The sequence below is a fragment of the Paracoccus sp. 08 genome (assembly GCF_024105395.1).
GTDB lineage: Bacteria > Pseudomonadota > Alphaproteobacteria > Rhodobacterales > Rhodobacteraceae > Paracoccus > Paracoccus marcusii.
On sequence record NZ_WEKR01000004.1, the window covers coordinates 1 to 55791 of the forward strand.

Consider the following 55791-nt stretch of genomic DNA (forward strand, 5'->3'; position numbering starts at 1 on the left):
GCTTTGAAGCTCGTCTCGATCGCCATGACGAGCCTGGCATCATGGATCTCGCGGGTGCTGGTCGGGTGGTTGATCCAAGCGTGGAAGCCGGAGCGCGAAACCTCCAGCGCCTCGCAGAGCCAACTGACCGGCCAAATGTGCCGGTGCTTGGCAATGAAGGCGAACCTCATGTCGCCTCGCGCGCGAAAAAAGCTGTCGCCTTCTTGAGGATGTCACGCTCCGCCCGGAGCCGGACGACCTCTTTCTTCAGGGCGGCGATCTCGGCCAGATCGGCACGCATCTGCCCATTCCCGGGAAATGCAGCAGCCGGGGCTGCGCTCAATTCCCTCATCCAGCGGCGCAGCACACTCTCGGACAGGTCGAGGTCGCGTGCGGCCTGTGACACCGCTACGCCCCGATCGGTTACCAGCCTCACGGCCTCTGTCTTGAACTCACGGCTGAACTTTCGTCTCGTCATATCCACTCTCCAGTTCCTTGGTCGCGATCTTATCTTCGTGTCCACGAAACCGGCAGCAGCTCAATGTGTGGTGAAAGATGCAGGGTGAGCCTGCACTTCCAGCCCGGCCGCGGCAAACCCGTCTGTGAATCAACACCACTGTGAACACCAAGCAAGATTGCCGTTTGCGTCACGGCTTTGCCTTTTAGGTGGTCTAACATCTCCGCCCGCTCTTTCCTGTTCCGCCAGTGGCGAAGCCATCCGTGCTTTTCACTTTGGATGACCTTATGTCATCCGAAGGGCAAAGCAGGGTGGGCGCAGCCCGACCTGCGGCCGGACGGTGATCTGACACACGGGGCCGGAGCGGTGAAATTGGGAGGGGCCCGCGCCTTGGCGTGGGAGGAACCGGATTTCTCCGTGGAGGCTGACGCGCAGCGGCACCAGAGCCCGTGTTCGGATCGCCGGCCGGATGGCAGGCGGAAAAACAAATGAAAGATCGTCAGCGGTGCCAGAGCGAAGCGGAGGCGCGGCTGTCCTCTAGATCAGCGATCGCGGTGCCCGCGATCACCATATTTTTGAAAAGCAGCATCTCGACTGCCAGGCAGCATCGACGCGAAGAGCCCAAACCGGACTTTCGATCTGGGCAGCTGGAGTGGGCCAAGGAACCACGGTTTGCAGTTCACCGTTTAGCCCGAAGCCACGTTTGCGCAGCCGAGGGACGTCATGAAGCCACCGATCCATTACTCTCCCGATCTTGAGACAATCCCCGATGACGAAGCCGAAACGATCGAAGGCTTGAAGGCCACTCTCCTGGACATAATGGAGACCACCTCTGAGCATTATGGACACGCGGTGCGCTCGGTTCACGCCAAAAGCCACGGGATCCTCAAGGCGGAACTGACGGTCCTGCCTGATCTCCCGCCGGAATTTGCGCAGGGGATGTTCGCGGTGCCGGGGGTCTATCAGGCAGTGCTGCGTATCTCGACCAATCCGGGAGATATCTTGTCGGACAGCATCTCCGTTCCACGGGGGCTTGCACTGAAGGTGATGGGAGTTGAAGGGGCGAGGCTAAGTGGCGCTGAAGGGAACTCACAGGACTTCGTGATGGTGAATGGTCCCGTCTTCACCGCGCCGAATGCGAAAGCCTTTCTGAAAAGTCTGAAGCTTTTGGCCAAGACGACCGATCGCGCGGAATGGGCAAAAAAGGCGCTGTCTGCGGTGCTGCGCGGCGCTGAGAGGGTGCTAGAGGCCGTTGGGGGAGGGAGTGCCACTCTCCAGACCATGGGGGGAGCACCGAATGTCCATCCGTTGGGTGAGACCTACTACTCTCAGACAGCGTTCCGCCATGGCCATCATGTCGCAAAATTTTCTCTGGTTCCGGTATCCGAAACGCTGACCTGTCACACCGAGGAAATCATCGACACGAAGGGCCGCCCTGATGCACTGCGAGAGGCTGTCGCGGTCGCGGCGGAGGCCGGCGCCTGTGAATGGGAGTTGCGCGTGCAGCTATGTCGCGACGCTGAGGCAATGCCAGTTGAGAACCCCTCGGTCCTGTGGGACGAGGAGGACAGCCCCTTCGTCACCGTGGCGCGTCTGCGCGCCAATCCGCAGCCAGGGTGGAGCGAGGCCCGCGCTCAGATCGTGGACGAAAAGCTGCGCTTTTCCGTGTGGACTGGTCTGGAGGCGCACCGTCCCTTGGGGTCAGTCAATCGGGTTCGCCGCGAGACTTACAAAATGTCGAGCGATTTCCGCGGTGAGTTCAATCGCTGCCCAATCCACGAACCTCAGACATTGGATCTGCCGGGCTGACATAATGTGTCTGTTGCAGTGGCACCAACGCAGCCCCCGAGTAGTCATTTCAAACTGCGGGTTTGGATATCTTGCTGCCACGTAGCAAATGGCAGATTCGTCCCGCACAGCAGACGCACGACGGCGACGGGCTAGCGTCTGCTATGCGGGACAAAGTCGCCCCTGCGTAAACTCCTGAAGTTTAGCTTTGTCTGTCAACCGCAAGGCCGAGGGACGTGCCTGCAACGATCAGCCCCGCGCCGATCAACGCCGCCGGAGTGGCGGGCTCGGACAGGATCGCCCAAGCTAATGCAAAGCCGAACAACGGTTCGGTTCCCATAAGGAAGCCGACGCGCGTGGGGCTGGTGCGCCGGACCGCCGCGTTTTGCACATAGAATGCCCCGACAGTGCAGAAAAGCGACAGAAAGGCCACCGAAGCCCAGCCACCGATATCCGCACTGACCAGAAGGCCTGCGGGCCCGGACTGAACCAGAAGCAGCGCCATGGTCAGCCCTGCGACGGTGGCAGCTTGCACCGCCGTCAAAGCGGCAGAGGAAAGGCGGCTGCCCTCCATAAGACGCTTGGTCGATACCACCATCACCGCCCGCAGGCCTGCGGCGCCTAGGATCAGCAGGTCCCCGGCCCCAAGCGCGCCCATGCCGCCCGACAGCACCATGACCCCGCTCACCGCCACGGTGGCGCCGGCCATCACCCCGGCAGGGGGCAGCCTGCGCCGCAACCCGAACTCAAGGAAGGGCGTGAAGATCGTGCAGAGCGAGATGATGAGGGCGGCATTCGTCGCGGTCGTCATCGAAATCCCCCACGTCTCAGCAAGGAAGATTGCGCAGAGAATGCCTCCGAGCAGAACGCCTGCCAAAAGGTCCGCCCGGCCGGCTGCTCGCAGGTCGCGGAAGGCGACCGTCGTCATCACAAGTGCTGCCAATGCAAATCGCCAGAAGATCAGCAGGAGCACCGGCATATGCGTCAGCGCGCCCTTGGCAACAGGGTAGCTTGCTCCCCAGATCAGCGCAACGCCCAGTACGGCCACCTCTGCCCAGAGCGTCGTCCGTCGTGCCATGATATGAGTCGATACCAACATTCTGGTCCCCGCATGTCGTGTCAAGTCACGATAGGTACGCCCTTCAGTACCTTGCGAGATAGAACGAAAACGCGGTGTCAGCCTCTGACATAAGCGGCAGGGGTGATGCCGACAATCGCCCGGAAATGGCGCCCCATGTGGCTCTGATCCGCAAAGCCAGCCTGGGCTGCTGCCGTTGCCGGGGACAAGCCCTCACGAAGGAGATGCTTTACAAGATGGACCTTTCTTTGCAGGTGCCATGCATGCGGTGGTAAGCCAGTGGCCCGCCGAAAGGCTTCAATCGTCTGCCTGCGCCGCAGCCCGGTGATCTGGCACAGGTCCTCCAGCGAGACATCCTCCTCGGCGTGGCTGTCGAGGTAGTCGATCGCATCGGCAATCCGCCCCTGCCCCTGCTGCCGCGGAACGGACTGTTGCGGGGCTAGTTCCCGCAGCAGCGTGCCCAGCAGCGTATCAAGCGCCACGTCCACTGACAGTTGCGCACTCGATGCGTGGAGGACAGCGTGAAGGTCGGCAAACCTCCGTGCCAGATCTGGGCGAGCATGGAAGGCCGTACCAAAATCGAGGGTTCCGGTCGGCACGCGACCCGTGACGTCCTCCAGAAGCGCACGCATCCCAGCCTCAGGAAGGTAGAGCATCCGCTGACGCCAGCCGTCCTCACGTCCTGCGCCGCCGTAGTGGATGTCACCAGGTCGCATCGTGACTACCGAGCCGCACGATACCTGGTTCATCTCGCCTCGGCACCAGACGGAATGGACACCACCATCAATCACGCCGAAGATGTATTCATCATGGGCGTGGGGCTTGAAGGTTTGTGTCAGATAGCGCGCCGAAAGGGTTTCTATCCCATAAAGGCTAGGTCGGTACCGCAGGGAAACCTCTTCCTTGAACTCTTGTAGCTGAACTTGTTCCAAGACCGGACGCCTCTAGCCGTTGGCCGCCCGATGCTTAGCGCCGGGGTGCTGCCGGGTCAAACTGGCAACGGTTGAGATGGGCTCTTCGCGTCGATGCTGCCCGCCAATCGAGAGGCTGCTTTTCAGAGATAGCCTCACTGTTTTCACGCAGTTTCTTCACCCGCTGAAGGCAGAACTATCTGGTGCCTGCCACCCGATGTTCTGTCGCGCATAGTTCTGCCTTTTCTGTTAGGCAGTGTGCCTTTTGGGCTTGGTAGCTTGTCGAAAACGGACAGTCAGTGATCGGAGCAGCATCGACGCGAAGAGGCCAAAGTTGCCTCCCCGCAGCCTTGGGCATGAAGTGTCAGCTCAGCTGCTGCTGCATGATTGAGGACGCATTATAGCAGTGGAAAGCCGCTACCTTCCCGTCCTTCATCCTGAAGACATCGCAGCAGGGGACGTCGATAACCTTTCCGGTTGCGGCAAGCGGGCCCGACTGTGTCATAAGCGTGCCGCGATGCGTGCCCCGGATGGCCAGTTCGACGACAACTGTATCACCCGATACATCGATGCTGAAAAGCTCCCGGTGAATGTCGGGGAAGGCTTCGGCCATCCCGCTTGCGACGAGCGCGATATCGGAGCCGCGGAAATCCATCTGAGTGGGAATGTCGCGGGCGTAACCGTCTTGCCAGAAACAGGAAAGAAATGCCTCGATGTCGAGCGAGATCGCCTCGGCCGACGCGTAAAGCTTCTGGATGGTGTGCTGATTATCCGTCATCTTGAGTGCCTTTCCCGGACAGTGCATGGAGTTTCGCGATTGGCCGCGGCCATGGCATCCAAGTAGACGCCTGATTACCTAAATGGTAGAACCTACCAAAAGGTAAGGGCAAAATTGGCATGGACCGAACGAACACGCCCTGCGGTCTGGATGTGGCGCTGGCAGTTATCGGGGGCAAATGGAAGCCGCTGATCCTCTTTCACGTCCAGAGCGGGCCAACGCGCTTCTCCGAAATCCGACGACGCGTTGGCGGTATCAGTGAAAAGGTGCTGATCCAGCAACTCCGCGATCTGGTGGAGATGAATATCCTGTTTCGGCGCGATCATCATTGCGTCCCGCCCGTGGTCGACTATGCGTTGACGCCATTCGGCGAGACACTTGTCGACGCTCTGGCTCCCCTGTGCGAATGGGGCACGGCGAACCGGGAACTGGTCAGCGCGATGAGGGAGCCATCGGCCATGGAGCGGAGTGCTTAGGTCGGGCGAAGGGCAAAAAAGTCTCTCATAGCTGCCGCTCGCCCGTCGCCGTCGTGCGTCTGCTATGCGGGACAGAACGGACCTTAAGCTGACAGGAGAGCAGTGATGAACTCTGTTTTTCCCGGCGCGTAGTCCTGCCTTGCCCCACCCAGCAAGCTTGTCTTGATACTCATGTATTCATCGCGGGCTTGCGGGTTTCGGCGCAGAGCGTCCCGAAAGGCGATCTGCTTTATCATCCTATCGTCGTTCGGTGCGTAGAGATGCAGGTTATGGCGTCTTACGCCCATGCCTTCCTCACGGATGAAATGACGACCGCTCCTTTCCCCCCTATCGGCATAGCCGAGAGCTTCAAGAACATCCGCAACTCGCGGTTCGTCCTCTTTCTTAGCAACCAGCGCAATATCCAGGATCGGTTTTGCCGCAAGCCCCTCGACGGAGGTACTGCCGATGTGATGGATCTTTATGTCGAGATCGGATGGCACAGACCGCTCGATACGCGCAGCCTCCTGATGATAGAGTTCCGGCCACTCGGGCCGGTAAGGCATCAGCCTCAATGTTCCGTCGCGCAGGCCAAGCGATTTCTCGTGGGCGTCATCATTCATGGGAATACCTCATGAGCACAAACGGTCAGAGAGGTACCACAGATGGAGCTTTTAGGATCAGTTTTATTTGCGCTGTTCACTTTGATGCTGCGACGCAGACCTGGGATCGCTCTGCGGGACTTTTCAGACATTGACCAATAGCAGGCGCACTATGAGTGTCCTGCTATCAGCGCCCGTCACCATAGGCTCGCCATGCCCCAGATCGTCCGCTATTTGACACATCCACAGGTTCTTATGGAGCCTCTTAAAGACGTTCGGGCGTGGTCGCTGAATGAAGTTGGCAGCACTCGGGTCGCTACATTGGCTGCCCAGCTCGGGTCTCTCTCGGGAACTCGCAGGGTGATCAGCAGCGATGAAACCAAGGCTCTTGAAACTGCTACGCCTCTCTCGTTGGCATTGCGCGTACCTCTAGAGGTCCGACCGCGAATGCACGAAAATGACCGCAGCTCGACCGGTTTCCTCCCGCCACAGGAATTTGAGGCCGTTGCGGATCAGTTCTTTGCCGAGCCTGCCGTGAGCGTGCGCGGTTGGGAGACGGCAAACAGCGCGCAGCGCCGCATTGTGGACGAGTTTGAAGCCTGCCTGGCAGGCCCGCATGAAGGGGATATTCTGTTCGTGGGGCATGGAGGGGTCGGTACTCTACTGTTCTGCGCATTGTCGGGCATCGGTATCGACCGCCGCTTTGATCAGGACCCAGGAGGTGGTGGTTGCTGGTTCGCCTTGGACTCCCAGCTTCGGAGGCCACAAAATGAATGGAAGCCGATGGAAGCCCTCATGACCGGTAGTTAAGGGCTCTTCGCGTCGATGCAGCGCCAACCGCTGACCGTTCGCTTTCGTCAAGCTGGCAAGCCTGAGAGGCAGACTGCCTGACAGAAAAGGCAGAACTATGTGCCATAGAACATCGGGGAAATGGTCGGAGCGAGAGGATTCGAACCTCCGACCCCCTGCTCCCGAAGCAGGTGCGCTACCAGGCTGCGCTACGCTCCGACCGTAGGACGGGCAGGTAGCGCGACGATCCGGAGAATGCAAGCCCCCATCAGCGACGGGGCGCCCACAATCTTTGCAGGATCGTCGATTTCGGCGCCGTCACCGTCTCGGCGCGCAGGCGGGCGCTGGTCGCGGGGCGATTGGCGCTGACGCCGCGGCCTTCGCGCCAGACGATGTAGATGCCCGAGGCGATGATCACCCCCGCGCCCAGCAGGGTGGCAGGGTCGACGCCCTCTCCGAACAGGAACCAGCCATAGCCGGTCGCCCACAGGATCTGCGAATACTGCATGGGCGCCACGATCGCGGCCTCTCCGGTGCGATAGGCCATGATGACCAGGAACCCGCCCATGAGGCCAAGCCCCGCGATGATGCCGGTCATCGCCAGATGCACCAGCTCCATCGGCTGATAGCTGACCGACAGCGCCGCGCCGGTCGCGAAGAAGTTGCCCAGCATCGGCCACATCATCAGCACCATCGGGCGTTCGGCCCGGCCAAGGCGGCGGATGATCACCGCGGCCAACGCGCTGGCCGTGGCGCCGGCCATCGCGGCGATGTGGCCCAGCTGGATCTCCTGCCCGCCCGGGCGCAGCACGATCAGCACGCCGGTCAGGCCGACGATGACAGCGGCCCAGCGGTGCCAGCCGACCCTCTCGCCCAGAAGCGGGATCGACAGGATGGTGATCAGCAGGGGCGCCGTAAACAGGATCGCATAGACCTGCGTCAGCGGCAGGGTCGAGAAGGCGAAGAACCCCGCCATCCCCGCCACCACGGCGCACAACGTGCGCAGGATCACCCAGCCCGGATTGGCCGGGCGCAGCGTGCCGGGCTGGGGGTCGCGCATCAGCACGATGCTGACCAGCGGGAACGACAGCAGCGATGCGAAGAACAGGATCTGCATCGCCGGATAGATGGCACCCAGCGACTTGATCACCACGTCATGCGTGGCATAGAGGCCCATCGCCGCAAGCTGCAGCAATGCGCCTCTGACATTGGCGGTCAGGGCCAATCAGGCCTCCAGCGCGGCGACGATGGCATCGCCCATCTGCGCCGTGCTGATCGGGGTGCCGCCTTCGGGCCCCATCAGGTCGGCGGTGCGCAGGCCGTCGGCCAGCACACGCTCGACCGCGGCCTCCAGCGCGTCGGCCGCGGCACCCTCGCCGAAGGAATAGCGCAGGGCCATGGCGAAGGAGAGGATGCAGGCGATCGGGTTGGCCTTGCCCTGCCCCGCGATGTCGGGTGCCGATCCGTGGACCGGTTCGTACAGCGCCTTGGGCCGGCCGTTCGCCATCACCGCGCCCAGCGACGCGGACGGCAGCATGCCCAGCGAGCCGGTCAGCATCGCCGCCGCGTCCGACAGCAGGTCGCCGAACAGGTTGTCGGTCACGATCACGTCGAACTGGCGCGGCGCGCGCACCAGCTGCATCGCGCCGTTGTCGGCATACATGTGCGACAGGGCCACGTCGGGGTATTCGTTGTCATGCACCCACTGGACCTCCTCGCGCCAAAGGATGCCCGATTCCATCACGTTGGCCTTTTCCATCGAACAGACCTTGTTGCCGCGGGCGCGGGCCAGCTCGAAGGCGGACCGGGCGACGCGGCGGATCTCTCCGCTGGTGTAACGCTGGGTGTTGATGCCGACGCGGCCACCCTCGTTGTCGGGATTGTTGTCGTCGGAATGGATGCCGCGCGGTTCGCCGAAATAGACGCCTGAGGTCAGCTCGCGCACGATCAGGATGTCCAGGCCGGCCACGACCTCGCGCTTCAGGCTGCTGAAGTCGGCCAGCGCGTCAAAGCACTGCGCCGGACGCAGGTTGGCGAACAGGTCCATCTCCTTGCGCAGGCGCAAAAGGCCGCGTTCGGGTTTCACGCTGAAATCCAGGACGTCGTATTTCGGGCCACCGACCGCACCCAGCAGGACCGCATCCACCGCCTGGGCCTTGGCCATCGTCGCATCCGCCAGGGGCACGCCATGCACGTCATAGGCCGCGCCGCCCACTAGGTCGTGGGTCACGTCGAACGCCATGCCGCGGTTCGCCTGGAACCAGTCGATGACCTTGACCACCTCGGCCATGACTTCGGGGCCGATCCCGTCGCCGGGCAGGATGAGAAGCGAATAGCGGTCGGACATGATCCCTCCTTCAGGTGCCAGCCGCGACAGCGCAGGCTGCGGCTTCGGGTTAGACGCCGCCCGCCCTAGGGTCAAGCGCGGCGGGGAACGGGCGCTCACGACAGTTTGCCTTGCGCCCGGGGGGCTGCTGGTCGACCCTGTCGCCCGACCAGCCCTGTGAATGAGGAATGCGATGACCCGCTGGACTGTCCTGATGATCGCCGCCGCGGCGGCGCTGACGCAACCCGCCCTGGCGCAGACCTCGGACGGGGTGCCGGGCGACCGGGTCGTGGTACCGCTGCCGGACGTGTCGGGGCTGTCCGACGACGAGGCGCAGGCGCTGGCGCGCGACGTCGCGCAGATGACCGTGATCACGGCGGAATGCCCCGAACACGATGTCAGCGGTCCGGAATTTCAGCTGATGGCCGGCACCACGGATGCGCTGACCGAACGGCTGGGGCTGGACCCGGTCAGCTATGACCGCGACTATGTCCGCCCGGCCTTTGCCGTGGTCGAGGAGGCGGATGCCTGCGACCGGCTTGGCCCGCGGGTTCCCGAACTGATCGCCCGGCTGGAGGGGATGGGCGGCAGCACCCAGCCCGTGACGCCGGGCCTGGCCGAGGCCGCCGCCGCCAAGGCCGCCGCCGCGGGCACCAGCGACACGGCCCCCGACCCGGAAGCCGCCCCCGCCGAATAACGCCCCGCCGCCCCCGGCGTGATTTGCACGTCTTGCAGCTTCCGCGTCCTTGGCCCAGCGTGGCGCCGGGGAACGGAGGAACGAATTCATGCTCAAGGCCGGATTGGTCAGCCTGGTGCTGGCCTATATGCTGTCGCAATTCTATCGGGCCTTTCTGGCCGTGCTGGCCCCGGTGCTGCAGGATCAGGTCGGCGCCGGCCCCGGCGATCTGGCCCTGTCATCGGGGCTGTGGTTCATCGCCTTCGCGCTGATGCAGCTGCCGGTGGGGGCGGCGCTGGACCGGTTCGGACCGCGCCGCACGGTGGCGTGGCTGATGGCGGTGGGCGGGGCCGGAGGCGCGGTGATCTTTGCGATGGCAGACGCGCCGTGGCACCTGCATCTGGCGATGACCGCATTGGGCATCGGTTGCTCTCCGGCGCTGATGGGGCCGTATTTCATCTTCGCGCGCGAATACCCGCCCGCGTCCTTCGGGATGCTGGCCGGGGTGCTGGTGGGGTTCGGATCGCTGGGCAACATCCTGGGTGCCTCGCCCCTGGTCTGGGTGATCGAGGCTGCGGGGTGGCGCCAGACCCTGTGGGGGCTTGCGGCCGTGACACTGATGGTGGCCGCGCTGGTTCTGGCGGCGGTGCGCGACCCGGCGCGGCTGGGCGCGGGGCATCCGCAGGGCTCGATCGGTCAGATCCTGCGCCTGCGCGCGCTGTGGTTCATCGTGCCGCTGTTCGGCGTGAACTATGCGGTGACGGCGGCGATCCGCGGATTGTGGGCCGCCCCCTGGCTGGAGCAGGTGCATGGCGCCGACGCGACCCAGATCGGCCGGGTCACGCTGGCGATGGGCCTGGCCATGGTCGCGGGCAGCTTTGCCGTCGGACCCGCCGCGCGCCTGGCGGGCAGCGCACGCCGTGCGACGATGCTGTTTTCCGCGGTGATGATCGTCACGCTGGCGGTGATGTGGCAGGCCCCCGCCCTGCCCCTGCCCGCGGTGACCGCGTTGCTGGTGGTGCTGGGGTTCTTCGGGTCGGCCTATCCGCTGCTCATGGCGCATGGACGATCGTTTCTGCCACCACATCTGGTGGGTCGCGGGATGACCTTCCTCAACATGATCTCCATCGGTGGGGTCGGGGTGATGCAGTTCGCGTCGCGCCCGGTCTATGCCGCGGCACAGGGTGCCTATGCGCCCGCGCAGGCCTTCGCTATGCTGTGGCTGTTCTTCCTGATCCCGCTGGCGATCGGGTTCCTGCTGTATTTCCTGACGCCCGAGGCCGCCGCCCATGACTGACCCGCTGATCGTCGCACCGAACCTGAAACGTCGCCTGTCCGGGGTGACGGCGACGGTTGTGCGGCTGATCCCGGTCCAGGCGCGGATGATCGACATCCGCGCGACCGGCCCCGGCCTGCCTGCGGATGTCCCGCACATTCCCCTGATGCGCGCGGCCACCCTGCCCCGCGACCGATGGCGGGTCTGGCACGCGCGCCGCAACACCGAGATGGCGCTGGGCCTGATCCTGCGTCGCCTGCTGCGGCGCCGGTACCGCCTGCTGTTCACGTCCGCCGCCCAGCGCAGGCACACCGGCTTCACCCGCTGGCTGATCCGGCAACAGGACGCACTGATCGCGACCTCGCCCCAGGCGGCCAGCTATCTGGAACGTCCCGCGACCGTGATCCTGCACGGGGTCGACACGGACGTGTTCCACCCCGCCCCGGACCGTGCGGCTTTGCGCGCGCGGCTGGGCATGGACCCGGACGCGGTGCTGATCGGCTGCTTCGGCCGCATCCGCGCGCAGAAGGGCGTCGATCTGCTGGTGCAGGCGGGGCTGGAACTGCTGCCCTCGCGCCCGCGAATGCAGATCATCTTCACCGGCCGCATCACCCCTGACAACCGCGCTTTTGCCGATGACCTGCAGGCGCGCATCAAGGCAGCCGAGCTAGACGGTCGCATCCGCTTCCTGGGGGAACTGCCGTGGGACCAGGTGATCGCGCATTACCAAGCACTGGACCTCTTTGCCGCCCCTGCCCGCTGGGAGGGCTTCGGCCTGACGCCGCTGGAGGCCGCCGCCTGCGCCGTCCCCACCGTCGCCGCCCGCGTCGGCGCCTACGAGGCGCTGATCCGCGACGGCCAGACCGGCAGCCTGGTCCCGAAAGACGACGCCCCCGCCCTGACCGCCGCGCTGGCCCGCTGGCTGGACGACGACGCCAGCCGCGCCGCGGCGGGTCAGGCCGCCCGCGCCCATGTCACCGCGAACCACGCCATCGAGGGCGAGGCGCGGGCCATCGTCGACGTCTATCGGTCGCTGCTGTGAACCGGCTGGCCTTTGCCACGGCGCGCCTGATGCGCCGCGACGCGCCCCTGGCCGCGCTGTCGGTCCCGCAATCCGCGTTGCTGGCCGACCTGTCGGGCCGCCATGTCGCGCTGATCGGCAATGCCCGCGCGCTGGCCGATCAGGCCCACGGGGCACGGATCGATGCCGCCGACAGGGTCGTCCGCATCAACCGCGCGCCGATGCCCAGCCCTGCCAGCCACGGCACGCGCACCGACTGGCTGGGGCTGGCCACGCGCCTGCCGGACGCGGACCGTGCGCGCCTGGACCCCGGCCGCATCCTGTGGATGTCGCCCAAACGCAAACGGTTGGACTGGGACAGCGCGTCCAGCCCCGGCTTCTACCTGCACCCCCTGGCGGATATCGACATGCTGGCCGGGCGGCTGGGCGCGCCGCCCACGACGGGCGCGATGCTGATCGACCTGTGCCTGCGCAGTGATCTGGCATCGCTGACGCTCTATGGTTTCGACTTCTTCGCCAGCCTGTCGCTGTCGGGACGGCGCAATGCCGCGCAGGTGCCGCATGATTTCGCGGCCGAGGGCGCCTGGGTCGCCGACCTGTTGCGCCAGGACCACCGTCTGACGCTGATCCGCTGAGGCGGCCTTGCACGTGCTGCGCGCTGTGCAATCCTGTGCGCTTCCCCCGCGCGGGGGACACCAAAAAGCAGGCAGGGAAACCCCATGAGAACCATCAAGGCCGCCTTGGCCTCCACTGCGCTGATCTGCGCCACCCCGGCATTGGCGCAGGATTTCGGCGCCTATGGCTATGATACGATGCGCGACTTGGCGCTGAATTATCCGGGCCGCTTCACGGGCGCGCCGGACAGCGGTACGACCTTCTTCAACGCGGCCCAATACATGCGCGACCGCCTGTCCTTCGGCGGCAATGCGGTCGTGCGTCAGGACTTCACCGCCACCAGCCGGTCTGGCGCCACGCTGGGCCCGTCGCAAAACCTGGTCGTGTCGATGCCCGGCGCCAGCGACCGCTTCATCGTGGTGGGGGCGCATTTCGACAGCGCCGGAACATCGCCCGACCTGCAGGGGGTCGACGACAATGCCTCGGGCGCGGGGGTTCTGACCGAACTGGCGGCGCACATGACCGGGCTGTCCACCGATGTCGGCCTGGAGTTCGTGGCCTTCGGCGCCGAGGAGGTCGGCCTGCAGGGGGCGGCCCATTACGTCGACACCCTGGGCGGCCGCCGCGACGACATGGCCGGGATGATCAACATCGACAGTCTGATCACCGGCGATTTCATGTATGCCCATGCCGGGACCGAATACCTGGAGAACCCGGCGCTGCTGTCGCTGTGGACCCGCGCGCACGCCATCGCGGACGAGCTTGGCATCGATCTGCGCAGCAACCCCGGACGGAACCCGGACTATCCGATCAACACCGGCTGCTGTTCCGACGCCGCCGTGTTTGAAGGCTACGGCATCCCGATCCTGTGGCTGGAGGCGACGAACTGGGACCTGGGCGATCTGGACGGCTATACCCAGACCGACAATCCGCTGATCCCCGGCGGCTCGACCTGGCATGACCCGACCGAGGACAACTGGGACTTCCTGCTGGCGGCCTTGGGCCCTGAGCGGTTCGAGCAGCGCATGCGCGACTATGCCCGCATCCTGACCCGCCTGCTGGTCGAGGAGACGGGCGCCGACCTGGTGGCGTCGTCCCAGGACGCGGCCCTGTCGGCGGCCCAGATCGCCGATCTGGCCACCCGACAGCAGGCCGACCTGGCCGCCCTGTCGCTGCGCGCGACGCGTGACCGTCTGGGCGCGGATGCGCCCTTTGGCCAGATCACGCCCTCGATCGCGGTGCAGGGCCTGGCCACGCCGGACAGCAGCGCGACCTTCGGGCGCGACGGCGGCGCTGCGCTGATGGCGCGGGCGGGCGCGTCGTACCAGGTGGCCCCCGGCCTGTCTTTGGGCGGCCAGCTGGCCTATGCACGCACCGGCGACGACCTGCGCAGCGGCGACGACCTGCGCAGCGGCGACGACCTGGAATCGACCGGCTATCAGCTGTCGCTGGACGCGGCCTATGCGATGAACGACGACTGGGTGATCGGCGCGGTCAGCTGGGGCAAGTCGGACCTTGAGGGCACGCGCGACTTCGTGCTCCGCTCGGGCCTGGGCGCGACCATCGTCGAACGGGATTTCGACTGGTCGACCAATGCCTATACCCTGGGCGCGCGAGTCCAGGCCGGGCGCGACTATGCGCTGGCATCGGGCGTGACCTATGGTCCGGTCGTGGGGCTGGATTACAGCCGCACCCGGATCGGCGGGTTTTCGGAAGGGTCGGGCGACCGCCGCGCGGTCACCTATGCCGGTCAGGCAATCGAAAGCCTGGAGGTCCAGCTGGGCGGCCGCGTCGGCACCGATCTGGCCGTCGCCGGGCGCGACGTGACGCTGTCGGCGCAAGGCACGCTGGTCCACGACCTGGCCGAAGGGGCGCCCTCGCGCATCCGCGTGACCGACAGCACCGGCAACGACCGCCGCGTGACGCTGGATGGACAGGACCGCAACTTTGCCCGCATCGGCCTGTCGGCCCAGACGGCCCTGTCCGACCAGGCCGATGCCTGGGTGACGTTGGACAGCCGCATCGGCCATGACGCCGGATCGCAGGCGACCGTCGGCGCGGGCCTGGGCCTGCGGTTCTGAAAACCGCTTGTGCGCGTCCGGTCAGCCGGGCGCGCACAAGCCGTCCCTGCGGCGTTTCGCGGCAATCGCCGGGGCCGCCCGACCTGTTGCCGGAACCCCGCGGCCGGGGTGCGGACCTGCAACGCGCGCTGGCGTTGCGCGGCCGTTTGCGGTAAATGCCCCCGACCGCAGAAAAAGGAGCTCCCCCGAAATGGGTTACAAAGTCGTCGTCGCCGGCGCCACGGGCAATGTGGGCCGCGAAATGCTGAACATCCTGGACGAACGCCAGTTCCCCGTGGACGAGATCGCCGTGCTGGCGTCCCGCCGCAGCCAGGGCACCGAGGTCAGCTTTGGCGACAAGACTTTGAAGATCAAGGACATCGAGCAGTTCGACTGGACCGGCTGGGACATCGCACTGTTCGCCATCGGATCGGATGCGACCAAGATCCACGCCCCCAAGGCCGCGGCCGCGGGCTGCGTGGTGATCGACAACTCCTCGCTCTATCGCTACGACGCCGACGTGCCACTGATCGTGCCCGAGGTGAACCCCGACGCGATCCAGGGCTATGCGAAAAAGAACATCATCGCGAACCCCAACTGCTCGACCGCGCAGATGGTCGTCGCGCTCAAGCCCCTGCATGACCGCGCCCGCATCAAGCGCGTCGTCGTCTCGACCTACCAGTCGGTCAGCGGCGCGGGCAAGGAGGGCATGGACGAGCTGTGGGACCAGACCAAGGGCATGTACGTGCCGGGTCAGGAAAAGGAACCGAAGAAGTTCCAGAAGCAGATCGCCTTCAACGTGATCCCGCAGATCGACGTCTTCATGGAAGACGGCGCGACCAAGGAAGAATGGAAGATGGTCGCCGAGACCAAGAAGATCATGGACAAGTCGATCAAGGTCACCGCGACCTGCGTCCGGGTCCCCGTCTTCGTCGGCCATTCGGAATCGATCAACATCGAGTTCGAGGATTTCCTGGACGAGGACGAGGCACGCGACATCCTGCGCGAGGCGCCCGGCGTCATGGTGATCGACAAGCGCGAACCCGGCGGCTACATCACCCCCGTCGAATGTGTGGGGGAATACGCCACCTACGTCAGCCGCATCCGCCAGGACGGCACGGTCGAGAACGGCCTGAACCTGTGGTGCGTCAGCGACAACCTGCGCAAGGGTGCGGCGCTGAACGCGGTGCAGATCGCCGAACTGCTGGGCAACCGCATCCTGAAGAAGGGCTGATCCTTGTTCGAATGGATCACCGGCCTGCTGGAAAGCGGGGGGGCCTGGGCAATCTTTGCCCTGATGCTGCTGGAAAACATCTTTCCGCCGATCCCGTCGGAACTGATCATGCCGCTGGCGGGGTTCAACGCCGCCCGCGGCGGCACGCCCCTGTGGCTGGCGATCCTGGCGGGCGGGGTCGGATCGACCCTGGGCGCGTGGTTCTGGTACGTGATCGGGGTGGCTTACGGCCCGGCGCGGATGCGCCGCGTCGTGGTCCGCTATGGCCGCTGGCTGACGCTGACGCCCAACGAGCTGACCTCGGCCGAGGGCTGGTTCGCCCGGCATGGCGGGGCCGCGGTCTTCTTCGGCCGCTTCCTGCCCACGATCCGCACGCTGATCTCGGTCCCCGCGGGGCTGGCGCAGATGCCGGTGGGGCGGTTCCTGCTGTTCACCGCCATCGGCAGCTTCATCTGGACGGGCGGGCTGGCCATCGCTGGCTATGTCCTTGAAAACGGCTATGAGGCCGTCAGCCACCTGATCGATCCGCTGTCCACGGCGATCGTTCTGGGCTTTGTCGCGCTGTATGTCTGGCGGGTCATCCGCTGGCGGCCCGACGCCTGAAGACGCGCCGGGCGGGCGGGTGTCAGATCGACACCCACCGCCTGCCGCCGTCATCGGCCTGCAAAAGCGTGCCTTCGCTGATGTCGTGCAGCAGACCGTGCAGCGACATTTCCCCGGACTCGACCGCCGCGCGGACGAAGGGGAAGGTCATCAGGTTCTCCAGCGACACCAGCACGGCCTCGCGCTCCAGCGCGTTGACCTGTTCGGCTTCGGGCAGGTCCTTCACGCGGTCATAGCCGGGGCGCAGGATGTCCATCCAGCGACCGACGAAGCTGGTCTTCTCCTCCAGTTCGGGCGCGGCGCCCGAACACATCGCGTGGCATCCCTTGACGCCGCCGCAATTGGTGTGGCCCACCACGATCAGATGCGCGACCTTCAGCGCCGTGACGGCGTATTCGACCGCCGCCGAGGTGCCGTGCTGCAACCCGTCGGGCGCATATGCCGGCACCAGGTTGGCAATGTTGCGGTGAATGAAGAACTCGCCCGAATCGGCGCCGAAGATGCTGGTCACGTGCACGCGGCTGTCGCAGCAGGAGATGACCATCGCGCGCGGGCGCTGTCCTTCGGTCGCCAGCCGGCGGAACCAGGCCGCGTTCTCGGCATAGGACGTCGCCTTCCAGCCGTGGAAACGCTTGACCAGATATTGCGGCAACGGAGACAGGTCGTTCATCTGGCACCTCGCTTTCTGACAGGGGTGATAGGCCGGGATTGAGACAAATTCGAGCCTTTTCTTGATCCCGCCTCAAGGCTTTCTTCACCGCTTGCCCCGCATGGTCGGCGCGTGCGGGGACAGATCCCCTGGAGGTGCGGATGGCACAAATTTCGGCTTTGGCCATATCAGAGGCGGTCCGCGTGGACAGCCGCCGCGTCGCGGAAATCGTGGCCGAGCTGGGCGAGACATCGGCCCAGCATGTCATCGGCCTGGCGCTGGAACAGCTGGCGGCGGCGCTGACGGCGGTGGACGGTGCGCTGGACGACGCGGACCTGGCACAGGCGGCGGCGCATGCCGAACGCATGTCGCGCCTGGCCTGGCAGATCGGCCTGCTGTCGCTGGCGGGCGTCGCGATGGACCTGGGCAGCACCGCCGAACGCGGCGACGTGCCGGCGCTGGCCGCGATCCGCGCGCGCCTGCTGCGGGTGGGCAACCGGTCGCTGACGGCGATCTGGGACCGGACGGCCCTGGCCTGAGGTTGCAGTCGGGGCGCGGTGCTGTAGGCTGTGCGCCGAACTGCCAAGGACCTGCCCATGACCCCCGAATTCGCGCCCGCCTCTGATGCCACCCTGCCGCTGTGGCTGGTCTGGACCGGCGACCCCCTGCCCCAGGATGCGGGCGACTGGCCCCAGGCCTGCGGGTTCGCGGCCAAGGCGGGACAGCTGTGCCTGCTGCCCGATGCGTCGGGCGGGCTGCGCGGCGCGATCATGGGCCTGGGAGAGCGGGCGCAGGCCGGCCGCGACCGGTTCCACTTGGCCCGCGCCCATGTCCTGCCCAAGGGCGACTGGCATCTGGCCGGCATCCCGCAGGGTCTGGACCCCGATCAGTTGGCGCTTGGCTGGCTGCTGGGCCAGTACCGGTTCACCCGCTACAAGGGCGCGCCGGTCCAGGGGCCGCGGCTGGTCTGCCCGGAAGGCGTGGACGCCGACCGCCTGCTGGCCATCGCCGCGGGCGAATTCCTGACCCGCGACCTGATCAACACCCCTGCCAGCGATCTGGGCCCCGACAAGCTGGAGGCCGCCGCGCGCGGTCTTGCCAACGATCTGGGCGCGCGGGTCGAGGTGATCTGCGGCGGCCAGCTGCTGAAGCAGAACTTTCCCCTGATCCACGCGGTCGGCCGCGCCGCCGCCTGCGAGCCGCGGCTGATCGACATCCGCCTTGGCGATGCGGGGCCGATGCTGACCATCGTCGGCAAGGGCGTGTGCTTTGACACCGGCGGGCTGAACCTGAAACCCGGCGCCTCGATGGGGCTGATGAAGAAGGACATGGGCGGGGCCGCGACCGCGCTTGGCCTGCTCAAGATGCTGGCGCGCAGCGGCGCGGCATCGGGCCTGCGCCTGCGGGTGCTGATCCCGGCGGTCGAGAACAGCGTCGCGGGCAACGCCTTCCGCCCCGGCGACGTGCTGGCCAGCCGCAAGGGCCTGTCGGTCGAGGTGAACAACACCGACGCCGAGGGTCGCCTGGTGCTGGCCGACGCCCTGACCTATGCGGCCGAGGAAAGCCCCGACCTGATGATCTCTCTGGCGACGCTGACGGGGGCGGCGCGGGTGGCGCTTGGTCCCGACCTGCCGCCGCTTTACTGCGACGACGACGCGACCGCGACCGCGATCCAGGCCGCCGGGATGCAGGTCGGCGACCCGGTCTGGCGGATGCCCTTCTGGGACGCGTATGAATCGCTGATCGAACCCGGCATCGCTGATCTGGACAACGCTCCTGCGGGCGGGATGGCCGGGTCGATCACCGCCGCCCTGTTCCTGCGCCGCTTTGCTGACGGGGCCGGCCGCTATGCGCATTTCGACATCTATGGCTGGCAGCCCACCGCCGCGCCGGGCCGCCCCAAGGGCGGCGTCGGACAGGGCGCGCGCGCGATCCTTGCCGCGCTGCCGCAGATTTTGGCGCGCTGATGGACCGCCGTCTGACGCCCGCCACCGACCGCGTGGCCCTGGACAGCCTGCGCGGCGTCCTGGACCGGCCGTCCTTCGTGCCGGGACAGCCCGCACGGGTGATCATTCCGGTGGTCGACCTGCTGGATGCCCCCGAAGGCCGCCGCGACCGGCAGCTGAACTTCGGGGCCGACGTGACGGTGATCGACCGCGAGGCGGGGATGAGCTTTGTGCGCGCGGCGCTGGACGGCTATTGCGGCTGGATCGCCGACACCGCGCTGAGCGGCAGCCTGCCGCCCATCACCCACCGCGTCACCGCGCCGGCCACCCATGTCTATCTGGAACCCGACATGAAGCGGCCCGAGCGGTTTTCGCTGTCCCTAGGCGCGCGGGTGTCGGTCACCCAGGTCCAGGGCCGCTTTGCCACGCTGGCGACCGGCGGCCATGTCCCGGTCCAGCATCTGGCCGACGGCCCGGCCGACGACCCGGTTCCGGTCGCGGAAAGCCTGCTTGGCACGCCCTATCTGTGGGGGGGGAACAGCCGGGCGGGGATCGATTGTTCTGGGCTGGTGCAGGCCGCACTGACCGCCTGCGACATCGCCTGCCCCGGCGACAGCGACCTGCAGCGCGCGACGTTCGCGCAGACCGACACGATCGCGCGGGGCGATCTGCTGTTCTGGCCGGGCCACGTGGCGATGGCCGTGTCGGCGGATCTGATGATCCACGCCACCGCCTGGACCATGTGCGTCACCTTCGAGCCGATCCGCGACGCCATCGCCCGCATCGACGCCGCGGGCGAGGGGCCCTTTCTGGGCGCCCACCGCCCCGGTGGCATCACAGGTTGAACACCCGGTCGGGCTGAACCATGCCGCCCTGATAGCGGCCGATGCAGACCGGCCCCCTGGCGTCCTGGACCCAGACCAGCTCGCCCCATTGGGCGCCGCCGGTCACCTCTCCGGGATTGCCGTTGCGGATGCGGATGCCGCCTTCGGTCGTGGCGCGCAGCATGGGCAGGTCGGCCAGGCCCGTCTCCAACGGCAGGATCTGCGTTTCCAGCCAGTCCAGCGCGTCACGGTCGACGCGGTCGAAGGCCACCCCGGCGCTGGCCTCGAAGGGGCCGGACCAGGTGCGGCGCAGATGCGCGACATGGCCCAGACAGCCCAAGGCCCGGCCCAGGTCGCGCGCGATCGAGCGGACATAGCCGCCCTTGCCGCAGACCATCTCTAGGCGGGCGGTATCGGCCTGGGCCTCCAGCAGGGTCAGGCTGTCGACCCACAGCGGGCGCGCGGCCAGTTCCATCTCGACCCCCTCGCGGGCCAGGTCATAGGCGCGCTCGCCCTCGACCATGACGGCGGAAAAGGCGGGCGGGACCTGCATGATGTCACCGGTAAAGCCCGCCAGCGCCGCCTCGACCTGCGCTGCGGTGGGGCGGTCGTCGCTGGTGCGGACCACGCTGCCGGACGCGTCGTCGGTGGTCGTCTCGGACCCCCAGTTCACCACGAAGTCATAGCATTTCAGCGCGTCGGTGACGATCGGCACGGTCTTGGTGGCCTCGCCCAGGGCGACGGCCAGGACGCCGGTCGCGTCGGGGTCCAGCGTGCCGGCATGACCGGCCTTCTTGGCGTCCAGCGCCCAACGCACCTTGGCCACGACCGCGGTCGAATTGACGCCCGCGGGCTTGTCCACGATCAGCCAGCCGTTGATGTCCCGGCCCTTCTTGCGCGCCATGATCACTCCTGAAAAAACAAGGGCCGGGGGATAGACCCGCGGCGGGCAGGGGTCAACCGGTCACTCGACCAGGCCGATGATCGGCCCCATGCTGCGCCCGAAATCGGCCCGGTTCACCGACGGCGCATAAAGCCGCGAGATCGAGCCGTCGAAATACAGCGCATCGCGCACGCCCAGCCCGTCGCGGAAGAACCGCCCGAATTCATGGAACGTCACCGGCCTGTTCGAGATCGCGAACCACGCGGTCTGCCCGTCGGGCGACACGCCGACCCCGTTGCGGATATAGCGGCTGTCGCTGTCGGCCAGGAACCGCGGATGCAGATCGCCGTCGATGACCAGCATCGGCCCGGACTGGCTGGCCAGTCGGCAGTCGGGGCGCGTCTCGGCAAAGCTGACGCTTTTGATGACCTGGAAGGGTTGCGCGCCGCCGGTGCAGAAGACGCCGTTGGGCAGCATCCCGAAATTGTCGCGGCTGGCGCCGGTGACGATGGGCGACAGTTCGACCCCGTCGACGACCAGCAGACCCACCGGACGGTAATCGGCATGGAACATGCCCGCATTCATGGCAAACGACAGCGTCTGACCCGCGTCCAGCGTGCGGCGGACATTGGCGAAATTGCGCAATGGCGCGCCGTCGGGGCCGTCCTGGAACAGCCGCAGGGCGGGTTCCTGCGCGGCCTCGACCTGGCACAGCACATAGCCCTGGCCATCATGGTCCACGCGTTCGCATTGCGCGGCCCCCGATGGCAGCGCCATCGCGACCAGCATTCCGACCGCCACCGCCGCCAGACGCGGCAGATCAGGCGTCATCGTCGTCCCGGTCCGGGGCGGCGACGTCGCGGCGCACGCGCTCGTCCTCGAACAGGCGGCGGGTGTCGTCCATGCGGTCGAAGGTCTCGTCCAGCTGGAACCGCAGCTCGGGCGCGAATTTCAGCGTCATGGCCTTGGCGACCAGGTGGCGCAGTTCCGGCGTGTTGCGGCGCAGCGCGGCCAGCGCCTCGGGCGCATCGCGGCCGCCCAGCGGCAGCACATAGGCCGTCGCCACCTTGAGGTCGGTCGACATCGACACCTCGGCCACGGTGATGGAATGACGGTTCAGGTCGGGGTCGTGCACGTCCGCGCGCGCAAGCACGTCGGCGAGGGTACGACGGATCAGTTCGCCCACGCGCAGCTGGCGCTGCTTGGGGCCCTGACCTTGGGAATTGCGGTTCTGTGCCATGCGTCCCGATGTAGGGGGTCGCGGCGCGGGCCGCAACCTTGTATCACGCCCCAAAGCCAACAGGGGTGGACCATGAGCGATTTGCAGAACACCGATCAGCCGCAGCGGCCGGGCGTCGTGGTGACCGGCGCATCGGGCCGGATGGGCCGGATGCTGATCCGCCTGATCCTGGACAGCGACCACCTGCGGCTGGTCGGCGCGCTGGACCGCGCAGGCCACGACTGGATCGGGCAGGACATCGGCACCGCGATGGGGCGCGCGCCGGCCGGCGTCACGGTCAGCGACGACGCGGTGACGGCCATCGCCCAGGCGCAGGCGGTGATCGACTTCMCCAGCCCCGATGCCACGGTGGCATTCGCGGAACTGACCGCCCAGGCGCGCGCCGTCCACGTCATCGGAACCACCGGGCTGGAGCAGCGGCACCTGGACGCGCTGGCGGCCGCCGCCCGCCACGCGCCGATCATCCGTGCCGGCAACATGAGCCTGGGCGTGAACCTGCTGGTCGGGCTGACCCGCAAGGTCGCGGCCGCCCTGGGCACCGACTGGGACATCGAGGTGGTCGAAAGCCATCACCGCCACAAGGTCGACGCCCCGTCGGGCACCGCCCTGATGCTGGGAGAAGCCGCGGCCCAGGGACGCGGCGCGGCGCTGGACGACCTGCGCGTGTCGGCCCGCGACGGCATCACCGGGGCCCGCGCACCGGGCAGCATCGGCTTTTCCGCCATCCGCGGGGGCGACGTGGTGGGCGAACATGACGTGATCTTTGCCGCCGACGGCGAACGCATCGTGCTGCGCCACCTGGCCACCGACCGCGCGATCTTTGCCCGCGGCGCGATCCGCGCGGCGGTCTGGGGTCAGGACAAGGGTCCGGGTCAGTACGACATGATGGACGTCCTCGGCCTTCAGGGCTGAATGGAGCAGCACCCCGACAGCATCCGCGGCGCGTCGCCGTGGATGACCACATGGGCGCGGATCCCGAAAAGGCGATCCGACATGCCGTCCGAACACAGCTGCGGAATGGCGGTCAGGGTCAGCCCGTCGGCCACCACCGCGCGGGTCGGGTCGCGGAAGATGCCGGTGGACAGGACCGCCCGGACGGGGCGCGTGTCTTCTGGCATGTCGGGACCGCCCAGCACAACGCTGTCGCCCTGCGGGATGAAGGCCCAGAACGGCTCGGTGCCAAAGCACTGGAACGCCGCGGGCAGGGCGCCGTCCTGCCAGACGTCGACGCGATAATCCAGATAGCGGTCGGACACCCAGCCCGACCCCTCTCCGGTGTTGACGCGCGACCAGCCGGCGCGCTGCTCGACCACCTCGACGTGGGTCGCGTCAAAGGCCAGCGTGCCGATGATCGGCGCGGAGGCATCCGGCTCGGCCCGGATGTTCAGCACGTCGTCGGCCGCGACCCGCGCCACGTCGAACAGGGTGGGCAGGATGTATTCCTGGGTGGCCAGTGCCGGGCCCGACAGGGCCAGCGTCAGGACAAGGGCGGTGCGCAGCATGGGGCCTCCGGTCGGTTTCGCCGTCAGCCTAGCGCATTCGCGCGCGCCGTCCATCCACGCCCTGTTTCCCCCGCCCGCGCGACAGGCTAGAACCGGGGCATGAACACGCGCCTGATCGCCACCGAGACCCTGACCGCAGCCCTGGCCCGGATGCTGGCCGCCCAGATCGCGCCCCCGGCGGCGATCCTGCTGGACGGTCCGGTGGGTGCGGGCAAGACGCATTTCGCCCGTGCCTTCATCCGCGCCCGCCAGGGCGATGCGGCCGAGGACGTGCCCAGTCCCACCTTCACACTGGTCCAGACCTATGATGACCCGATGGGCACGCAGATCTGGCATGCCGACCTGTACCGCCTGACCGACCCGTCCGAGTTGACCGAACTGGGCCTGGACGAAGCGATGGAGGACGCGATCTGCCTGATCGAATGGCCCGAGCGGCTGGAGCGCGTCCCGCCCGGCGCCATCATCATCGCGATCGGCGCAGACCCGGACCCTGACCTGCGCCGCATCGACATGGCGTTCCCCGGCGCGGACCGTCTGGCGGCGCGGGCGACATTCGTCCTCGCGGCGGGGCATGGCGACGCGCGGGTGCTGCCCCTGGCGGGCGATGCCTCGGCCCGGCGGTATTTCCGGCTGCCGGGGGTGGGCGTGCTGATGGACGACCCGTCGGGGTCCGTGGGGCCGTTCCTGACGATGACCGACTGGCTGCGCGGCCGCGGGTTCGGCGCGCCCAGGGTTCTGGCGCAGGACGCCGATCAGGGGTTCCTGCTGCTGGAGGATCTGGGCGACGATCTGGTGGCCCGGGTGCTGGCCGACAGGCCCGATCTGGGTCCGCAGATCCACGACCGCATCACCGACCTGCTGGTCGACCTGCACCGTCAGCCGGTCCCCGCTTTCGTGGCGCCGCTGGACGGGCCGGCGATGGGCGATCTGGCGGCGCTGTTCGTCGATTATTATCCGGGGGCCGACCTGCCGGACCTGGCCACGCTGATCGCCGATCTGCACGACCGCCTGTGCGGCGACCTGCCCCCCGCCATCAGCCTGCGCGATTTCCATGCCGAGAACCTGGTCTGGCGCGGCGACGCGCCCCTGGGTCTGCTGGACTATCAAGACGCGGTGGCCGCGCACCCGGCCTATGACCTGGTATCCGCCCTGCAGGACGCGCGCCGCGACGTGGACCCGGCCACGGAACAGGCGCAGATCGCCCGCTATCTGGCCGCGACCGGCGTGGCCGAGGCCCCGTTCCGCGCCGCCTATGCCCTGATCGGCGCACAGCGGGCGCTGCGCATCCTGGGTGTCTTTGCCCGGCTGGCGATCCGGGACGGCAAGCCGCGCTATCTGGCCTTCATGCCGCGGGTCTGGGCGCATCTGCAGCGCGACCTGGCGCATCCGGCGCTGGCGCCTCTGCGGGCCATGCTGGCGCACGTGCCCGCCCCCGACGCCGCCCTGCGCGAAAGGATCGCCCGATGCCGTCCCTGATGATCTTTGCCGCGGGCCTGGGCACGCGGATGCGCCCGCTGACCGACGACCGGCCGAAACCGTTGATCAAGGTCGCGGGCCGCACCCTGCTGGACCGCGCGCTGGACCTTGGTCGCGACGCGGGCGCCGCGCCCATCGTGGTCAACACGCATTACCTGGGCGATCAGATCGAACGGCACCTGGCCGGTCAGGAGGTCGCGATCAGCGCCGAGCCGGACCTGATCCTGGACACCGGCGGCGGGCTGCGCCAGGCGCTGCCCCAGCTGGGACCGGGGCCGGTGATGACGCTGAACCCCGACGTGGTCTGGACCGGGCCGAACGTCCTGTCGTCGCTGATGGCGGCGTGGGACGACCGCATGGACGCGCTGCTGGCGCTGGTGCCGCTGGCCCAGGCCACGGCGCGGCAGGGGGCGGGCGATTTCAGCCTGGATGGCGGACGCCTGCGCCGGCGGGGCGACTATGTCTATGCGGGCGCCCAGATCATCCGCACCGATCGGCTGGCCGAAATCATGGCTGAGATGCGCGGTCTTTACGCGCTGCCCCCCGGCGTGGATTTTGCCGACGCCTTCGTGCGGGGCCTGCTGGAGCGGATGGCAGACCAGCCGCCCGAGGCCTTGGCCGGGGTCACAGTCTTCGTCAACGCCGCGTCCACGCGGGGGGCGCTGTATCGCGCCTTCGACAGGGCGGGGCCGCTGCTGCTGCCGCAGATCCGATCGATCACCGGGGTCGATCCGGGGCCCCTGGTCATGCCGGACCCGCCGGTGCCGCCCTTGGCGCGGCGGCTGGAACTGGCGCGGCTGATCGCGCAGATGCTGGCCCTGCGCCCCGATCTGGGGGCGGGTCATTCGATCCCGGTGCTGGCGCAGTCCCTGTCCCAGCTGATGGTCGAGATGCAGACCGAAGGCCGCGACCTGTCCGACCTGGAGGCGATCGACACCGGCGATCATGCCCGCCACTGGCAGAACGCGCTGGCCTTCCTGCGCATCGCGGCCCAGTTCCACCTGGGCGATCCGTCCCAGGACCGCCCCGCCCGCCAGCGCGCCGCGGCCGAGGCCGCCGCCCGCGACTGGCCGCAGGGCATCGATCTGCCGCAGGGCCCGGTGATCGTCGCGGGGTCGACCGGATCGCACGGGGCGACGCGTCTGTACATGCAGGCGGTCGCTGCGTTGCCCAATGGCGCGGTGGTGCTGCCCGGTTTCGATTTCGACCAGCCCGCCCCGGTCTGGGACGGGCTGGAGCGCGCCGACGATCACCCGCAGGCGCGGTTCGCGCCGCTGATCGCGGAGGCGGGCTATCCGCAGCGCTGGACCGCGGTGCGGCCGCCATCCGAGGGGCGCAACCGGCTGATCTCTCTGGCGCTGCGGCCCGCGCCGGTCACCGACCAGTGGATCGCCGAGGGCCCCGCCCTGCCCGACCTGATCCCCGCGACGGCCGACCTGACCCTGATCGAGGCCGACCAGCCCGGCCAGGAGGCCGAGACCATCGCCCTGATCATGCGCGACGCGGCCGAACGCGGCGGCGAACAGGTCACGCTGATCGCGGCCGACAGCGGCCTGATCCGACGCGTCACCGCGGCGCTGGACCGCTGGCACATCCGCCCCGMCGACAGCGCGGGCCGGCCCCTGCCGCTGACCGCGCCGGGCCTGTTCCTGCGCCAGGTGGCCGCTCTGTTCGGTCAGCCGCTGACCATCGACCGGCTGCTGATCCTGCTGAAGCATCCGCTGACCGCGACCGGATCGTCCGCGATCGGGCGAAACGACATGCTGCGCGAGACGCGCGAGCTGGAACTGCAGCTGCGCCGGAACGGCCCGGCCTTTCCCGATGCCGCCACACTGGCCGATTGGGCGACCAAGGGCGACGGCACGCGCAAGATCTGGGCGGAATGGCTGGCCGCGATGCTGTCGCGCATCACCGCCGTGGCCCGCGACCGGGCGCCGCGGCCCCTGCCCCATCGGCTGGCCGACCTGCTGGACCTGGCCCAGGCCCTGGCGGCGGGACCGGATGGCGATGCGGAACGCTCTCAGCTGTGGCAGGACAAGGCCGGGCAGATGGCCCGCGCGGTGCTGGACCATCTGGTGGAACACGCGGCGCTTGGCCCCGACATCGGCCCGGGCGACTTCAGCGCGCTGTTGGTCACCGAACTGCAGGCCAAGGCGGTGCGCGACGATGTCGAGGCGCATCACTGCCTGCGCATCCACGGCCCGCGCGAGGCGCGTCTGCACGGCCACGGCACCGTGATCCTGTCCGGCCTGAACGAGGGGGGCTGGCCGCAGGCCCTGTCGCCCGACCCCTGGCTGTCGCGCCAGATGCGTGCCGCCGCGGGCCTGCCCTTGCCCGAACGCCAGATCGGGCTGGCGGCGCACGACTTTCAGCAGGCCGTGGCTGCCGACCGGGTCTATCTGACCCGCGCGAAACGCGATGCCGAGGCCGAGACCATCCCGTCGCGCTGGCTGAACCGGATGCTGAACCTGATGGGCGGGCTGCCGGATCGCGGCGGTCCAGAGGCGCTGGCCCGGATGCGGACGCGCGGCGCGGAATGGCTGGCCCTGGCGCAGGCCGTGGCGCGGCCCCCCGCCCCGGTACCCCCGGCGGCGCGCCCCTCGCCTATCCCGCCGCTGCCTCTGTTCCCGGACCTGCCGGTGACGGACGTGTCGCTGCTGATCCGCGACCCCTATGCGGTCTATGCCAAGCGCGTTCTGGGCCTGCGCGCGCTGCCGCCGCTGCGCCCGCAGCCCGACGCGTCGCTGCGCGGCCAGACCCTGCATGCCATCGTCGAGGCGCTGCTGCACAGCCATCCCACCCCCGACACCCCGCCCGAGGTTCTCAGGGACCGGTTCCTGGCGCTGACCGACCGGGTGCTGGAGGACGAGGTGCCCTGGCCCGCCGCCCGCGCCTTCTGGTCGGCGCGCATCGCGCGGATCGCCGACCGCATCGTCGCGGACGAGCTGACCCGCCTGGCCGAGGGGCGGCCGATGGTCGTGGAGCATCGCGGCAAGGTGCCCGTGGCGGACCTGGGCATCACCCTGACCGCCAAGCCCGACCGGATCGACCTGCTGACCGACAACCGCGTCGTGGTCTATGACTACAAATCCGGCACGCCGCCGACCGACGCGATGATCCGCCATTTCGACAAGCAGCTGATGCTGGAGGCCGCGATGGCGCGCCGCGGCGGGTTCGACGCGCTTGGCCCGGTGGACGTGGCGGGCCTGCGCTACATCCAGCTGGGCGGAGAGGGCAAGACCCACCCGCGCGAGCATGACGACCTGATCGAGGCCGAGACCTGGGACGGCTTCGTCCGTCTGCTGCGGTCCTATGTGACCGGAGAGGCCGGGTTCACCGCGATGCGTGCGCCCCAAAGCACGTCCTATGCGGGCGATTACGATCACCTGGCGCGGTACGGCGAATGGGCGTTGACCGATGCCGCGGCGCCGCGAAAGGTGGGCGATCATCATGGATGAGGCGACGCTGAACCAGATCGCGGCGGCCGATCCGCTGCGCTCGACCTGGCTGACGGCCAATGCCGGGTCGGGCAAGACCCGCGTGCTGACCGACCGTGTCGCGCGGCTGCTGCTGGCGGGGACGCCGCCCGAACGCATCCTGTGCCTGACCTATACCAAGGCCGCCGCGACCGAGATGCAGAACCGCCTGCTGGCGCGGCTTGGCACCTGGGCGATGCTGCCCGAATCCGCCCTGCGTGCCGAACTGGCCCAGCTGGGCGAGGGGGGTGATCCTGACCTGCCCGCCGCGCGGCGCCTGTTCGCCCGCGCGATCGAGACGCCGGGCGGCCTCAAGGTGCAGACGATCCACAGCTTTTGCGCCGCCGTCCTGCGCCGCTTTCCGCTGGAGGCCGGGGTGCCGATGGGGTTCGCGGAACTGGACGACCGCAGCGCCCGCGCCATGCGCGCCGAGATCATCGAGGCGATGGCCGAAGAATCCCACCCCGCCATCGCGGACCTGACCCGCCTTCAGGGGGGCGACGACCTGGACGGGTTCCTGGCCGGGCTGTCCCTGGCCGATTACGCGGACGCCCCCGACGCGGCGGCGATCTGGGCCGCGCTGGACCTGCCCCCCGGTTTGACGGCGGACAGCCTGCTGGCCGGGGTCTTCACCGGCGGCGAAGGTGATCTGGCCGATGCCGTGATCCCGCCGCTGCGGGGCAGTTCCGCCAATGACGTCAAGCTGGCCGAGGCGCTGGCGCAGGTGAACTGGCGCGATCCCGGCATGGACGACCTGTCCCGCCTGTTCGGGTGTCTGCTGTTCGGCGGCAGCGCCAAGGTGCCGTTCGGCGCCAAGACCGGCAAGATCCCGACCAAGGCCATGGCCACCGGCCCCTGCGCCCCCTTCATGGACGATCTGGATGCCCTGATGGAGCGGGTCGAGCTGGCCCGCCCGCAGGCGCTGGCCCTGGCGGCGGCGGAACGCACGCTGGCGCTGCACCGGTTCGGGCATGCCTTCGCGGCGCGCATGAACGCGGCCAAGGCGGCGCAGGGCTGGCTGGATTTCGACGACCTGATCGGCCGCACCGCCGCGCTGCTGGAGGAATCCAGCATGGCGCAATGGGTGCTGTGGCGTCTGGACGGCGGCATCGACCATATCCTGGTCGACGAGGCGCAGGACACCAGCCCCGGCCAGTGGCGGGTGATCCGCCGCCTGACCGACGAATTTACCAGCGGCGCCGGCGCGCATGACCGGCCCCGAACGCTGTTTGTGGTGGGCGATCCGAAACAGTCGATCTATTCGTTCCAGGGTGCCGACATCACCGTGTTCGAGGCGATGCGCGACCGCTTCGCCGCCGATTTCCAGGCCGTGCAGGCGCCCATGCAGCAGCGCGGGCTGGCCCACAGCTTTCGGTCGTCGCCCGCCGTGCTGGCGCTGGTCGACGCGGTGTTCCAGGGAGAGGCCGCGACGGGCCTGGGCGATCCGCCCCGGCACGTGGCCTTCAAGGCGGCCCTGCCCGGCCGCGTGGACATCTGGCCCGCTCTGCCCAAGCCCGACAAGACCGACCCCGAGGACTGGACCCGCCCGGTCGATGCGCCGTCCGAAAACGACGCCGACACGCAGCTGGCCCGCCATGTCGCGATCCAGATCCGTGCGATGCTGGGCAGTCCCATCATCGACGCGAAATCGGGCCAGCCGCGGCCCCTGCATGCGGGCGACATCCAGATCCTGGTCCAGCGGCGCGGCACGCTGTTCGCGGCGCTGATCGCGGCGCTGAAATCGGCGGGCCTGCCGGTGGCGGGGGCCGACCGCCTGCGCCTGGCGGGCGAGCTGGCCGTACGCGACATCATCGCCACCTTGTCGGTGCTGGCCACGCCCGAGGACGACCTGTCGCTGGCGGCTGCGCTGCGCTCTCCGCTGTTCGGGCTGTCCGAGGACGACCTGTACCGCCTGGCCCATGGCCGCCGGTCGCGCGAATACCTGTGGATGCGCCTGCGCGAATCGTCCCACGTGGACGCACAGGCGGTGCTGAACGACCTGGCCGGGCAGGCCGACTATCTGCGCCCGCACGACCTGATCGCCCGGCTACTGACCCGCCATGGCGGCCGCGCCGCCCTGTTGGCCCGCCTTGGCCCCGAGGCCGTGGACGGCATCGACGAGCTGATGTCCCAGGCCCTGGCCTATGAGCAGGTGGAAACCCCGTCCCTGACCGGCTTCCTGGTCTGGCTGGCCCAGGATGAGGTTGAGGTGAAACGACAGCTGCCCGGCGGCGCGGGCGGTCTGATCCGGGTGATGACGGTACACGGATCGAAGGGCCTGGAAAGCCCCGTGGTGATCCTGCCCGAGACCCAGGTCCGCAAGCCCAACAACCGCCAGGCGCTGGTGCGTCTGGACGACATGCCGGTCTGGCGCGGCGCCGCGCCCGAACGCTGCGACGCGGTCGCGATGGCCGTCGCCGAATGGCAGCGGCGGCAGGATGAAGAGCGGCGGCGCCTGCTGTATGTCGCGATGACGCGGGCCGAAAGCTGGCTGATCGTGGCCGCAGCCGGCGATACGGGCGAGGGGCTGGACAGCTGGCACGCGATGGTCGCCGAAGGCGCGGGCCGCACCGCCCTGACGCGTCAGGACCTGCCGATCGAAGGCGTCGGCACCGGGCTGCGCCTGTCCTGGGGCGACTGGCCGGCAGAGGCCGAAAGCCCAGCCCCCGATGCAGCCGTGCCGGTCGCGGCGCCGGACTGGGCGCTGCGCATGGCCCCGCCCGCGCCTGATTTCGTAGGCCCGGTGACGGCCAGCGGGCTGGGCGGCGCCAAGGTGCTGGCCGGAACCAGCGCGGGCGACCGCGACGCCGCGATGCTGCGCGGCACGCGGCTGCACCTGCTGCTGGAGCATCTGCCCGCCCATACCGCATCCGACTGGCCGCGCATCGCCCGTGCGATCCTGTCGGGGGCCGAAGGCGGCCTGCCCGACGCCCCGGATATGGCCGACCTGCTGGACGAGGCCTACGCGGTCCTGTCCGCGCCAGCCCTGACGCAGGTGCTGCAGCCCGGCGACGACGCGCCCATCCTGTCCGAGGTCGCGCTGACCGCGCCCGTCGCGGGCCTGGGCACGCTGAACGGAGTGATCGACCGACTGGTGGTGACCGACGCGCTGATCACGGCCGTCGACTACAAGACCAATGCCGACGTGCCACAGGATGCCGATGCCGTGCCGGAGGGCATCCTGCGGCAGATGGCGGCCTATCGCGCGGCGCTGCGGGGCATCTGGCCGGACCGCCCGATCCGCATGGCGGTGCTGTGGACGGCGACGCGCAGCCTGATGACGCTTCCCGATGCGCTGCTGGACCGGGTGATGGCGGGGATGGTCAAGGCGACCCCTGCCCCTTGACCCGTCCCCATGCGGCCCATACCTGTTGGACAGAACCCGACCTGCCGGCCCGTCCGGCCCATCCCCAAAAGGAGCCCGAACATGGCCACCGTGCATGTGAACGACGCTGAATTCGACGCCGAAGTGCGTCAGGCCGACACCCCCGTGATCGTCGATTTCTGGGCCGAATGGTGCGGTCCCTGCAAGCAGATCGGCCCCGCCCTGGAAGAGCTGTCCGACGAATACGCGGGCAAGGTCAAGATCGTGAAGATCAACGTCGACGAGAACCCCGAACAGGCCGCGGCCCTGGGCGTGCGCGGTATCCCCGCGCTGTTCATGTTCAAGGGCGGAGAGGTCGTGTCGAACCGCATGGGCGCCGCCCCCAAGGCCGCGCTGAAAAGCTGGATCGACGAATCCGTCTGATCTCTGCCTGATTTGTGCGAAAGGCGGCGGCCCCTCAGACGGGCCAGCCGCCTTTTTTCATGGCCGCCAGCAGGCGGTCGTCGGCATCGGGCGCCATCATGTCCAGGCTGGTGCGGCGCAGGAACCAGTCCAGGAACTTCGCGGTCGGGGGTGCGTGGTCCGCGGCAATCGCCACGGCGCGGTCGGCGCCCAGGTGCCCCGCATCCAGCGTGACGTGATGATAATCCGACAGGGCGAACAGCACGACAGGCTTGCCCAGGATCAGCCCGTCGAAGCCCACCCCGCTGTTCTGGGTCACGACGAAGGCGCAATCGCGCAGGCGCGCGCCCGTGTCGCCGCCGATGGTCAGGTTCGGATGATCGCGGGCCAGCCGGTCCAGGGCCGCGCGGTCGGCATCGTCATAGACCTCCTTGGGGTGCAGGGTCGCGATGCAGGGGCGGCCGGTGCGGGCGGCGGCGCGGATCATCTGGACGGGGCTGGCCGACTGAAAGCTGCGCTGGCGGCGGATGTGGCCCTGCAGCGGGATCAGGATGTGATCGCCCCGCACCGGCTCCGGCCCCGGCAGCACGCGGTCGCGCAGGCGGCGGGCAAAGTTGTGCGCGACACCGTCCTCGATCCGGGCGGGATCGAACGAGGCCTGCGCGATGGGCCAGCGCCAGCGTTCGGCCACCCGCTCCAGCCGCCAGTAGGGATAGTGATAGGCGAGGCGAAAGGTCAGCGCGCGGTCATGGGTCGGACGTTCCATGTTGAACAGCGCATGGCCGGGGCGGTCGGGAGCCTGCGCGCGCGCATCGGGGCCGGACCGTGCGATGCGGATCTGCCAGCCCCGGGGTTCCAGCAGCGCGCGGATGCGGTTCACGATGCCCAGCTTGCCCGCCTGCGCGGTCTGCAGGACAGGCGGATGCAGATACACGGTCAGCAGCAGATCGCTCATGGCGCGACGCTAGGGGGGGACCGGACGGTTTTCAACGGGTTGCAAGCCGGGCGGGGCGTCCATATCTGCTGCCCCAACGAAGACAGAACGGAGCGCGCAATGGCTGATGACAAGTTTCCCGGCTGGCATGGCACCACGATCCTGGCGGTCCGCCGGGGCGGCAAGGTGGTCGTGGCGGGCGATGGGCAGGTCAGCGTCGGTCCGACCGTGATGAAGGGCAGCGCGCGCAAGGTGCGCCGCCTGACCCCCGGCGGACGCGACGTGGTCGTGGGCTTTGCCGGATCGACCGCCGATGCCTTCACCCTGCTGGAGCGGCTGGAGAAGAAGCTGGAGGCCGCGCCCGGTCAGCTGCAGCGCGCCTGCGTGGATCTGGCCAAGGATTGGCGCATGGACAAGTACCTGCGCAACCTGGAGGCCATGCTGATCGTGACCGACGGGGTCGATCTGCTGGTCGTGACCGGCGCGGGCGACGTGCTGGAGCCCGAACATGACGTGGCGGCCATCGGGTCGGGCGGAAACTTCGCCCTCGCTGCGGCGCGGGGGTTGCTGGAGAGCGATCTGGACGCCGAGGCGATCGCCCGCAAGGCCATGCAGATCGCGGCCGATATCTGCGTCTATACCAACGGGCGTCTGACGGTCGAAACCATCGGTTGATGGGTATTTGGACAAAGAAGAAGGGGCGCGCGGTGCACGGCGCCGGACCCCGTGGAGAACGACATGAGTGACCTGACCCCCCGCGAGATCGTGTCCGAGCTGGACCGGTTCATTATCGGGCAAAGCGATGCCAAGCGCGCCGTCGCCGTGGCCCTGCGCAACCGCTGGCGCCGCAAGCAGCTGGGCGACGACCTGCGCGACGAGGTCTATCCCAAGAACATCCTGATGATCGGGCCGACCGGCGTCGGCAAGACCGAGATCAGCCGCCGCCTGGCCAAGCTGGCCAATGCGCCCTTCATCAAGGTCGAGGCGACCAAGTTCACCGAGGTGGGCTATGTCGGCCGCGACGTGGAGCAGATCATCCGCGACCTGACGGATGCCGCGATGATCGACACGCGCGAGCGGATGCGCGAGGCCGTCAAGGCCCGCGCCCACAAGGCCGCCGAGGAGCGCGTGGTCGAGGCCCTGGCCGGCAAGGATGCCCGCGACGGCACCCGCCAGATGTTCCGCGACAAGCTGAAGCGCGGCGAGCTGGACGACACGGTGATCGAGCTGGAGGTGCAGGACAATTCCAACCCGCTTGGCGGGATGGAGATGCCGGGCCAGCCAGGCCAGCCCTTGGGCGGGATGATGGATCTGTCGGGGCTGATGAAGGCCTTCGGCGGCCGCAAGGTGCGCCGCAAGGTGACGGTGGCGGAGAGCTATGAGCTGCTGATTGCCGAGGAGGCCGACAAGCTGTTGGACGACGACGCGGTCAAGGCGACCGCGCTGGAGGCCGTGCAGCAGAACGGCATCGTCTTCATCGACGAGATCGACAAGGTCTGCGCCCGTGCCGAGGCGCGCGGTGGCGATGTCAGCCGCGAGGGCGTCCAGCGCGACCTGCTGCCGTTGATCGAGGGCACGACGGTCAGCACGAAATACGGCGCGGTCAAGACGGACCACATCCTGTTCATCGCCTCGGGCGCGTTCCATGTGGCCAAGCCGTCGGACCTGCTGCCCGAATTGCAAGGCCGCCTGCCGATCCGGGTCGAACTGCGCGCCCTGACCGAGGAGGATTTCATCCGCATCCTGACCGAGACCGACAACGCCCTGACGCGCCAGTACACCGCGCTGATGCAGACCGAGGGCGTGACCGTCGATTTCACCCAGGACGGCATCGCCTCGCTGGCCCGCATCGCGGCCGAGGTGAACGCATCCGTGGAGAACATCGGGGCACGCCGGTTGTACACCGTCATCGAGCGGGTGTTCGAGGAGCTGTCCTTCACAGCCCCGGACCGCAGCGGCCAGTCGGTCAGCGTGGATGCCGATTTCGTGGAACGCCATCTGGGCGATCTGTCGCGGTCGACCGACCTGTCGCGCTACGTGCTGTGAACGGGGGAACCTGCGGCCAGCCTGTGGTGTTGGCTGGCTGAACACAACAGGGGACGGATCAAATGGGTTGGCTTTTCAGCGTCATCATCTTCGCACTGGATGTCTGGGCGATCGCGCAGATCATCAACACCAATGCCAGCAACAAGTCCAAGATCCTGTGGATCCTGCTGATCGTGATCCTGCCGGTGGTCGGCCTGATCATCTGGTACTTTGCCGGACCCAAGTCCAACGTCAGGCTTTGACGCGACCACACTGACCTGACGCCAGCGCCCCCCGATTTCGGGGGGCGTCTTTCATTGCGGCCTGCGCAGATAGACGTAATAGGCGCCGTCGCCGCCATGACGGAAATGCGCGGCCGTCACCTGCTGGACCACCGCCGCCAGGGGAGGGCTGTGCAGCCAATAGGGCACCTGATGGCGCAGCGCGCCGGGCCGCGTCGGTAGCGGGCCGTGATCGCCCCGCCCCTTGCCTGTGATGACCAGCACCAGCCGCAGCCCTGACGCATGGCAGGACAGGATGAACCGCAGCAATTCCGGTCCCGCCGCGGCCAGCGTCAGCCCGTGCAGGTCCAGACGGGCCTCGGGGCGCAGCTTGCCCTGGCTCATCTTGCGATGCGTGCGGGCATCCATCCGCAGCCCGGCTTGGGCCAGACGTTCGGCCGGGGTCTGAGGGCGCGCGACGACGGGGGTGGCGGGCTTGGCCGCCTGACCGATGCGGAACCGGGGCATCGCCTGCGGCTGCGGCGGTGCGGCGGCCGGGGCGACCGCGGGCGGTGCGACGAATGCGGAAAAGGCCGCCAGATCGGCGGCCTGTCCTTTGCGCTTGGGGTCAAGCGGCTCTGCGGTTCGGGCGACGCGGGACCACAGGTCCCGGTCTTCGGGCGTCAGGCCCCTGCGCCGGCGCATCAGCTTGTCGCGACAAGCTGCCAGTTCGGATCGTCCTGGCCCATGCGGCGCGCAAAGGTCCAAGTGTCCTTCTGCTTGCGCGAAGCCTTGGGATCGCCGTCGATCACCGTGCCGTCGGCGTCGCGGGTCGCGGCGATCAACTCTCCGACGAATCGGATCGAGATCTCGGCCAGACCGGTCGCGGGGTCGAACTCGGCCGCGGCCAGCTTGGTGTCGCGGGTACCCAGATAGGTCGCCTCGACCGTCTGGCCGTTGGCCACGCGCTGGTCGATCACCGACTGGAACGCCTCTGCCACAGGATCGGACAGGAACGGGCGTACCTCGGTCAGATCGCCCCGTTCGAAGGCCATCAGAATCATCTCATAGGCGCTGCGGGCACCGCCCAGGAAATCGCGCAGCCCGAACGACGGTTCGACCCGTTTCATCGCGGCCAGCGCCTTGGCCGCGGCACCGCCGGCCTCGGCATGATCCAGGATGTCGTGATCGACCTCGTCGGCAGACCCCTCGATCACCTCGAAACGGGCGGGCGTGGTGCTGGCTGTCGGCTGGTCGACCTGCGGCGGCTCAAAGCCGTCACGCGTCCCCAGCACGTTTTTCAGCCGTAGGATCAGGAAGATCGCGATCCCGGCGAGGACGATCAGCTGAAGAAGCGGGTTGGACATGCAGGCAACCTCTGGGTCATAACGGGTCGTTGGTATCGGGCGGTCTGTGCATTATGTAGGGAGTGCATTGGCGCAAGTCCAGTTTCCGCGCCGGCAGGAAGGGGAATTCACATGCGGCTGATCGCCATGTTTCTGGTGGTGCCGATCATCGAGATCGCGCTGTTCATCCAGGTCGGGGGCCTGATCGGCCTGTGGCCCACGCTGGCGCTGGTGCTGCTGTCGGCGGTGGCCGGCGTCGCCATCATGCGCAGCCAGGGTGCGCGGGCCGGCATGCAGATCCAGCGCAGCCTGGCAGAGATGCGCGATCCGTCACGCCCGCTGGCGCATGGCGCGATGATCATCGCCGCGGGCCTGCTGCTGGTGCTGCCGGGGTTCTTCAGCGATGCCTTGGGTCTGCTGCTGCTGATCCCCGCGGTCCGGACGATGCTGATGGCGCAGCTTGCGCGCCGCGTACGGGCATCGCGGGTCCAGATGCATGCTGCGACGATGCGCCGCGACCCGCATCGCCCGCCCTATGACAAGGGCGTGATCGACGGCGAATTCGTCGTGGCCGACGAGGACGACCGCCGTCCGCCCGTCGATCTGCCGCTGGACACCGACGACACGGGCCCTTCGCGGCCGGGACGCGGGTCGGGCTGGACCCGGCATTGAGGGCAGGCGGCCGGCCTGCTACAAGCTGGGACAAATCCGCATCACAAAGGTAGGACCATGGCCGAAGAAACCCCGCAGAACGGCGCACAGCCCGCAGCAGCGGCACAGCCGCGCATGCAGATCATAGCACAGTTCATCCGCGACCTGTCCTTTGAGAACGCCGTGGCCCAGAAGGGCGCACCCCAGGGCGAGGTCCAGCCCGAGATCACCGTCCAGGTCAGCCTGGACGCCCGCAAGCGCGGCAGCGACACCCAGTTCGAGGTGATCACCAAGTACCGCGTCACCTCGACCAACAAGGGCGACGGCGCGACGCTGTTCCTGGCGGAGCTGGACTATGGCGGGGTGTTCCAGATCGAGGGCGTGCCGCAGGATCAGCTGCACCCCTTCCTGATGATCGAATGCCCGCGGATGCTGTTCCCCTATGTGCGTCGCATCATCTCGGACATGACCCGCGACGGGGGATTCCCGGCGTTCAACATGGACCCGGTCGATTTCGTGGCGCTGTATCGCCAGGAACTCGCGCGCCGCGCCCAGACCGCGCAGGCGGCACCCGCCGATCAGCGCCTGTCCTGAGGCCCGATGGCCAAGCCCGCATCGCGTGCCTGGCAGCGGATGCTGTCGGGCCGCAGGCTGGACCTGCTGGACCCGACGCCCTTCGACATCGAGATCGAGGACATCGCCCACGGTCTGGCCTTCGTCGCGCGCTGGAACGGCCAGACGCGCGGCGACTGGCCCTATTCGGTGGCCGAACATTCGCTTCTGGTGGAACAGATCTTCGACGGGCTGAACCCCGGCGGCGATCCCTGCTGGCGGCTGGCGGCCCTGCTGCATGATGCGCCGGAATACGTGATCGGGGACATGATCTCTCCGGTCAAGGCGGCATTGGGGCGGGAATACGGGGCGATGGATGAACGGCTGGCCTCGGCCATCCACCGTCGGTTCGGCCTGCCCGCGACGCTGCCCGTGGCGGTCAAGCGGCGCATCAAGGCCGCCGMCCGCGTGTCCGCCCGCCTGGAGGCCGTGACCATCGCAGGCTTTGCCCTGCCCGAGGCGCGGCGTCTTTTCCCCGTCCCCGAGGCGCAGATGCTGCCAGACCTGCAGATCACCCTGCGCCCGCCCGCCCAGACACGGGCCGCGTATCTTGAACGGTTCGGACAGCTGATTGCCCTGATCGACAAGACACGCTGATACGCAAAAGGGGGCCGCAAGGACCCCCTATCGATCACGTCGGCGATGCGTGGATCAGATCAGCAGATCGTCCAGCTCCTTGCCGCTTTCCAGGCTTTCCTGCACCCAGCGCGGTTTGCGGCCGCGACCCGTCCAGGTCATCGTCGGGTCCTGCGGGTTGGCGTATTTCGGGGCGACGGTCCCGGACTTGCGCGTCTTGGCGCCGGTCAGCTCGGACAGGTTGAAGCCATGCTCGCGCGCGGCTTCCTCGATGGCCGTCAGGGCTTCGCGCCGCTTGCGGTCCTCATAGGAGTTGATCGCGCGATCCAGCTTGGTCCGCAGGTCGCGCATTTCCTTAAGGGACATGGTGTCGAAATCGATGCTCATTGGTTCCGGTTTCTATATAGGGAATGTTAATCCCCATCCAATATAGACCGTTTTTTTAAACGTTCAATATATTTAAATCGTCATCGTGGTCCGCGTTTTGCCAGAATACGCTGCAATGTCCGGCGATGCATATGCAATCGGCGCGCGGTTTCACTGACATTACGCTCGCATTGCTCATAGACGCGTTGAATATGTTCCCACCGCACGCGATCCGCGGACATCGGGTTTTCCGGTGGCGGCGGCAGCAATTCACCGCTGGACAGCAATGCGGATGTCACGTCATTCGCGTCGGCGGGCTTTGCCAGATAATCTGTGGCACCCATCTTCACCGCGGCGACGGCCGTGGCGATGGCGCCGTATCCGGTCAGGACGATGATGCGGGCATCGGCGCGCCGTTCGCGCAGCGCCTCGACCACGTCAAGGCCGTTCCCGTCCTCCAGACGCAGGTCCACGACCGCATAGGCGGGCGCACGACGTTCGATCAGGCGCATCGCACCGGCCACGGTCAGCGAGGTTTCCGGCTGAAACCCGCGCTTTTCCATCGCGCGCGCCAGGCGGGTCACGAAGATCTCGTCATCGTCGACCAGCAGCAGCGAGGCGTCGGGGCCGATTTGTGCGTTCAACTGATCCATCTGTTGGCCTTTTCACGGAATTTAACGGCAAATGGGAAGTCGCGCGGGCAATATCAAACCCCATGCGACAAACTGCCTTATGCAGAGGCATCGGCATAACAGGCGACGGTCTCGGCAATCTGTTCGGGGGTGGTTTCGCGGGAAAAGAATTCGACCGTCTTTCCGCCGGGCATCACCAGATAGGTATTTGTCATGTGATCGACCAGATAATATTCCTGATCCTCTTCGTCATTCAGCTTGAAGTAATTGCGCCAGCCCTTGTTTACCGCGGCAATCTCCTCGTCGCTGCCAGTCAGGCCGATCATGCGGTCGGAAAACAATTCGGTATAGTCCGCCAGAACCTCGGGGGTGTCGCGGCGGGGATCGACGGTGACAAAGACGGTCTGCACATCCTCTCCGGCCTCTGTCAGCAGGACCTCGGCTTCGGCGTTTCGGGCGCTGTCCAGGGGGCAGACGTCGGGGCAGAAGGTATAGCCGAAATAGAGAAGCGTCGGCTTGTCGAAGACATCCTGGTCGGTGACACGCTGGCCGTCGTCGCGCGTCAGGGTGAAGGGTGTGCCAAAGGCGTCCATGCCCCCCGCGACGCTGCTGCTGCTGCATTGCGCGAACTGGTCGTCACCCGGACGCATGGTCAGGAAAAGCGCCCCGCCCGCCAGCACGCCGATGGCGGCCGCAGTGCCGATCAGCAGGATTTTCCGGTCCGTCATTGGCGGGCCTCCTTCGCGTGTCAAATGCCCGCATTGATCGTCCATCGGCGCGCGGGTATCAAGATCGGGCAATGTCGCAGCAAGGGTCGACGATGTCCACATCCACAGCCCCCGACGACATCGCCGATCCCGACCTGCACCAGGCCATGTCGCGGCCGATCGACACCCCCAAGGCCGAACCGATCCGCATGCGCACGCTGGTGCTGTTGCGCTGGTTCGCCATCGGCGGGCAGATGGCCGCGGTCATCGTCGCGTGGATGATGGGCATCGGCTTCGTCAAGACGCCGATCATCCTGCTGATCGCGGCGTCGATCACCATGAACCTGTGGCTGTTTTTGCGCCCGCACAAACGGACCTCTCCGGGGCGCGCGGTGCGGCAGCTGTCCTTCGACCTGGTCCAGATCTCGACGCTGATGGCGCTGACCGGGGGGATGGCCAATCCCTTCGCGCTGCTGGTGCTGGCGCCGGTCACGATCGCGGCCGCGTCGCTGAACGCGCGGCAGGTGCTGGCCCTGGGGCTGGCCACGGTGGCGCTGATCTCGGTCGCGGCGGTCTTCGGGCTGCCGCTGCGCGATCCGGACGGCCAGATCCTGCGGATGGAGCCGATTCTGGCCGTCGGCCACTGGGTCGCGCTGGTCATTGGCGTGGTGTTCTTTGCGGGCTACGCGCATCGGGTGACGGCGGAACTGTCGGACACCTCGGGCGCGCTGTTCGCGACCCAGATGGCCCTGTCGCGCGAACAGCGCCTGCAGCATCTGGGCGGCGTCGTGGCGGCCGCCGCGCATGAGATGGGCACCCCCCTGGCCACCATCAAGCTGATCGCCGGCGAACTGGCGGACGAGCTGCGCGACCGCCCCGACCTGCATGCCGATGCCATCGCCCTGCGCGACAGCGCCGACCGCTGCGCGGCGATCCTGCGCAGCATGGGGCGCGCGGGCAAGGACGACCTGCACATGCGCGCGGCCCCGCTGCGCGCCGTGCTGGAGGACGCCGCCCAGCCCCACATGGACCGCGGCCCCCTGATCGAGATCCATGCCGAAGGCCCGGTGATCCACCGCGATCCGGCCATTATCCACGCGCTGCGCAACCTGATCCAGAACGCCGTCGATTTTGCAGAAAGCCGCGTCGTGATCGAGACCCAGGTGACGCAGGGCGCGCTGGTCGTCACGGTGCGCGATGACGGGCCGGGCTATCCGCCGCATCTGCTGTCGCGGATCGGCGACCCCTATCTGACCCGGCGCGCCGAGGCGCAGCGCGGCAGCTACGAAGGGATGGGCCTGGGTCTGTTCATCGCCAAGACCCTTCTGGAACGGTCGGGCGCGCGGCTGACCTTTGCCAATGGCGGGCCGGGTGCCATGGTGTCGGTGCGCTGGCCGCTGGACCGCATCCGCGCGCATGACCGGATCGCGCTGGCACACAATCCGACCTTCGACGCCTGAGTTTCTTAACGCCCTGTTAATCAAGCCCGGATTATGGTCCCATCGAACGGAAGGGGGCGTCGGCAGTGGACATTCAGGGTGCAGGTCTTGTGGCGATGGCGGTCCTGTGCGGGACGGCGTCGGTTCTTCTGGCGGTGGCGGTGATCCGGGTCTGGGACCGCCGACAACCGGGCCAGGGCCGCGCGGCACGGGCCGGGCACGCGCTGGACGGCAAGGTGCAGCCGATGGTGTTCCTGTTCCGCGCAGCGCGCCTGGTCGACGCGACCGCCCCGGCCCGCGCGCTGCTGGACCGGATGGGCGCGCCGGATGACGACTGGCTGCGCCTGATGCGCTGGATCGGACCGCGCTTTCCCGACGCGCCCGACCGCCTGTCCATGCTGCCCCGCCTTGGCCGGATCGAGCTGGTGGGCCAGCAGGGGCGGGGCAGCGCGACCCTGCGCCTTGTGGCCGAGGATCTGGGCGACCGGCTGTGGCGCGTCAGCGTCACCGATCCGGGTGCCGAACATGCGGGCATCGTGGTCGATTCGATGTCCCTGCAGGCGATGGAGGAAGAGCTGGACCTGCTGCGCGGCGCGCTGGACCAGACACCGATGCTGGTCTGGCGCCTGGATGAGGAGGACCGCGTAACCTGGGCCAACGCCGCCTATCTGCGCCGTGCCGAGGCCCGGTCCGACGAGGCGCTTGGTTGGCCCCTGCCCCGCCTGCTGGACGCGCCGCGCCCCGTGCCGGGTGCGGGCACCGCCMCCCGCCGCGCCGGACTGGAGGATCAGGGCGCGGTGTCCTGGTACGACTGCCACAGCCACCGCATGGGCGACGAGGTGATGATGTTCGCCCTGCCCGCGGACGCCGCCGTGCGCGCCGAACGCAGCCTGCGCGATTTCGTCCAGACCCTGACCAAGACATTCGCCGACCTGCCAATCGGGCTGGCGATCTTCGACCAGGGCCGGAACCTGCAGCTGTTCAACCCGGCGCTGATCGACCTGACGAACCTGCCGACGGGCTTCCTGACCGCGCGGCCGTCGCTGTTCGATTTCCTGGACCAGCTGCGCGAACAGCGCATGGTGCCCGAACCCAAGGACTATCGCAGCTGGCGACAGCACATGGCCAATCTGGAAAGCGCCGCCGCCAACGGCCACCACGTCGAAACATGGTCCCTGCCGGGCGGTCAGACCTATCGCGTGACCGGCCGCCCCCATCCCGACGGCGCGGTGGCCTTCCTGTTCGAGAACATCACCTCCGAAATGTCGCTGACCCGCGAATTCCGGGCAGAGCTGCTGCTGGGCGCGCATGTCTTGGACGGGCTGGAGGACGGGCTGGTGGTCTTTTCGGACGCAGGCCAGCTGGTCCTGTCGAACCAGGCCTATCGCGGCTTGTGGGGCGCGCCGCCCGAAAGCCTGGCCGATGCCATCGCCMCCTGGGAGGCCGCGGCCCCCGCCGGGCGGGGCTTTGCGGCACTGCGCGACGCGCTGAACCATGCCGATGCCCCGCGGGCCAGCGGCGCGATGGCCGGCCCCCAGGGCCAGCTGCTGGGCTGGACCGTCACCATCCTGTCGGGCGGGCGGCGGATGCTGCGTTTCGGCATCGCTTCGGGACAGGTGATGTCCCAGGGCCTGCTCCATGACACGCGCCCCCTGTCCAGCGCGATCGGCGCCGACTGATCAGTAGTCGCGCTCGAAGAACACCCCAAGCGAGCTGCCGCCGTCGCTGCCCACCGATCCGCGCGCCCGCAGCGACTGCGTGATGTCCAGGTTCAGGTTGATCGACGACCGCCCCCCCTCGCCCACCGAGACGTCGGTATAGACGTTCTCGGACAGATAACGACCGGCACGCAGTTCGATGTTGCCTTCGTCGTCGGTCGTCAGGTCCAGGTCGTCCAGGCCCGCGCTTTCGCGCAGGTTGCTGATGATTCCGTCACCGCCGCGCCCGGCCAGTACCGCGATGGCATTGGCCAGCTGTGCCGCCTGAAGCGGGCTGATGCTGTCCAGCCCCCGCCCGAACAGCAGCTGGGACAGCACCTCCTCCTGCGGCAGTTCCGGAGAGGATTCGAAGGTGATGTCGGGGTCGCGGACCTCTCCGTCGATGATGATGCGGGTGGTGATCTCGTCGCGCTCGGTCTCGGCGACCAGGCGAATGACGGGGATCAGGCTACCCTGCAGCTCGACCAGACCCTCGGTCAGGTTGAAGCGACTGCCCAGCAGGTCGACCCGACCGCGAATCAGCTGCAGGTTACCGATGGGGATCGCGTTGCGGGCGGTGCCTTGGATGCGGAAGCCGCCGCCCAGTTCCGCGTCGATCCCGCGGCCGCGGATGAACACCCGGTTGGGCGCATTGATGACCAGGTCCAGCGCCGGCGGTCGTCCCGGCGTGGCCGGCGGCCCCGACATGCCCGCGTCGCGCGAGGCCTGGCTGGGATAGGGCTCCAGCCCGGCCTTGGCGCGCGTGGCGCGGACCGGCGGGCGCTGGTTGCCGACATGGGTGATGTCGGGGATCGCCCGCGCGCCGCCCAGGCCGGTCGAGGGGATTCGGATCTCGGTCTCACCCAGGTCGATGCGGCCGGACAGGGTCTGGCCGGTCGCGGCCGTTCCGCTGAAGCGGACCTGCCCGTCGATGATCGTCTGGTACAGGTTCGGGTCGCGCAGCACGACCTGCGCCAGCGCGACCGAGATGTCGGTCGCCCCGTTCGTCAGGTCCACCGGCCCGGAGAGCGTCACCCGCCCCCCGGCCGAGACGTTGGCCGCCCCGTCGATCTGCAGCCGCCCAGACTGGAACCCGGCGGTGACGTCGATCCCGTCCAGCCGCACGCCCAGGCCCGGATCGGCCAGCTGGCCGTTGGTCAGCCGCACCTGTCCCGACACCGCCTGCAGCGACGGGGCGCCCTGGACACGCAGGTTGATCGCCAGCGGGCCCGACACGCTGCGGGTCCGCAGGGTCGTGTTGGCCAGCGCGGAATCCGCGCTGCCATTGACGCCCAGATCGACGGTCGATCCGTCGCGGGCGGCGGTGCCCGCAATGTGCAGGTCGGTGCTGCCCGGCGCGGTGGCGCGCAGGTCGACCGCAAAGGACGGGCCCTCCTCGCGCACGGTTCCGGTCACCGCGACGGCGCCCGGAAATTCGGGGACGATCAGTCCCAGATCGGCCAGCCGCGCGTTCAGGTTGATGCCCGTCGCGGGCGCCCCGTCCGCGGTCACCTGCAGTTGCGGGTTGGTCACGTTCAGCCGCTGGACCGAGATGCCCTGCGCCCCCTGGCTGGCGGCCACATCGAACCGGGTCTGCCCCGTCAGGATCGGATCGATCCGCGGCTGGCCCAGGGACAGGCCGCTGGCGGTTCCGGTGGTCYCGATCCGGCGCGTGGTGCCGTCATCGGTCAGCCGCGCGTCGGCCTGGACCGCGCCGCTGATGCCGTTGCCCAGGAACCGCAGATCGCCCGCGTTCAGCGTGGCTGCGACATCGGTCGCCCCGGCGCCGACCTGGCCCGTGGCACTGGCCGACAGGCGCGGGTTCTCGACCTGCGCGGTGTCGATGGTGAAGATGCCGCCCTGTTCGGTGCCGGTCACGGACAGCCGCGTCTCATCCGCAAGGGCGCCGTCCACCTGCGCCTGGCCGAAGGACAGGTCGCGCCCGGTCCCGGTCACGGCCAGCCTGCGGATGCCGTCGCCGGCCTCGGCAAAGCTGCCCTGCGCCTGCAGGCTGCCGCGCCATCCCGGCCCGAAGGGCGCCAACGACGCGACGTTCACGTCGCCGGTCAGATCGGTGACGCCCGGACCATAGGTTCCCTGCACCACCGCGCGCATCTGGTCATTGGTCAGCCGGCCCTCGGTGATCGTCACGACCCCCTCGCGTTCCGACGCCTGCAGCGCCAGCTGGGTCGTCCCGGTCAGCGCGCCATCCGTCCCCGTCGCGCCCAGGGATAGGTCCTGTCCGCTGCCGGTGACGTCGATCAGCCGTGCGCCATCCTCCTCGCGCAGCGTGGCGCGGGCCTGAAATCCGCCCGCCCAATCGGCGCGGATCGAGGACAGGTCAACGACCGCCACCTGCGCGACGGCGTCCAGCGCGCCTTGGGCAAAGCTGCCCTGCGCATCCGCGCTCAGCTGCGGGTTGGCCAGCCGGAAATCCTCCAGCTGAAAACCCTGCGCCGTCTGCAGCGCGCTGGCGGTCAGCTCGGTCTGCCCGCTCAGCGCATTGTCCAGCGCCTCGATGCCGATGCGCAGATCCTGGGCCTGCCCGTTCAGGGTCAGGCGGCGCTGGTTCTGCGGTCCGGTGACCTCGGCCGTGGCATCCAGCGACCCGCCCAGTTCGGGGCCGGCATCCGCCAGCGACGGCATGGACACCTGCGCGCGCAGATTGCTGGAGGTCGAATTGATCAGGCCCTGCGCGGTCGCGGTCAGGCGGCTGGCGTTGACGCGGAAATCCTCGACCTCAAGGCCCAGCTCGTCGCGGCGCGCCTGCAGCAGGATCGTGGATTCGCCGTCCAGCAGCCGGTCCAGCTGCGGCTGGTCCAGCGCGATGTCGCGGCCCGACACGCGCGCGTCGATGTCGAAGCTGCGGTTCAGCAGGACGTAATAGCCCTCGACCGTGGCATCCGCGCTGCCGGTCAGCGGCCGGCCCGCGACGCCCGACAGGCGCGTCAGATCGGTATACCGGGCACCTGCATCCACCGACAGCGTGATGCCGCTGCCCAGGCCCGAGACCAGGAAGTTGCCGTCCAGACCGTAATCCGCGCCGCGGACCCGCAGGTTGGTGATGTCGACCGCGTTGCCGGGGGTAAAGTTGAACCCGGTCCGCCCCTCGATCTGCGTGCCCACGGCCTCGGCCAGGGACGCGTCGTCGAAATCCAGATCGCGGGCGGCAAAATCGATGGCGCCGATGACCTCGGACAGGGCGCCCTTGTCCAGGAAGATCTGGCCGCGCCCGGCCAGGTCCAGCACGCCAAGCGCCACCCCGTCCAGCTTCAGCGCGCCGATGCCCCCGTCCAGGCGCCAGCCGTCGCTTTGCGCCGCGTCATAGTCAAAGGTCAGCCGCCCGGAATCCACCGTCGCCCCCTCGCCCGCGAAGGGCAGCGGGACGGGCACCTGCGGGGCGCCCGCGTCGCGGCCCAGCATCACCTGCAGGTTGGCCTGCTGGGGCGCGGACTGGTCGTTCGTCGACAGCGACCCGGCAATGCGCAGCGCCTCGGTGCGGATGTCCAGACGCGGAATGTCCAGGCGGCCGGTCTCGGCCCGCCAGCCTTCGGCCAGCAGCTGGGTGTCCTGGCCAAAGAAGGCCCGGTCCTGCGGGCGCAGCAGCGACGCGACATCGCCGCCCAGCTGGAACCGGAATCCGGTGCCGGGGGTGCCGTCGGCGCCGGTCTGGCCGTTGGCGCTGACCTTTCCGGTGATGCGGGGCTGGCCGTTCGTGGCCAGACGGATGTCGGCGGCGAAATCGCGGATCTGGCCCTCGCCGCTGATCTGGGCGGTCAGGGCGGGCTTGTCATAGATGCCGACAAGGTTGGCCAGCAGGCCGTCGGCGGCCTCGTCCAGGCCCAGGTTCAGGCGCAGGATCTGCGTCTCGTTGGCATAGCCTGCGTCCAGCACGAACTGGCCGCGCGGGCCGTCCAGGCGGTCGACGGTCAGCTGGGCCGTGCCCTCGCCCCCCTCAAGGCTGATGCCGCCCGAGATGCTCAGCGCGGCCTCGACCCCGATGACCGGTTCGCCCAGCATCACGCGGTCGGCGCGGATCTGTTCGATGTTCAACGACACGGGCAGTTCGGGCAGCGCAAAGACCGGCGCCTCGGCCTGCACGGCCGGTTCGTCCGACTGTGGCAGGCGGGGCAGCAGGATCTCGTCGGCGGACAGCTCCGCGATCTCGATCCGGCGGCGCAGCAGGGCGCTGCGGTTCCACTGGATCGCGCCGTTGCGCAGGGTCAGATAGGCGCCGTCCTCGTCCGAGATGCGCAGTTCGGTGAAGGTCGCGCGCGAGGACAGCGCGCCCTGGAACCCCTCGATCACCACCTGGCGCCCCTCTCCGGACAGGTTGCTTTCCAGCAGTCCGGTCAGAAATCCGCGGTCGCTGTCGGCCTCGGCGCTGATCTCGGCGGCGCTTTGGCCCAGCACGGCCATCGGGAACAGGACGACAAAGGCGGTGATCCAGAACTTGCGCATCAGAATGCCTGCCCCAATCCAAGGTAAAGTTGCACGCCGTTGCCGGTGTCGCCGCTGACTGGCCCGGCCACGTCGAACCGCAGCGGTCCGATCGGCGTGTCATAGCGCACGCCCAGACCGGCGCCCGCGTGATCGTCGCCCTCGCCGCCGAAGGCGTCGCCCGTCCAGACCTGGCCGTAATCGGCAAAGGCCACGACGCCGATCTTCTCGCGCACCTGGACGCGGAATTCGGCCGTGGCGCTGGCGACCGACAGGCCGCCGGTCTTGATCGGGCCGTCCGGGCCCGCGATCTCCTCGACCCCCAAGGACTGATAGGGATGGCCGCGCACCGTGCCGCCCCCGCCCGAGAAGAACAGATAGTTGCGCGGCGTCGTGGCAAGCTCGCTGCCAAAGACCGACCCCGCCCGCGCCCGGCCCGCCAGGGTGAACCGGTCATCGGCGCCGAACGACCGGAAGGCCCGCCCCTCGGCCAGGGCGCGCATGCCGGAACTGGTGTCCTCGAATCCGGCAAAGGGCGTCACCTCGGCGGACAGATAGAAGCCGCGCTTGGCGTTGTTCTGATCCTCGCGGCGGTCCCAGATCACGTCCATCGGAAGGGCCAGGACCTTGAAGTCGGTGCGCCCGTTGGCGTCGAAGACGCGCGAGTACTGGTATTCCAGCGCCGCGTCGGCGGTCAGGCGATCGCTGAAGATGTGGTTCAGACCGAAACCCAACGTCGCCAGGTCCTCGTCGTAATCCTCCTCGCGCATCTGGGCCACCTCGGCCTCGACATAGGCGGTGGTGTCGGGGGTGATCGTAGCGGGGCGTTCCAAACGGATCGTCAGCTCGTCGTCGCGGTCGCTGGTCTCGGATCCGATGTCCTTGATCCGCCCGTCGATGCGCAGACGCTCGCCCCCGCCCAGCAGGTTGCGGTGCATCCAATAGGCCGACACCAGCGCCCCGTCCGTGGTCGAGATCTCGGCGCCGGCCCCGATGCGCCGGGGGGGCTGTTCGACCACGGCCAGGTCCACGTCCAGCGTGCTGCCGGGGCTCAGCGTCTCTGCCTCCTGCAGGGTGATCGCCGAGAACACGCCGGTGCGGCGCAGGCGCTGGCGGACGGTGTCCAGTTCCTGGGGGTCGAAGCGCTCTCCCTCGGGGAAGCCGGCGATCTTGCGCAGGCGGCGTTCGTTCAGGCGCTGGTTGCCGCTGACGGACATGCGCCCGAAGGTGACGGCCGGGCCGGGTGACAGGGCGATGCGGCTGTCGACCTGATCGGCGTCGTGATCGGCCACGATCTGCTGGTCGGCGACATCGGCCTTGGCATGGCCATAGGCGCGCCAGCCGTCCACGCCCGCCAGGGCCGTGCTGCGCATGACGCCGGTGCCCGCGATCTCGCCCGTGGCGTATTCGTCCGGGATCTCGGTGCCGGGGGCCACCGGGGCCATCTGGGCGCGCGAGAAGCGGAAGACCGGGCCGGGATCGACGGTCACGACGACACGGGACACCTGGGCGGGCGCGTCCAGGGGCGCCACCTCGGCGGCCTCGACCCCGTCCAGGGTGATGGTCACGGCGCCGTCGTAGAACCCCTGATCGTACAGCAGGCCCAGGATGCGGGCGTAATCGCCGCGCGCGGCCGCCAGCACGTCCTGTCCGGTGGTGCGATCCTCGTTCAGCGCGCCGGTCAGCAGCAGCGACTGGCGGATCTGGCGGGTCAGCCCCTCGTCCCCGCCGGCGACCTGCACGTCCAGCGCGACGGGCCCCTCGGATTCGCTGCTGCCGCCGAACAGGCCCGAGAACGGAGAGCTGCTTTGCGCCATCGCGGCACCCGCCACGCCAAGCGCCGTCCCTGCCACCAGGATCGCCCTAAGATATGCCCGCATCGCCTGCCCCGTCTTTTTGCTTGCGGCAATTCAAACAGGATCGACGGGGCGAATCCAGCAATCTTTGGGGATTTTCCCGGATTGGCAGTTAACCTTTGCGGGACCGGCGAAGCCTAGCTCAGGGCCGCCAGGCAGCCGTGCAGCGCCGCCATGTCGTCGCGGATCAGAAAGACCGGCGTGTTTTCAGGGATATGGCGCATGTGGCTTTCCGCCAGGAAGGCCGGTTCGAACAGCGCCATCCGGTCGGCGATGCTGCGGCCCACGCTGCCGGCCAGGAACAGCCCCTCCAGCGGCATGAAGCGCAGCGACAGTTCGCGGCACAACAGCCCGACCAGTTCGGCGAACAGGTCATAGGTCGCGACGGCCGCCGGATCGCCCGCCTCGGCGGCGCGGGCGACGTCCTCGCTGCGCATGGGGGCGGTGCCGGTCATCGCGGCATGCAGGCGCGACAGGCCGCGGCCCGCGAACGTCTCCTCGGTCGAAAAGAAGCCGGCCGCGGCGTCGGTGCCGACGCGGTCCTGCAGGCGGGCCATGATGTTGGCGGGCAGATGGGTGTGCCCCTCCTCGGCCTCAAGGACGGTGATCGCGCCGCCGGGCAGCACGCGCACCGCGCAGACGTTGAAGCCGGTGCCCAAGCCCACGACCAGCGCCTGCCCGTTGCGGGCGCGGGTCACGGGGGCCGCGCGCAGCGTGCCCAGCTGTTCGCCCGCCAGCGACGGGGTGGAATAGCCAAGCGCCGACAGGTCGTTGATCAGCCTCACCTGGTCGGCATCGGTCAGCCGCGCCAGGTTGTCCTCGTCAAAGGACCAGTCGCGGTTGGTCAGCCGCGCGCGTCCGCCGCTGACCGGTCCCGCCACGGCGATGCACATGGACGAGATGTTGGGCTGGTGCTGTTCCGCCATGAACTGGCGCACCACGTCGTCGAAGCTGGCAAAGTCGTCGCCCTTGAAGCGGGTGACCGTGCCGGCGTCGATGGACCCGTTGCGCGCGATCGCCATCCGCGCATTGGTTCCGCCCACATCGCCCAGAAGCATCGCCATGCTGTCACCCCTTCTCAGTTCAGCCGTTCCCCGTCCTTAGGCGAGAAGTACGACACTTTCGAGAGGTCGAATGCCAGCGGAAACGGCTGGCGCGCCCGGACGGCGCTTTCCGCGCGCAGCCGCGCGGTGACCGCCTTGCCGCCCAGATGGGTCACGGCGAAGGTGTCGGCCCCCGCCGGTTCGACGATCTCGATCATCACGTCGCCGCCCGCACCCTGCGCGGTTCCGGGCAGATGGGCGTTGCCCGTCGCCTCGTGGATGTCCTCGGGGCGCACGCCCAGGACGATCTGGTCGGGCAGGTCGCGGGCCACCGGGTCGGTGATGACCAGCGGCGTGTCGCCGGGACGGTCGATCTCGATCCGGGTCTGGCCCGCCTCGGACCGGACGCGGGCCGGGATCAGGTTCATCGCCGGGCTGCCCATGAAATCGGCCACGAACATGTTGGCGGGCTTGTTGTAGATCTCGGCCGGCGTGCCGATCTGCTGGATCACGCCGCCCTTCATGACGACGATCTTGGTGGCCAGCGTCATCGCCTCGATCTGGTCATGGGTCACATAGACGATGGATGCGTTCAGGTCCTGGTGCAGCTTCTTGATCTCGGTCCGCATGGACACGCGCAGCTTCGCGTCCAGGTTCGACAGCGGCTCGTCGAACAGGAACAGCGCGGGGTCGCGGACCAGGGCGCGGCCCATGGCGACGCGCTGGCGCTGGCCGCCCGACAGCTGGCCCGGCTTGCGGTCCAGAAGCGGTTCGATCTGCAGCTGGCGCGACACCTCGGCCAGCTTGGTGGCCTGGGTGGCCTTGTCGACGCCGCGCACCTTCATGCCGAAGGTGATGTTCTTGGCGACCGACATCGTCGGGTAGAGCGCATAGGACTGGAACACCATCGCGATGTCGCGGTCCTTTGGGCTGACGCCCGTCACGTCGCGGTCGGCGATGCGGATGGCGCCGCCGGTGATCGGCTCCAGCCCCGCGATGCAGTTCAGCAGCGTGGACTTGCCGCAGCCCGACGGGCCGACCAGCACCAGGAAGTCGCCCTCGTCGATGCTGATGTTGATGTCGTGCAGAATATGGGTGTCGCCATAGGCTTTCTGCAGGTGGTCGATTTCCAGAATGGGCATGGCTTATCCCTTGACGCTGCCGGCGGTCAGGCCGCGGATGAAGTATTTGCCGGCGACGACATAGACCAGCAGCGTGGGCAGGGCGGCGATGATCGCCGCGGCCATGTCCACGTTGTAGGCTTTGACGCCGGTGGTGGAGTTGACGATGTTGTTCAGGGCGACGGTCACGGGCTGCGACCCGGCCCCGCTGAAGCTGACGCCGAACAGGAAGTCGTTCCAGATCTGCGTGAACTGCCAGATGACCGACACGGTGATGATCGGCAGCGAGATGGGCAGGAAGATCGACCAGAAGATGCGGAAGAACCCTGCCCCGTCGACCTTGGCCGCGCGCACCAGTTCCTGCGGGATGGTGACATAGTAGTTGCGGAAGAACAGCGTGGTGAAGCCCAGGCCATAGATCACGTGGACGAAGATCAGCCCCGGGATGGTGCCCGCAAGACCCATCAGGCCCAGCATCTGCGCCATCGGCAGCAGCACCACCTGGAACGGGATGAAGCAGCCGAACAGGATCGCGGCAAAGAACAGGTTCGCGCCGCGGAACCGCCACTGGGCGAAGACATAGCCGTTCAGCGCGCCGATGATGGTCGAGATCATCACCGCGGGCACGGCCATCAGGACGCTGTTCCAGAAGAACGGGCGCAGGCCCTCGCACTGGGTGCCGGCGCAGGCGGACGACCAAGCCTCGGCCCAGGGGGCGAAGGTGATCTCTCGCGGCAGGGCCAGCAGGCTGCCGGTGCGGATCTCCTCCAAGGATTTCAGCGATGTCGTCAGCATGACGAACAGCGGCATCAGATAGAACAGGGCGAACAGGATCAGGATCCCGTACAGGCCCCACCGCAGCACGGTCTTACTTGTCATGGCGCGGCCTCAATTCGCTGTAGAGATAGGGAACCACGATGGCGAAGATGACCATCATCATGATCATGGCGCTGGATGCCGCCTGCCCCAGGTCGCCGCGCGAGAACGCCATGGCGTACATGTAGGTCGCGGGCAGGTCGGTGGCATAGCCCGGTCCGCCGCCGGTCAGCGCGATGACCAGGTCGAACGCCTTGATCGCCAGGTGCGCCAGCACGATGAAGGCCGACAGGAAGATCGGCGCCATCGTCGGGATGATGATCGCGGAATAGATGCGGTGCGTGGGAATGCCGTCGACCTGGGCCGCGCGGATGATCTCGGTGTCGACCGAGCGCAGTCCGGCCAGGAACAGCGCCATCACGAACCCGGATGCCTGCCAGACGGCCGCCAGCACGACGGTATAGATCGCCATTTCGGGCTTGATCAGCCAGTCGAAGGTGAAATTCTCGAATCCCCAGCCGCGGATCGCCTGCTGGATGCCCAGGCCCGGGTTCAGGATCCATTTCCAGGCGGTGCCCGTCACGATCAGCGACAGCGCCATGGGATAGAGATAGATGGTGCGCAGGACGCCCTCGGCCCGGATCTTCTGGTCCAGGAAGATCGCCAGCATCAGCCCGATCGCCATCGAGATGACGATGAACAGGGCGCCGAAGATGAACAGGTTGTTCATCGCCACGTCCCAGCGGGGGGCGTCGAACAGCCGCTGATATTGCGTGATACCGTCCAGTTCATAGCGCGGCATCAGCCGCGAGCGGGTGAAGCTGATCCAGGCCGTCCAGGCGATGAAGCCATAGACAAAGACCAGGATCGCCACGAAGGACGGCGCCAAGACGACCTTGGGCACGTTGCGTTCAAGCCATTCCATTTCCGGTAAACCCCCAAAGAAAAACCCCGCGCCCGCGATCCGGGGCGCGGGGTCGTCAGGCCGTGATCACATCGCGTTGGCGACGGCGTCGGCCAGTTGCGCCACGGCGTCGTCCGACGACATGTCGCTGTTGAAATGCGCGGTCACCACGTCGGTGATCGCACCGGCCGGCGCGCCGCGCAGCGCCATGCCATGCGCATAGCTGGGCAGCAGAGAGCCGTTTTCCGCATCCGCGGTCATGTCGGCGTTCGACTGCTTGGCGCAGTCGTCGAAGTCGTCCAGCGCCACGTCGGTACGGGCCGGGATCGAGCCCTTGTTCAGGTTGAACGTCTTCTGGAAGTCCGGGCCCATGATCAGGCTGGCCAGAAGGGCCTGGCCCTGCTGCTTGTCCTCGCCGTCCAGCTCGAAGAAGGCGAAGCTGTCGACGTTGTAGAGAAAGCCCTCGCCCGGGGTGGGCGCGCAGACGAAGTCGACGCCCGGCTGCTTGCCGGCGGCCAGGAACTCTCCCTTGGCCCAGTCGCCCATGATCTGGAAGGCGGCCTCGTTGTTCATGACCATGGCCGTGGCCAGGTTCCAGTCACGACCCGAGAAGTTGTCGTCGACAAAGCCGCGGATGGTCCGCATCTGGTCGAAGACCTGCTTCATCGTGTCCGAGGTCAGCGCCTCGGGGTCCAGATCGACCAGCGCCTGCTGATAGAATTCCGGCCCGCCCAGGCCAAGAACGACCGTCTCGAAGATGGTCGCGTCCTGCCAGTTCTGACCGCCATGGGCCAGGGGCGTGATGCCCGCGGCCTGCAGCTTTTCGGCCGCGGCGTTGAACTCTTCCCAGGTCGTCGGCATCTCGATGCCGTTCTCGTCCAGGATCTGCTTGTTGCCCCAGATCCAGTTCACGCGGTGGACGTTCACCGGTGCGGCGCACCACTGGTCCTCGCACTTCATGTGGGCGGCGATCTGCGCGGGCAGGACGGCGTCCCAGCCGTTCTCCTCGGCAACAGTGCCGATGTCGGCCAGACCGGTCTCCTCGTACCATTCCTGGATCGCGGGGCCCTTCAGCTGAACGGCGGTCGGCGCGTTGCCGGCCAGAACGCGGGCGCGCAGTGCGGTCATCGCGGCGTCACCGCCGCCGCCGGCCACGGGCATGTCGGTCCAGGTGCCGCCCTCGGCCGCGAACTGCTCCTGCAGGACGGCGACCGATTTCGCCTCGCCGCCGGACGTCCACCAGTGCAGCACCTCTGCGGTGGGTTCGGCCATCGCCGGCGCAGCCAGCATCACGGCGGTCGAAGCCGCCAGAACGGATTTGATGTTCATGGATCCTCCCAGATCTATCCCGCGCGGATTCGGTGATCCGCGTGTGGGTCGATCATGCCGCAAGCCCAGTCATGTCCGCAACGCAGTGCAGCCATGCGCCCGGCAGTTTTCGCAGCGTTACGTTACAAACTGTTACGTAACCCCTTCCTGCGATGCTAGATCACGGATCGGAGGACCGTTGATGAGCCTGCACCGCCTTCTGCTGGTCGAGGATGACGCCGACATGGCCGCCATGCTGGCCGCCTATCTGCAGCGCCACGGCCTGCACGTGACGCGCGCCGACAGCCGCGCGACCGCGCTGGCCGCGCTGCGTGGCGGCCGGGTGGACCTGATCCTGCTGGACGTGTCCCTGGGCGATGACGACGGCGTGGCGATCTGCGCCGAGATCCGCGAGGCGCAGGACGTGCCCATCATCATGGTCAGCGCCCTGTCCGCCGACCACCAGCGCATGGCCGGCTACGAGGTCGGTGCGGACGACTATATCGCCAAACCTTTCAACCCCGACCTGCTGCTGGCGCGCATCCGGGCGGTGCTGCGCCGCGCGGGCCGCGCTCCCAGCCTGTCCCACCGCAAGCGCGACAGCGTGCTGCGGTTCGCGGGCTGGCGCTATGACGCGCGGCGCGACGAGGTGACCGCCCCCGGCGGCTGGCAGGTCAGCCTGTCGTCGCGCGAAACCGCGCTGCTGCGGGTGTTCCTGGCCAATCC

51 protein-coding genes, 1 tRNA gene and 1 pseudogene (1 of these 53 only partly in view) are annotated in these 55791 nt (G+C 68.0%); 27 read left to right on the forward strand and 26 right to left on the reverse strand.

The features are described 5' to 3' along the window. Positions 1-457, reverse strand: a pseudogene (locus tag GBO37_RS01580) (transposase); the annotation flags it as partial. Between the two features lie 702 nt (positions 458-1159). On the opposite strand from GBO37_RS01580, the gene GBO37_RS01585 reads away from it, so the two are divergent. Further along, positions 1160-2245: a catalase family protein gene (locus GBO37_RS01585; protein WP_252926705.1), complete on the forward strand. Its 1086-nt coding sequence runs from the start codon at positions 1160-1162 to the stop codon at positions 2243-2245. A 181-nt stretch (positions 2246-2426) separates the two neighbouring features. On the opposite strand, the gene GBO37_RS01590 is transcribed toward GBO37_RS01585, so the two are convergent. From GBO37_RS01590 to GBO37_RS01600, 3 genes are all read right to left on the reverse strand, one after another. Beyond that, positions 2427-3323, reverse strand: coding sequence for a DMT family transporter (locus GBO37_RS01590; RefSeq protein ID WP_252926706.1), 897 nt, complete (start codon positions 3321-3323; stop codon positions 2427-2429). A 77-nt stretch (positions 3324-3400) separates the two neighbouring features. After that, positions 3401-4234 (reverse strand): AraC family transcriptional regulator, encoded by an 834-nt coding sequence (locus GBO37_RS01595; protein ID WP_252926707.1) that lies wholly within the window; start codon positions 4232-4234, stop codon positions 3401-3403. Positions 4235-4577: 343 nt separating this feature from the next. Continuing rightward, positions 4578-4991, reverse strand: a complete 414-nt coding sequence (locus GBO37_RS01600) for a nuclear transport factor 2 family protein (RefSeq protein WP_252926708.1) — start codon at positions 4989-4991, stop codon at positions 4578-4580. Positions 4992-5110: 119 nt separating this feature from the next. On the opposite strand from GBO37_RS01600, the gene GBO37_RS01605 reads away from it, so the two are divergent. Further along, on the forward strand, positions 5111-5467 hold the full coding sequence (locus tag GBO37_RS01605) for a helix-turn-helix domain-containing protein (protein ID WP_252926709.1): 357 nt from the start codon (positions 5111-5113) through the stop codon (positions 5465-5467). A gap of 83 nt (positions 5468-5550) precedes the next feature. Here the strand turns inward: GBO37_RS01605 and GBO37_RS01610 are convergent, their stop codons facing one another. After that, the gene (locus GBO37_RS01610) at positions 5551-6069 is read right to left on the reverse strand and encodes a GrpB family protein (protein ID WP_252926710.1); all 519 of its coding nucleotides are present in this window, start codon (positions 6067-6069) and stop codon (positions 5551-5553) included. Positions 6070-6261: 192 nt separating this feature from the next. Between GBO37_RS01610 and GBO37_RS01615 the strand changes: the two genes are divergently transcribed. Continuing rightward, on the forward strand, positions 6262-6858 hold the full coding sequence (locus tag GBO37_RS01615) for a histidine phosphatase family protein (protein WP_252926712.1): 597 nt from the start codon (positions 6262-6264) through the stop codon (positions 6856-6858). A 121-nt stretch (positions 6859-6979) separates the two neighbouring features. Here the strand turns inward: GBO37_RS01615 and GBO37_RS01620 are convergent. The 3 genes from GBO37_RS01620 to leuB all read right to left on the reverse strand — a co-directional run bounded on the left by GBO37_RS01620 (position 6980) and on the right by leuB (position 9184). Next, positions 6980-7056: transfer RNA gene (locus GBO37_RS01620), tRNA-Pro, on the reverse strand. Between the two features lie 49 nt (positions 7057-7105). Next, positions 7106-8056: a DMT family transporter gene (locus GBO37_RS01625; RefSeq protein WP_252926824.1), complete on the reverse strand. Its 951-nt coding sequence runs from the start codon at positions 8054-8056 to the stop codon at positions 7106-7108. Positions 8057-8062: 6 nt separating this feature from the next. Further along, positions 8063-9184 carry a 3-isopropylmalate dehydrogenase gene (leuB, locus tag GBO37_RS01630; RefSeq protein WP_252926714.1) on the reverse strand — a complete coding sequence of 374 codons (1122 nt, stop codon included), beginning with the start codon at positions 9182-9184 and terminating at the stop codon, positions 8063-8065. A gap of 172 nt (positions 9185-9356) precedes the next feature. Between leuB and GBO37_RS01635 the strand changes: the two genes are divergently transcribed. From GBO37_RS01635 to GBO37_RS01665, 7 genes are all read left to right on the forward strand, one after another. After that, positions 9357-9860, forward strand: coding sequence for a hypothetical protein (locus GBO37_RS01635; protein ID WP_252926716.1), 504 nt, complete (start codon positions 9357-9359; stop codon positions 9858-9860). Between the two features lie 88 nt (positions 9861-9948). Next, entirely contained in the window at positions 9949-11136 is a 1188-nt protein-coding gene (locus GBO37_RS01640; protein ID WP_194885963.1) for an MFS transporter, read from the forward strand. Continuing rightward, entirely contained in the window at positions 11129-12157 is a 1029-nt protein-coding gene (locus tag GBO37_RS01645; protein ID WP_252926717.1) for a glycosyltransferase family 4 protein, read from the forward strand. The genes GBO37_RS01640 and GBO37_RS01645 overlap by 8 nt, the downstream gene beginning before the upstream one ends. After that, a complete protein-coding gene (locus tag GBO37_RS01650) occupies positions 12154-12771 on the forward strand; it encodes a glycosyltransferase family 29 protein (protein ID WP_127897505.1) in 618 nt (205 codons plus the stop codon). The genes GBO37_RS01645 and GBO37_RS01650 overlap by 4 nt, the downstream gene beginning before the upstream one ends. An 84-nt stretch (positions 12772-12855) precedes the next feature. Next, the gene (locus GBO37_RS01655; RefSeq protein ID WP_252926718.1) at positions 12856-14832 is read left to right on the forward strand and encodes a M28 family peptidase; all 1977 of its coding nucleotides are present in this window, start codon (positions 12856-12858) and stop codon (positions 14830-14832) included. A gap of 190 nt (positions 14833-15022) precedes the next feature. Then, complete coding sequence (locus GBO37_RS01660; RefSeq protein WP_045981957.1) at positions 15023-16045, forward strand: aspartate-semialdehyde dehydrogenase; 1023 nt, start codon at positions 15023-15025, stop codon at positions 16043-16045. 3 nt (positions 16046-16048) lie between these two features. Further along, the gene (locus GBO37_RS01665; protein ID WP_045981956.1) at positions 16049-16648 is read left to right on the forward strand and encodes a DedA family protein; all 600 of its coding nucleotides are present in this window, start codon (positions 16049-16051) and stop codon (positions 16646-16648) included. Positions 16649-16670: 22 nt separating this feature from the next. Here GBO37_RS01665 and GBO37_RS01670 read toward each other — a convergent pair whose 3' ends face one another. Further along, positions 16671-17318, reverse strand: coding sequence for a carbonic anhydrase (locus GBO37_RS01670; RefSeq protein WP_046000489.1), 648 nt, complete (start codon positions 17316-17318; stop codon positions 16671-16673). A gap of 140 nt (positions 17319-17458) precedes the next feature. Between GBO37_RS01670 and GBO37_RS01675 the strand changes: the two genes are divergently transcribed. Genes GBO37_RS01675 through GBO37_RS01685 form a run of 3 tightly spaced genes read left to right on the forward strand, consistent with a single transcriptional unit; the run spans position 17459 to position 20088 of the window. After that, positions 17459-17836, forward strand: a complete 378-nt coding sequence (locus GBO37_RS01675; protein WP_045981954.1) for a hypothetical protein — start codon at positions 17459-17461, stop codon at positions 17834-17836. A 57-nt stretch (positions 17837-17893) separates the two neighbouring features. Then, complete coding sequence (locus tag GBO37_RS01680; RefSeq protein WP_252926720.1) at positions 17894-19264, forward strand: M17 family metallopeptidase; 1371 nt, start codon at positions 17894-17896, stop codon at positions 19262-19264. Next, complete coding sequence (locus tag GBO37_RS01685; protein WP_045981952.1) at positions 19264-20088, forward strand: NlpC/P60 family protein; 825 nt, start codon at positions 19264-19266, stop codon at positions 20086-20088. Before GBO37_RS01680 ends, GBO37_RS01685 begins: the two co-directional genes overlap by 1 nt. Here the strand turns inward: GBO37_RS01685 and truB are convergent. Genes truB through rbfA form a run of 3 tightly spaced genes read right to left on the reverse strand, consistent with a single transcriptional unit; the run spans position 20078 to position 22190 of the window. Continuing rightward, positions 20078-20971: a tRNA pseudouridine(55) synthase TruB gene (gene truB / locus GBO37_RS01690; protein ID WP_252926721.1), complete on the reverse strand. Its 894-nt coding sequence runs from the start codon at positions 20969-20971 to the stop codon at positions 20078-20080. The genes GBO37_RS01685 and truB overlap by 11 nt on opposite strands. Before the next feature lie 60 nt (positions 20972-21031). Next, on the reverse strand, positions 21032-21781 hold the full coding sequence (locus tag GBO37_RS01695; protein WP_371927450.1) for a phosphodiester glycosidase family protein: 750 nt from the start codon (positions 21779-21781) through the stop codon (positions 21032-21034). Continuing rightward, the gene (gene rbfA, locus GBO37_RS01700) at positions 21771-22190 is read right to left on the reverse strand and encodes a 30S ribosome-binding factor RbfA (RefSeq protein WP_045981949.1); all 420 of its coding nucleotides are present in this window, start codon (positions 22188-22190) and stop codon (positions 21771-21773) included. The genes GBO37_RS01695 and rbfA overlap by 11 nt, the downstream gene beginning before the upstream one ends. Positions 22191-22262: 72 nt before the next feature. Between rbfA and dapB the strand changes: the two genes are divergently transcribed. Next, entirely contained in the window at positions 22263-23102 is an 840-nt protein-coding gene (dapB, locus tag GBO37_RS01705) for a 4-hydroxy-tetrahydrodipicolinate reductase (RefSeq protein ID WP_252926723.1), read from the forward strand. Here the strand turns inward: dapB and GBO37_RS01710 are convergent. Continuing rightward, positions 23093-23692: an SH3 domain-containing protein gene (locus GBO37_RS01710; protein WP_252926725.1), complete on the reverse strand. Its 600-nt coding sequence runs from the start codon at positions 23690-23692 to the stop codon at positions 23093-23095. The genes dapB and GBO37_RS01710 overlap by 10 nt on opposite strands. Positions 23693-23791: 99 nt before the next feature. On the opposite strand from GBO37_RS01710, the gene tsaE reads away from it, so the two are divergent. The 4 genes from tsaE (at position 23792) to trxA (ending at position 32392) form a co-directional block, all read left to right on the forward strand. Then, a complete protein-coding gene (tsaE, locus tag GBO37_RS01715) occupies positions 23792-25168 on the forward strand; it encodes a tRNA (adenosine(37)-N6)-threonylcarbamoyltransferase complex ATPase subunit type 1 TsaE (RefSeq protein WP_252926727.1) in 1377 nt (458 codons plus the stop codon). Next, the gene (gene addB, locus GBO37_RS01720; protein ID WP_252926728.1) at positions 25156-28626 is read left to right on the forward strand and encodes a double-strand break repair protein AddB; all 3471 of its coding nucleotides are present in this window, start codon (positions 25156-25158) and stop codon (positions 28624-28626) included. The genes tsaE and addB overlap by 13 nt, the downstream gene beginning before the upstream one ends. Next, the gene (gene addA, locus GBO37_RS01725) at positions 28619-31990 is read left to right on the forward strand and encodes a double-strand break repair helicase AddA (protein ID WP_244297791.1); all 3372 of its coding nucleotides are present in this window, start codon (positions 28619-28621) and stop codon (positions 31988-31990) included. Before addB ends, addA begins: the two co-directional genes overlap by 8 nt. Positions 31991-32071: 81 nt before the next feature. Then, positions 32072-32392, forward strand: a complete 321-nt coding sequence (trxA, locus tag GBO37_RS01730) for a thioredoxin (protein ID WP_046000498.1) — start codon at positions 32072-32074, stop codon at positions 32390-32392. Positions 32393-32426: 34 nt separating this feature from the next. Here the strand turns inward: trxA and GBO37_RS01735 are convergent, their stop codons facing one another. After that, complete coding sequence (locus tag GBO37_RS01735) at positions 32427-33326, reverse strand: hypothetical protein (RefSeq protein WP_252926729.1); 900 nt, start codon at positions 33324-33326, stop codon at positions 32427-32429. Between the two features lie 99 nt (positions 33327-33425). On the opposite strand from GBO37_RS01735, the gene hslV reads away from it, so the two are divergent. From hslV to GBO37_RS01750, 3 genes are all read left to right on the forward strand, one after another. After that, entirely contained in the window at positions 33426-33980 is a 555-nt protein-coding gene (gene hslV / locus GBO37_RS01740) for an ATP-dependent protease subunit HslV (protein WP_252926730.1), read from the forward strand. A 63-nt stretch (positions 33981-34043) separates the two neighbouring features. After that, positions 34044-35351: an ATP-dependent protease ATPase subunit HslU gene (gene hslU / locus GBO37_RS01745; protein WP_046000841.1), complete on the forward strand. Its 1308-nt coding sequence runs from the start codon at positions 34044-34046 to the stop codon at positions 35349-35351. Positions 35352-35413: 62 nt separating this feature from the next. Next, positions 35414-35593, forward strand: a complete 180-nt coding sequence (locus GBO37_RS01750) for a PLDc N-terminal domain-containing protein (RefSeq protein WP_045981940.1) — start codon at positions 35414-35416, stop codon at positions 35591-35593. Between the two features lie 51 nt (positions 35594-35644). On the opposite strand, the gene GBO37_RS01755 is transcribed toward GBO37_RS01750, so the two are convergent. Together GBO37_RS01755 and GBO37_RS01760 are read right to left on the reverse strand one after the other, a co-directional pair. Continuing rightward, positions 35645-36256, reverse strand: coding sequence for a Smr/MutS family protein (locus GBO37_RS01755; RefSeq protein WP_046000501.1), 612 nt, complete (start codon positions 36254-36256; stop codon positions 35645-35647). Continuing rightward, entirely contained in the window at positions 36256-36918 is a 663-nt protein-coding gene (locus GBO37_RS01760; RefSeq protein ID WP_046000502.1) for a Tim44/TimA family putative adaptor protein, read from the reverse strand. Before GBO37_RS01760 ends, GBO37_RS01755 begins: the two co-directional genes overlap by 1 nt. A gap of 111 nt (positions 36919-37029) precedes the next feature. Here GBO37_RS01760 and GBO37_RS01765 point away from each other — a divergent pair, with 111 nt between their 5' ends. From GBO37_RS01765 to GBO37_RS01775, 3 genes are read left to right on the forward strand one after another with little or no spacing between them, the layout of a single operon-like run. Continuing rightward, the gene (locus GBO37_RS01765) at positions 37030-37569 is read left to right on the forward strand and encodes an FxsA family protein (RefSeq protein WP_252926731.1); all 540 of its coding nucleotides are present in this window, start codon (positions 37030-37032) and stop codon (positions 37567-37569) included. Between the two features lie 57 nt (positions 37570-37626). After that, complete coding sequence (gene secB / locus GBO37_RS01770) at positions 37627-38142, forward strand: protein-export chaperone SecB (protein WP_252926732.1); 516 nt, start codon at positions 37627-37629, stop codon at positions 38140-38142. A 6-nt stretch (positions 38143-38148) separates the two neighbouring features. Then, positions 38149-38757 carry an HD family hydrolase gene (locus GBO37_RS01775; protein WP_252926733.1) on the forward strand — a complete coding sequence of 203 codons (609 nt, stop codon included), beginning with the start codon at positions 38149-38151 and terminating at the stop codon, positions 38755-38757. Positions 38758-38811: 54 nt separating this feature from the next. On the opposite strand, the gene GBO37_RS01780 is transcribed toward GBO37_RS01775, so the two are convergent. From GBO37_RS01780 to GBO37_RS01790, 3 genes are all read right to left on the reverse strand, one after another. Beyond that, complete coding sequence (locus GBO37_RS01780; RefSeq protein ID WP_046000505.1) at positions 38812-39123, reverse strand: H-NS family nucleoid-associated regulatory protein; 312 nt, start codon at positions 39121-39123, stop codon at positions 38812-38814. Between the two features lie 80 nt (positions 39124-39203). Then, positions 39204-39755: an ActR/PrrA/RegA family redox response regulator transcription factor gene (locus tag GBO37_RS01785; protein ID WP_042252328.1), complete on the reverse strand. Its 552-nt coding sequence runs from the start codon at positions 39753-39755 to the stop codon at positions 39204-39206. Positions 39756-39832: 77 nt separating this feature from the next. Further along, positions 39833-40462 carry an SCO family protein gene (locus tag GBO37_RS01790; protein ID WP_127897517.1) on the reverse strand — a complete coding sequence of 210 codons (630 nt, stop codon included), beginning with the start codon at positions 40460-40462 and terminating at the stop codon, positions 39833-39835. Positions 40463-40554: 92 nt separating this feature from the next. Between GBO37_RS01790 and GBO37_RS01795 the strand changes: the two genes are divergently transcribed. Both GBO37_RS01795 and GBO37_RS01800 read left to right on the forward strand, forming a co-directional pair. Beyond that, positions 40555-41901 (forward strand): ActS/PrrB/RegB family redox-sensitive histidine kinase, encoded by a 1347-nt coding sequence (locus GBO37_RS01795; RefSeq protein WP_252926734.1) that lies wholly within the window; start codon positions 40555-40557, stop codon positions 41899-41901. 65 nt (positions 41902-41966) lie between these two features. Beyond that, a complete protein-coding gene (locus tag GBO37_RS01800; RefSeq protein WP_252926735.1) occupies positions 41967-43559 on the forward strand; it encodes a PAS-domain containing protein in 1593 nt (530 codons plus the stop codon). Here the strand turns inward: GBO37_RS01800 and GBO37_RS01805 are convergent, their stop codons facing one another. The 7 genes from GBO37_RS01805 to GBO37_RS01835 all read right to left on the reverse strand — a co-directional run bounded on the left by GBO37_RS01805 (position 43560) and on the right by GBO37_RS01835 (position 55086). Further along, on the reverse strand, positions 43560-48038 hold the full coding sequence (locus tag GBO37_RS01805; protein WP_252926737.1) for a translocation/assembly module TamB domain-containing protein: 4479 nt from the start codon (positions 48036-48038) through the stop codon (positions 43560-43562). Then, positions 48038-49897, reverse strand: coding sequence for an autotransporter assembly complex family protein (locus tag GBO37_RS01810; RefSeq protein WP_252926738.1), 1860 nt, complete (start codon positions 49895-49897; stop codon positions 48038-48040). The genes GBO37_RS01805 and GBO37_RS01810 overlap by 1 nt, the downstream gene beginning before the upstream one ends. 113 nt (positions 49898-50010) lie before the next feature. Then, positions 50011-50937 carry a glucokinase gene (locus GBO37_RS01815; RefSeq protein WP_045981929.1) on the reverse strand — a complete coding sequence of 309 codons (927 nt, stop codon included), beginning with the start codon at positions 50935-50937 and terminating at the stop codon, positions 50011-50013. A gap of 14 nt (positions 50938-50951) precedes the next feature. Next, positions 50952-52058, reverse strand: coding sequence for an ABC transporter ATP-binding protein (locus tag GBO37_RS01820; protein ID WP_045981928.1), 1107 nt, complete (start codon positions 52056-52058; stop codon positions 50952-50954). 3 nt (positions 52059-52061) lie between these two features. Next, entirely contained in the window at positions 52062-52916 is an 855-nt protein-coding gene (locus tag GBO37_RS01825; protein ID WP_045981927.1) for a carbohydrate ABC transporter permease, read from the reverse strand. Then, on the reverse strand, positions 52906-53778 hold the full coding sequence (locus GBO37_RS01830) for a carbohydrate ABC transporter permease (RefSeq protein ID WP_045981926.1): 873 nt from the start codon (positions 53776-53778) through the stop codon (positions 52906-52908). Before GBO37_RS01830 ends, GBO37_RS01825 begins: the two co-directional genes overlap by 11 nt. A gap of 66 nt (positions 53779-53844) precedes the next feature. Beyond that, on the reverse strand, positions 53845-55086 hold the full coding sequence (locus GBO37_RS01835) for an ABC transporter substrate-binding protein (protein WP_252926739.1): 1242 nt from the start codon (positions 55084-55086) through the stop codon (positions 53845-53847). Between the two features lie 181 nt (positions 55087-55267). Here GBO37_RS01835 and GBO37_RS01840 point away from each other — a divergent pair, with 181 nt between their 5' ends. After that, on the forward strand, positions 55268-55791 hold the 5' portion of the coding sequence (locus GBO37_RS01840) for a response regulator transcription factor (protein ID WP_045981924.1). It continues 181 nt past the right edge of the window; only the first 524 of its 705 coding nucleotides appear in the window; the start codon lies at positions 55268-55270; the stop codon falls past the right edge of the window.

What these genes read in the sequence shown, in the direction of transcription:
- GBO37_RS01815 (WP_045981929.1), bottom strand. Translation starts at nt 50,937, where the DNA reads ATGGCGATGCTTCTGGGCGATGTGGGCGGAACCAATGCGCGGATGGCG.
- GBO37_RS01640 (WP_194885963.1), top strand. Translation starts at nt 9,949, where the DNA reads ATGCTCAAGGCCGGATTGGTCAGCCTGGTGCTGGCCTATATGCTGTCG.
- GBO37_RS01600 (WP_252926708.1), bottom strand. Translation starts at nt 4,991, where the DNA reads ATGACGGATAATCAGCACACCATCCAGAAGCTTTACGCGTCGGCCGAG.
- GBO37_RS01765 (WP_252926731.1), top strand. Translation starts at nt 37,030, where the DNA reads ATGCGGCTGATCGCCATGTTTCTGGTGGTGCCGATCATCGAGATCGCG.
- GBO37_RS01680 (WP_252926720.1), top strand. Translation starts at nt 17,894, where the DNA reads ATGACCCCCGAATTCGCGCCCGCCTCTGATGCCACCCTGCCGCTGTGG.
- GBO37_RS01790 (WP_127897517.1), bottom strand. Translation starts at nt 40,462, where the DNA reads ATGACGGACCGGAAAATCCTGCTGATCGGCACTGCGGCCGCCATCGGC.
- truB (WP_252926721.1), bottom strand. Translation starts at nt 20,971, where the DNA reads ATGGCGCGCAAGAAGGGCCGGGACATCAACGGCTGGCTGATCGTGGAC.
- GBO37_RS01755 (WP_046000501.1), bottom strand. Translation starts at nt 36,256, where the DNA reads ATGCGCCGGCGCAGGGGCCTGACGCCCGAAGACCGGGACCTGTGGTCC.
- GBO37_RS01695 (WP_371927450.1), bottom strand. Translation starts at nt 21,781, where the DNA reads ATGACGCCTGATCTGCCGCGTCTGGCGGCGGTGGCGGTCGGAATGCTG.
- rbfA (WP_045981949.1), bottom strand. Translation starts at nt 22,190, where the DNA reads ATGGCACAGAACCGCAATTCCCAAGGTCAGGGCCCCAAGCAGCGCCAG.
- GBO37_RS01820 (WP_045981928.1), bottom strand. Translation starts at nt 52,058, where the DNA reads ATGCCCATTCTGGAAATCGACCACCTGCAGAAAGCCTATGGCGACACC.
- GBO37_RS01655 (WP_252926718.1), top strand. Translation starts at nt 12,856, where the DNA reads ATGAGAACCATCAAGGCCGCCTTGGCCTCCACTGCGCTGATCTGCGCC.
- GBO37_RS01670 (WP_046000489.1), bottom strand. Translation starts at nt 17,318, where the DNA reads ATGAACGACCTGTCTCCGTTGCCGCAATATCTGGTCAAGCGTTTCCAC.
- hslV (WP_252926730.1), top strand. Translation starts at nt 33,426, where the DNA reads ATGGCTGATGACAAGTTTCCCGGCTGGCATGGCACCACGATCCTGGCG.
- GBO37_RS01675 (WP_045981954.1), top strand. Translation starts at nt 17,459, where the DNA reads ATGGCACAAATTTCGGCTTTGGCCATATCAGAGGCGGTCCGCGTGGAC.
- leuB (WP_252926714.1), bottom strand. Translation starts at nt 9,184, where the DNA reads ATGTCCGACCGCTATTCGCTTCTCATCCTGCCCGGCGACGGGATCGGC.
- GBO37_RS01780 (WP_046000505.1), bottom strand. Translation starts at nt 39,123, where the DNA reads ATGAGCATCGATTTCGACACCATGTCCCTTAAGGAAATGCGCGACCTG.
- GBO37_RS01710 (WP_252926725.1), bottom strand. Translation starts at nt 23,692, where the DNA reads ATGCTGCGCACCGCCCTTGTCCTGACGCTGGCCCTGTCGGGCCCGGCA.
- GBO37_RS01795 (WP_252926734.1), top strand. Translation starts at nt 40,555, where the DNA reads ATGTCCACATCCACAGCCCCCGACGACATCGCCGATCCCGACCTGCAC.
- GBO37_RS01760 (WP_046000502.1), bottom strand. Translation starts at nt 36,918, where the DNA reads ATGTCCAACCCGCTTCTTCAGCTGATCGTCCTCGCCGGGATCGCGATC.
- hslU (WP_046000841.1), top strand. Translation starts at nt 34,044, where the DNA reads ATGAGTGACCTGACCCCCCGCGAGATCGTGTCCGAGCTGGACCGGTTC.
- GBO37_RS01660 (WP_045981957.1), top strand. Translation starts at nt 15,023, where the DNA reads ATGGGTTACAAAGTCGTCGTCGCCGGCGCCACGGGCAATGTGGGCCGC.
- secB (WP_252926732.1), top strand. Translation starts at nt 37,627, where the DNA reads ATGGCCGAAGAAACCCCGCAGAACGGCGCACAGCCCGCAGCAGCGGCA.
- GBO37_RS01785 (WP_042252328.1), bottom strand. Translation starts at nt 39,755, where the DNA reads ATGGATCAGTTGAACGCACAAATCGGCCCCGACGCCTCGCTGCTGCTG.
- addA (WP_244297791.1), top strand. Translation starts at nt 28,619, where the DNA reads ATGGATGAGGCGACGCTGAACCAGATCGCGGCGGCCGATCCGCTGCGC.
- GBO37_RS01615 (WP_252926712.1), top strand. Translation starts at nt 6,262, where the DNA reads ATGCCCCAGATCGTCCGCTATTTGACACATCCACAGGTTCTTATGGAG.
- GBO37_RS01590 (WP_252926706.1), bottom strand. Translation starts at nt 3,323, where the DNA reads ATGTTGGTATCGACTCATATCATGGCACGACGGACGACGCTCTGGGCA.
- GBO37_RS01750 (WP_045981940.1), top strand. Translation starts at nt 35,414, where the DNA reads ATGGGTTGGCTTTTCAGCGTCATCATCTTCGCACTGGATGTCTGGGCG.
- trxA (WP_046000498.1), top strand. Translation starts at nt 32,072, where the DNA reads ATGGCCACCGTGCATGTGAACGACGCTGAATTCGACGCCGAAGTGCGT.
- GBO37_RS01605 (WP_252926709.1), top strand. Translation starts at nt 5,111, where the DNA reads ATGGACCGAACGAACACGCCCTGCGGTCTGGATGTGGCGCTGGCAGTT.
- GBO37_RS01635 (WP_252926716.1), top strand. Translation starts at nt 9,357, where the DNA reads ATGACCCGCTGGACTGTCCTGATGATCGCCGCCGCGGCGGCGCTGACG.
- GBO37_RS01685 (WP_045981952.1), top strand. Translation starts at nt 19,264, where the DNA reads ATGGACCGCCGTCTGACGCCCGCCACCGACCGCGTGGCCCTGGACAGC.
- tsaE (WP_252926727.1), top strand. Translation starts at nt 23,792, where the DNA reads ATGAACACGCGCCTGATCGCCACCGAGACCCTGACCGCAGCCCTGGCC.
- GBO37_RS01645 (WP_252926717.1), top strand. Translation starts at nt 11,129, where the DNA reads ATGACTGACCCGCTGATCGTCGCACCGAACCTGAAACGTCGCCTGTCC.
- GBO37_RS01835 (WP_252926739.1), bottom strand. Translation starts at nt 55,086, where the DNA reads ATGAACATCAAATCCGTTCTGGCGGCTTCGACCGCCGTGATGCTGGCT.
- GBO37_RS01825 (WP_045981927.1), bottom strand. Translation starts at nt 52,916, where the DNA reads ATGACAAGTAAGACCGTGCTGCGGTGGGGCCTGTACGGGATCCTGATC.
- GBO37_RS01735 (WP_252926729.1), bottom strand. Translation starts at nt 33,326, where the DNA reads ATGAGCGATCTGCTGCTGACCGTGTATCTGCATCCGCCTGTCCTGCAG.
- GBO37_RS01610 (WP_252926710.1), bottom strand. Translation starts at nt 6,069, where the DNA reads ATGAATGATGACGCCCACGAGAAATCGCTTGGCCTGCGCGACGGAACA.
- GBO37_RS01585 (WP_252926705.1), top strand. Translation starts at nt 1,160, where the DNA reads ATGAAGCCACCGATCCATTACTCTCCCGATCTTGAGACAATCCCCGAT.
- GBO37_RS01810 (WP_252926738.1), bottom strand. Translation starts at nt 49,897, where the DNA reads ATGCGGGCATATCTTAGGGCGATCCTGGTGGCAGGGACGGCGCTTGGC.
- GBO37_RS01830 (WP_045981926.1), bottom strand. Translation starts at nt 53,778, where the DNA reads ATGGAATGGCTTGAACGCAACGTGCCCAAGGTCGTCTTGGCGCCGTCC.